Source organism: Euzebya sp. (genome assembly GCF_964222135.1).
Classification (GTDB): Bacteria; Actinomycetota; Nitriliruptoria; order Euzebyales; family Euzebyaceae; genus Euzebya.
Genome location: NZ_CAXQBR010000064.1, coordinates 1 through 48,101, shown reverse-complemented (window position 1 = coordinate 48,101; position 48,101 = coordinate 1). Strand labels below are relative to the sequence as shown.

The following is a 48,101-nucleotide window of genomic DNA, read 5'->3' as shown; positions in this document are numbered from 1 at the left end:
GCGGCTCTCCCCGCCGCCCACGACCAGGTGGTCGTCGACGACCAGGCCGGCGCCGTCCCAGTCGTCGTTCCACTGCGTGGGCCCGGTGGCGTCGGCGGCGGTGAGGGCCCACAGCTCCCGCGGCGCCGCCCCGTCGAAGGCGATCGCGCGGTACCGCCCGTCGCGCGACCCGCTGTAGACGATCGGGAAGCCGTCGGGGTCCACCGTGACCGATCCCTTGATGATGTCGCCGGTGGGGAACGGCGGGATGATCGCCTCACCGGTGTCGCCGTCGATGAAGTGCACGGCGCGGTCGTACCCGCCGACGACCACCCAGGTGCGGCCCTCGTGGCCGAAGACGGCCGGCTGCCCCGTCCACCCGGTGCCGCACCAGGTGCGCGTCTCCTCCCCCACCGTCGACTCCGCGCACATGGCGCGTCCCGGGTAGCGCCAGCGGAGGGAGGGGTCGTCGCCGATCAGGCCGGTGCCGTGGAAGGTCCGCGTGGCCGTGCCGCGGAAGGTCAGCAGGCCGGCCGGCTGATCCACGGGCGCAGCCGTCGGCGCGGGTGTGGCCGGCGGAGCGGTGGGAGGGGTCGGGGTGGGGACCGGTGCGACCGGCGGGGCCGATGTCGTCGAGGGGGCCGGGACGGTGGCGGGAGCGGTGGTCGCCGTTCCCCCGGTCGGCGACGCGGTGGCCACCTCGGTCTGCCCCGCGGGGCTGAGGACGTACCCGGCGAGGAGGAAGGCCATCGCCGCCGCCACCAGCGCCCGGTCGGCCATCACCGCGGCGGTGCCCCGCCGTCGCGCCCGCCTGCCCACCGCCGCCATCGGACCTGAGCGTACGACCGGACCGCGCCGTCGACGCGGAGGCGGCCCGGGCAGGTCCCGGGATCGCGTGCTACACCGTCTGCGATGGCGACGGACGAGGTGGCGCGGATCCGGGGGTACCTGACCGAGGAGCGGCGGGCGGCGCTGCTGTACCGGCGCCTCGCCGACCAGGTGGAGGGCGAGGAGCGCGCGATCCTGACCAGGCTCGCCGACGACGAGGAGGCCCACGCCGAGCACTGGGAGCGGGTCCTCGACCGCCTCGGCGCCACGGCCCCGACGGGGGGCATCCGGTTGCGCGCCAGCGCCCGGATCGCTGTGTCCCTCGGTCGGCGCGTCGGGCTGGTGGGCGCGATGCCGGCCCTCGAGCGCCACGAGGGCCGCGAGATCACGACCTACCTCGACGAGCCGCACGCCACCGACGAGATGGTCGCCGACGAGCGGGACCACACCGCCATGGTCCGCTCGCTGGCGCCGACGTGGCGGACGGAGGTCGCGGGGACCCTGCGGGCCGGCATCTTCGGCATCTCGGACGGGATCGTGTCGAACCTCGCGCTGGTGATCGGCGTGTTCGGCGCGGGCGCGAGCCGGCAGGCGGTGACCACCGCAGGCATCGCGGGGCTGGTCGCCGGCGCGCTGTCGATGGGGGTGGGTGAGTACGTCTCGGTGGCGAGCCAGCGGGAGGTGCTGCAGGCCGGTGACCACGACCACGGGGACGCGAACCCCGTGCGGGCGGCGGTCGCGTCGTTCCTGACGTTCGCGTTCGGCGCGCTGGTCCCCCTCCTCCCCTTCCTGGTCGGCGGGGGCACCGCGGCCGCCGTCGTCGCGCTCGTCGCGACCGGCAGCCTGCTGTACGGGGTCGGCGCGGCGCTCAGCCTCCTGACCATGCGCTCGGGCGTCCGCTCGGGGCTGCGCCAGCTGCTCCTCGGGTGGGGGGCGGCGGGCGCGACCTACCTGGTGGGTCTGCTGATCGGTGGGGGCACGCCGGTCTGAGCTAGCGTGGCCGCCCCCCTCGAGCCCCGAGACACCGATGCCGATCGTCGCCCACTCCCCCCTGCCCACCTTCGACGCGCTCCGCGCCGCCGGCGAGCCGGTCCTGACCCGGCCCGAGGCGGAGCACCAGGACATCCGCGAGCTCCACATCGGCCTGCTGAACATGATGCCGGACGCCGCGCTCCGGGTGACCGAGCAGCAGTTCATGCGCCTGATCGGCATGGCGAACCCGATCGTCCAGGTGTACGTGCACGTCTTCACGGTCCCCGGTGGCCCGCGGGACGCCGAGACGCGCGCGTACATCGACCGGTACTACACGAGCTTCGACGAGCTGCGGGCGAAGGGCCTCGACGCCCTGGTCGTCACCGGCGCGAACCCCCAGACCGCCAGGCTCGAGGACGAGGAGTTCTACGAGCCGCTGGCCGAGGTGATGGAGTGGGCCGGCGAGCACGTGACCTCGACCCTCTGCTCGTGCCTGTCCACCCACGCGATCCTCCAGCACACCTACGGGGTCCACCGCCGGCCGCTGCTGGCCAAGCGGTGGGGGGTCTACCCGCACCGCAACTGCGAGGTCGACCACCCGCTGCTCCGCGGGATCAACACCCGCTACGACGTGCCGGTGTCGCGGTGGAACGCGATCAGCTCCGCCCAGATCAAGGCCGTCGGCCTGCGGGTGCTGGCCGAGACGGAGGACGGCGACCTTCACGTCGGCACCAGCCCGGACGGGATCCGGACCGTGTTCATGCAGGGCCACCCCGAGTACGACACGGTCAGCCTGCTGAAGGAGTACAAGCGCGAGGTCGACCGCCACCTCCGCGGCGAGATCCCCGCCCCTCCCCTGCCCGAGGGGTACCTCCCGCCCGCGGCCGCGCGGATCGCCGCGGACCACCTGGAGCGCGCCCTGGTCGCCGACGACCCGTCCGCCGTGCCGTTCCCCGAGGCCGAGCTGGTCCGGTACCTCGACAACACGTGGACCGACACGGCGAAGGCGGTCTACAACAACTGGCTCGGTCTGGTGTACCGGTTGACCGGCTTCGAGCGCGGCCGGCCGTTCATGCCCCACGTCGACCCGGACGACCCCCTCGGTCTCAGGGCGCGGACCGCCGGGGCCTGAGGCCGCGGGCGAGGCGAACCGTCCCGGCCCCCTCTACGCTGGCCGGCTGTGTCCGAGTCGGCTGAGACCGCCGGGACCGGGTCGGGCTCCGGCCCCCCGGCCCCCGCACCCGAGGCACCCGCGCGTGACGTCCCCACGGCGGGTGCGCTGCGCGCGCGCCTGGAGGGGGTGACGCTGCGCGACGCGCGCCGGCTCGACCGGGCGATCAGCGCGGCGCGGAAGGTCCGGCCCGCGCCGAAGCGGCACGCCCGCCTGCGCCGCCTGGACGACGAGGTCGCCGCGGCCGAGCGCCGCCTCGCCGAGCGCACCGCACGGATCCCCGCCACCGTCGTGGTCCCCGACGAGCTGCCGATCGCCGAGCGGGCCGACGAGCTGGTGAAGGCGATCAGCGAGAACCAGGTGGTGGTGGTCGCCGGTGAGACCGGGTCCGGCAAGTCGACCCAGCTGCCGAAGCTCTGCCTCCGGGCCGGGCGGGGCGTCCGCGGCATGATCGGGCACACCCAGCCGCGGCGGCTGGCAGCCAGCTCGATCGCGGCCCGGGTCGCTGAGGAGCTCGGCGGCGACGTCGGCGACCTGGTCGGCTACCAGGTCCGCTTCACCGACGCGGTCAGCGAGCGGACCGCGATCAAGGTCATGCCCGACGGCATCCTGCTCAACGAGCTGCAGCGGGACCGCGATCTCAGCGCCTACGACACGATCATCGTCGACGAGGCCCACGAGCGCGGCCTGAACATCGACTTCATCCTGGGCTACCTCGCGCAGCTCCTGCCGCGTCGACCCGACCTCACGGTGATCGTGACCTCCGCGACGATCGACACCGAGCGGTTCGCCGCGCACTTCGCCACCCCCGACGGCACCCCGGCGCCGATCTACGAGGTGTCCGGCCGCACCTACCCCGTCGAGGTCCGCTACCGCCCGCTCGTCGAGACGACCGAGGAGGGGGACGTCGTCGAGCGGGACCTGACCGACGCGATCGTCGACGCGGTCACCGAGCTCGCCGCCGAAGGGCCTGGCGACGTGCTCGTGTTCGCGAGCGGTGAGCGGGACATCCGCGACGCCGCCGACGCGCTGCGGGACGCGGCGAAGCGGTCGCGGGCGCTGTCGGGCATCGAGGTCCTGCCGCTGTACTCACGGCTGTCCGCGGCCGAGCAGCAGCAGGTGTTCGCCCCCCACCGGGGTCGGAGGGTGGTGATCGCCACCAACATCGCCGAGACCTCCCTGACCGTGCCGGGCATCCGCTACGTGGTGGACCCCGGCCTCGCGAGGATCAGCCGGTACAACCGCCGCACGAAGGTGCAGCGGCTGCCGATCGAGCCGATCTCCCAGGCCTCGGCGGACCAGCGGATGGGCCGCTGCGGACGCGTCGGGCCCGGCATCGCGATCCGCCTGTTCGACGCCGACGACTACGACGCCCGGCCGCCGTTCACCGACCCTGAGATCCTGCGGACCAACCTCGCCTCGGTCGTGCTGCAGATGACGGCCCTGGGGCTCGGTGACGTCGCGGCGTTCCCGTTCGTGGAGGCACCCGACAGCCGGTTGGTCGCCGACGGCGTGGCGCTGCTCGAGGAGCTGGGCGCGCTCGCGGCCGGTGGGAGCGGGGCGCTGGCGCTGAGCGACATCGGCCGCAAGCTGGCGCGCATCCCCCTCGACCCGCGGTTGGCGCGGATGCTGCTGGCGGCCGCCGACGAGGGGTGCGTCCACGAGGTCATGGTGATCGCCTCCTTCCTGTCGATCCAGGACCCCCGGGAACGACCACGCGACGTCGCGCACACCGCCGAGCAGCACCACGCCCGGTTCCACGTCCCCGGCTCGGACCCCCTCGGCGTCATCGCGCTGTGGGACCACCTGCGCCGCATGCGCCGCCAGCTCTCGGGCAACCAGTTCCGGAAGCGCTGTCGGGCCGAGTTCCTCCACTTCCTCCGCATCCGCGAGTGGCAGGACGTGCACGGCCAGCTCCGCCGGGTCCTGGCCGACCTCGACATCCCGACCAGCCGCGCGCTCGCGCCGGGCGAGATCCCCGCCGGCGACGCGGCGGACGCGGTCCACCGGGCGATGCTGGCCGGCCTGCTCGGCATGATCGGGATGCGCGACGGCGACTCCCGCGAGTACCTCGGCACGCGGGGCACCCGGTTCCGTATCGGGCGCCGCTCGTCCCTCGCGGACCGGCCTCCCCCCTGGGTGGTCGCAGCCGAGCTGGTGGAGACCACGGGCATGTGGGCGGGGATGGCCGCGGCGATCCGGCCGCAGTGGGTCGAGGCGCTGGCGGGCGACCTGGTGCAGCGCACCCACGGTGAACCGCGGTGGGACCGCGCACGGGGTGCGGCCGTCACCACCGAGCGGGTGACGTTCCGCGGGTTGCCGATCGTCGCGGGCCGGACCGTCGCCCTCTCGCGGGTCGATCCGGCCGCCGCCCGGCGGATGCTGATCGACCAGGGGCTGGTGGAGGGCGACGTCGACGAGCGCTTCGACTTCGCCACGCGCAACGCGGCCATCCTCGATGACGTGCGGGCGTTCGAGGACCGGGTCCGCCGGGTCTTGCTGGCCGACGAGGACGTCCTCCGCGACCTCTACGACGCCCGCATCCCCGACGACGTGACCTCGGTCGCGCACCTCCGCAGCTGGTGGCGACGGGCAGCGGCCGACGACCCGGACCTGCTGGTCCTGGACCGCGACGAGGTGCTGGCCGAGCTCGACGCACCGGATCCCGCGGCCTTCCCCGACACCTGGACCGTCGGGGGCGCCGCACTCGACGTCAGCTACACCTTCGACCCCGCCGTCCCCGAGGCGGACGGGCTCACCGTCGACGTGCCGATCGAGCGGCTGCCGCAGCTGCACCCCGGCACCTTCGACTGGTTGGTGCCCGGGATGCGCGCCGAGCTGGTCACCGCGCTGGTCCGCGCCCTGCCGAAGGCGCTGCGACGCGGGCTCGTGCCGGTGCCGGACACCGTCGCCGCGGTCCTCGACCGCATCGACCCGTCCCAGGGGCCCCTCCTCACCGTCCTCGCCCGAGAGCTGACCCGCGTCGGCGGGCAGCCGGTGACACCGGAGGCCTGGCGGGGCGCGCGGATCCCCGACCACCTGCGGGTGCGCTACCGCATCGTCGACGGGCCGCGGGTGCTGGCGACGGGCAGCGACCTCGGCGCGCTCAAGGAGGGCGTGGCCGCGCACGTCCGGCAGGCAGTCGCCCGCTCCGCTCCCACGCCGCAGGCCACCGGCCTGACGGCGTGGACGATCGGCGACCTGCCGCGGACGGTCACCGCCTCGGGTGGAGGGGTGGAGATGACCAGCTACCCGGCCCTGGTCGACGAGGGGTCCACCGCAGGCGTGCGGTCCTTCCCCACGGCTGCCGAGCAGCGGCGCGCGATGCGCCTCGGGACCCGCCGGCTGCTCCGCCTGTCCCTCCCCAACCCGGTCCGCACGGTCGACCGGGCGCTCGACCGGCCGGTCAAGCTGGCGCTGACCCAGGCCCCCCACGCCGACGTCGCGGTCGTGGTGGAGGACTGCACCGCGTGCGTGATCGACGCGGTCGTCGACGACCACGGCGGACCGGCGTGGACCGCGGAGGGGTTCGAGGCCATCCGCGAGGACCTGCGGGACCGCGCGGACCGACTGATCCCGCTGACCGCGCGGGTGGTCGCCGACGTGGTCACCCGGGCGGCCGCGGTGAAGGACCGGTTGCGCCAGCCCGCACCCCCCGCCCTCGAGGCCGGCCGCCACGACGTCGCCCGGCAGCTCGGGCGGCTGGTGTACCCGGGGTTCGTCGCCGCGACGGGCGGTGCGCGGCTCCGCCACCTCCCCCGCTACCTCCAGGGCATGGAGGTCCGCCTCGACGCGATGGGCCGCAACCCCCAGCGCGATGCCGACGCGATGGCGGTGGTCGCGGACCTCGAGGAGGAGCAGCGGCTCCTCGTCGACCTGCGACCGGGAGCCGCCGATGCCCTCGCGGACCTGCGCTGGCAGCTCGAGGAGCTGCGGATCAGCCTGTTCGCCCAGCAGCTCGGCACCGCCCAGAAGGTGTCCGAGGCGCGGATCCGCGCGGCGCTGGCGGCCATCCGCGTCGGTCACCTGTGAGGCGGAGACGGCTGCACGACGTCACCGCGCCGTGGCGTAGAGTCCGCCCGTGGAGTTCGTCGCCGACCCGGGGGCGCTCCGGTCGCTCTACGAGAGCCCGGGGCCGATGACCTCCGACGAGCTGCCCGCGACCCGCCTCGCCGAGGACCACGTGGCCTTCATCGGGGCCGCGACGCTGGTGGTCGTGGCCACCGCCGACCCCGGGGGCCTGACGTGCTCGCCGAGGGGTGGCGCCCCCGGCACCGTCGCGCTGGTCCGCGACGATCGGACGCTGTGGCTGCCGGACCAGGGCGGCCGCATCCACCAGACCGTCGGGAACCTGATGAACGACCCGCGCATCGGGCTCCTGTTCATGGCGCCGGCCCACGAGCGGACCCTGCGGGTGGAGGGGACGGCACGCGTCGCGGCGGACGACGAGGCCCGTGCGCCCTTCGCCCTGGACGGCGCCGGGCCGAGCACGGTGCTGGTCGTGGACGTGCACCGCGTCCGGCTGTCCGGCGTCGGGCCGCTCCGGCGCTCTGGCCTGCTCGGCGACCGGATCGCCTGAACGCGGGACGTCAGCCGCGCACCCGTCCCTCCGCCTCGGCCTTCAGGCCTGACGCGAAGGTGTCGAAGGACGGCTGCAGGTCCGGCATCGAGCGGGTGACCAGGCCGGCCAACGGGCCGCTGAAGACCTCCCGGACGCTGAACGCCGTCCCGCCGCGCTCGGGTTCGAGGGCGAAGCGGCGGCGACCGCTGAACAACCCCAGCGGCATGCCGTCCTGCCACGTCATGCCGCGCGCGGGCTCGACGTCTGACACCCGGAGGCGGAACGCACGGCCGGGCTGCACCTCGGACCGCACCGAGATGCGCTCGGACTCGGCGATCGTCCCCTCCACCTCCACGACCCCGTTGTCCCACCCGGCGTACCCCGGCCCGTCGGACAGGACCTCCCAGACCACCTCGGGCGGCGCGTCGATCCAGGTCTCCGCCATGTACTCGCGCACCACCGCCTCCTCGAACCACACGACATGAGCGACCCGGATATCCGTAACTGACCTGTTACGGTAACACATGGGCTACGATGATGTCGATGGCTCCCGAACCGCTCGCCGGCGACCCGTTCGAGGCGCTCGGGGATGCGCACCGGCGGACCATCCTCCGGCTGCTGTCGGACGGTGAGGGGTCGGTCCAGGAGATCGCCGACGCGCTGCCGATCAGCCGTCCCGCGGTCTCGCGGCACCTCCGGGTGCTGAGGGACGCGGGGCTCGTCACGGCCCGCGCCGAGGGGACCCGTCGCCTGTACCGGCTGCACGACGCCGGCGTCGAGGCGGTCGAGGCGTACCTCCGCCAGACCTGGGGCGACGCCGTGCGCCGCTTCGCGCTGCTCGCGGACAACACCACCGAGGCTGGCGGAGGGGGGCGTGCCCGTGGACCCGCATGAGGCGCCGGTCGAGGTGGAGGTGGAGGTCGGGTGCTCCCCGGACCACGCCTGGCGGCTGTGGACCGAGCGGATGGACGTCTGGTGGCCCCCCGGGAAGTCGGTCGCCGGCGGTGACGCCGAGGTCGTCGTCGAGGCTCGACCCGGCGGGCGGATCTACGAGCGGACCCCCGACGGCGTCGAGCACGACTGGGGGCGCGTGGTGGCCACGGACCCGCCCCACCGCATCGCGTTCACGTGGCACCTCATGTTCGACGCCGCGGACGCCACCGACGTCGAGGTGACCTTCACCCCGATCGCCGACGGCACACGGGTCAGGGTGGTCCACACCGGGTGGGACCGCCTGGCCCGCGAGCGCGGGACCGACGTGGCCGCCCAGCGCCGCGACCGCAACCGCGCGGGCTGGACCGCGGTGACGGCGGCGTTCCGGGCTGCCGCAGGGGACTAGCCCGCGGCCTGATCCTGGTCGACCGCGGTCCCCTCCGGCTGCTCGACGTCCCCGAGCTCGGGCGCGTCGACGGCCTCCTCGCCGCGCGTGGGCCCGAACTGCACGGCGAGGATGGCGCCCGCCGCCATGCCGAACAGCGTCCAGCCGACCAGCGCGCGGACGCGGCGCTTGCGCTCGGCCTCCCGCTGCTCCTCCGCGGCGTCCTGCACGGCGCGGATGATGCGGTCCGCCTCGGTCTTGGCCGCGTCGCGCAGGTCCAACCCGAGCCCGGCGAGGTTCCGCCGGAGCTGGGCGGACACCTCAGCCGCCTCCGCCCGCAGGCGGTCGCCATCCAGGGTCTCCTCCACCGCGTCGATCGCCTTGGACGCCTTCTTCCGCAGGCGCTTCACCTTCGGCCTGGCGGCGTGGCGGGCCTGGTCCCACTGGTCCTCCGCCGCATCGCTCAGCACCTCGGCCCGATCGACGAGGGTGCTGCGCATCTCCTCCCAGCGCCGCCTGGCCTCGGCCGCCGCGGCATCCCGGCTGGCCTCGTCGGTGATGCCGCTGACCTTCTTCCGCAACGTGTCGGTGCTGATCGTGCGCGTCATGTCCTGCATCCTCCGGCATGGCGGGTGGTGGTGTCGAGGGGGCTCCATACCCGGATCGCCGACACCCCAGACCCGGCGTCGCGGTGCACGGCCGCCGCTGGCAGGCTTGTGGTGCCGTGCAGACCCTCTCCCCCACCGCGTTCGCCGACGCGGTCCGCCGCCGTCGGACCTTCGCGATCATCTCCCACCCCGATGCGGGCAAGACGACGCTGACCGAGAAGGTCCTCCTCTTCGCCGGGGCGGTCGGCGAAGCGGGCGCGGTCAAGTCCCGCCGGACCGCTCGGGCCGCGCGCAGCGACTGGATGGCGCTCGAGCAGGAGCGGGGGATCTCGATCTCCTCGACCGTCCTGCACTTCGCCTACGGCGACCACCGCTTCAACCTGCTCGACACCCCCGGTCACGCCGACTTCTCCGAGGACACCTACCGGACCCTCTGCGCCGCCGACGCCGCGGTCATGGTGCTCGACATCGCGAAGGGCCTCGAGCCGCAGACGCTCAAGCTGTTCAAGGTCTGCGCGGAGCGGGGCCTGCCGATCGTGACGTTCGTCAACAAGTGCGACCGCCCGGGGCTCCCGCCCCTCGGCCTGCTCGACGAGATCACCACGCAGATCGGCATGGAACCGGTCCCACTGACCTGGCCCGTCGCCGACGGCGGCGACTTCGCCGGCATCGTCGACCGCCGCACGGGTGAGCTGCACCGCTACGACGGCACCGAGCGGGGGGCGCGCCGCGGCACCGCCGTCACCGAACCCTTCGCCACCGCCGATCCGGGCAGCTGCCCGCCCGATCGCTGGCAGGCGGCCGCGGAGGAGCTCGAGCTCCTCGACCTCGAGGAGCGGTCCCTCGACGAGAAGCGGTTCCTCGCCGGCGAGCAGACGCCGGTGTTCTTCGGGTCGGCGCTGCAGAACTTCGGGGTCCAGCTCCTGCTCGAGGGGTTCGCGGACCTGGCCCCGAGCCCCGGCCCGGCCGTGGTCGACGAGCCTGCGGACCGCGACACCCAACCCGTGGAGGCGCCCTTCAGCGGCCAGGTCTTCAAGGTGCAGGCGAACATGAACCCCCGCCACCGCGACCGCGTCGCGTTCGTCCGGGTCAACTCGGGGGTCTTCGAGCGCGGGATGAGCGCCACGCTCGCCCGCACCGGCCGCAGCTACCAGCTCAAGTACGCCCACCAGCTGTTCGCCGCGGACCGCAACACCGTCGACGTCGCGGTCGCCGGCGACATCGTCGGCCTGGTGAACGCCACGGACCTCGTCCCCGGGGACACCCTCTACGCCGACGACGCGGTGCGCTTCCCGCCGATCCCCACGTTCAGCCCGGAGCGGTTCGCCGCGGTGCGCTCCACCGACACCAAGCGCTACAAGCAGTTCCGGCGCGGCCTGGTGCAGCTCGACGAGGAGGGCGTGATCCACGTCCTGCGCCGCCCGGAGTTCGGTGACACCGAGCCGATCCTCGCCGGCGTCGGGCAGCTCCAGTTCGAGGTGGCCGAGCACCGGTTCGTCCACGAGTTCGGCTGCCCCGTCCGGATGGAGCCGCTGGCCTGGGAGATCGCGCGCCGCATCGACGCCGCCGCCGTGGATCCGCTGCGGGGCCAGTTCAAGACGTTGGTCGTGACCGACTCCCACGGACGGCACATGGCGCTCTTCGCCTCGCCGGTCGCCCTCGAGAAGGCCGAGCGGGACCACCCCGACATCGACTTCGAGCCGCTCGGCACCGGGTTGGCGCGGCGGGTCGTCTGACCCGCCGAGCGGCCGCGCGATGACGGACGTCCCATCCCCGCGGCGGACCGTCTACGTGGCGGCGGGAGCGGTGTCGATCGCCGGGGCCGACCGGACCCACCGCGCGGTGGCGGTCGAGGGGTCGACGATCACCTGGACCGGCTCGCCGGAGGACGCCCCGCCGGACGCCGACGTGGTCGACCTGGGCGGCGCGTGGCTGCTGCCCGGCTTCGTGGACGCGCACGTCCACGCGACGGCCACCGGGCTGCAGGCGACGGGGGTCGACCTCCGCGGCGCCCGCTCGGCGGCGGACGTGGTGGCGGCCGTCCGGGCCCACGTCGCCCACGACGACCACCGGGTGGTGCACGGGTCGGGGTGGGACGACCACGGCTGGGCAGACGGCCCCCCGACCGCGGCGGCGCTGGCCGACGCCGCACCCGGGTGCACCGTCGTCCTGACCCGCGTCGACGGGCACTCGGTCCTGGTCGATGCGGGGACGCTGGCCGGGCTGGACCTCCGCGGCCACGAGGGCCACGTGCACCGCGGTCCTGACGGGCTGCCGTCGGGCCTGCTGTCGGAGGGCGCGGCCGCCGCGGCGCAGGCGATCGTGCCGGCGCGCCTGTCGCCGGGGCAGCTGGACGCGGCCCGCCGACGGGCGTGCGGGCGGGCGCTCGCCGTCGGCATCACCACGATCCACGAGATGGGGGTCCCGGGGCTGTCGGAGCGGGCGGACGCGGTGGCCTGGGCGACGGGCCCCTGGCCGCTCACCGTCCACGCGTACTGGGCTGCGCCGCCGTGCGACGTCGACCTGGATCCCGACGGCGTCCTCCTGCCCGGCGGGGACCTGTTCCTCGACGGGTCGATCGGGTCGTGCACCGCCGCGACCAGCCAGCCGTACCGCACCGACGACGGGGGCACGGGCGACGGCGAGCTGCTCGTCGACGACGACGACCTGCGCGGCCTGTTCACCGCGGCCACCGCCCGCGGGATCGGCGTCGGCGTCCACGCGATCGGCGACCGCGCCGTCGCCCAGGCGCTCCGCGTGCTCGGCCGCGTCGCCGATGACCTCGGGGTCGACGCGGTCAGGGCCGCCCGGCACCGCATCGAGCACGTGGAGGTCATCAGCCGCCGCCAGGTCGCCGCGATGGCCCACCTCGGCGTGGTGGCCAGCGTGCAGCCGGCGTTCGACGCGACCTGGAACGGCCCCGACGGCCTGTACGAGCACCGCTTCGGCCGTCGCGCGGCGGACCGGACCAACCCCTTCGCCTGGTTCGCCGACGCCGGCGTGGCGCTGTGCCTGTCCTCGGACTCCCCCGTCACCCCGCTCGACCCCTGGGGCGGCGTCCTCGCCGCCGAGCGCCACGCGGGTGGGCTGTCGATCGACCGCCTTGCGGCCCTGCGGGCTGCGACGGTCGGCGGCCACCACGCGGTGCGGGCCGACGACCGGGTCGGCGCGCTGGCGCCGGGGCAGCGCGCCGACATCGTCGCCTGGCCCGGCGACCCGCTGGTCGAGGACCCGTCCGGCTGGACACCCGTGGCCGTCATCAGCCGGGGCATCCTTCGCGCCATCGAATGATGGTGCACAATTCGAGGTCATGATGCGCGCAGCAACCACCACGACCGTCCCGACCCGTCGCGTCCGCGTCGCCATCGTCGGTGCCGGGTTCAGCGGGATCGCCATGGCGCTCGCCCTCGAGCGCGCGGGCCACCTCGACGACGCCGTCATCATCGACGCGGCGGACGAGTTCGGGGGGACGTGGCGCGACAACACCTACCCGGGAGCGGCCTGTGACGTGCCCTCCCACCTGTACTCGCTGCGGGACGAGGAGTACGACTGGCCGCAGTTCTACTCCGGGCAGGGCGCCATCCAGGACTACATCCTCGACGTCGTCGCCCGCCACGACCTCCGCCGGCACGCCCGACTCGGCACCGGCGTGTCCCGCCAGGAGTGGGACGACGCGACGGCCACGTGGACCCTCACCCTCGAGGACGGCGAGGAGATCGAGGCGGAGGTCGTCGTCAACGGCCTGGGCCCGCTGCGACGCCAGGTCCTGCCGTCGATCCCCGGGCGGGAGCGGTTCGAGGGACCGGCGTTCCACTCCTCGGAGTGGGACCCCGACGTCGATGTCACCGGCAAGCGGGTCGGCATCATCGGCACCGGCGCGTCGGCGATCCAGATCGTCCCGGCGGTCGCCGACCAGGTCGCGCACCTCACGGTCTTCCAGCGCACCCCGTCCTGGGTCCTCCCGCGCGTCGAGCGGACCTTCTCCCCCGCCGAGCGCTGGCTGCTGCGCACCGTGCCGGGCGCCCAGCGGGCGGTGCGCACGACGGTCAACCTCATCGTCGAGCACGTCGTCTACCGGATCCTCGCCCTCGACGAGCGCGCCCAGCGCCGCGCCATCGCGCTCGGCACCAAGAACATCGAGCGGTCGATCCGCGACCCCGAGCTGCGCCGCGCGGTCACCCCCTCGCTGACCCCGGGCTGCAAGCGGATCATGTTCTCGAACAGCTACTACGCCGCCCTCGACCAGCCCCACGTGGACCTGGACACCACCGGGATCGCCGAGATCACCCCGACCGGCGTGGTGCTGGGTGACGGCACCGCCATCGACCTCGACGTCCTCGTCTACTCGACCGGCTTCGACCCGCACCACTTCTGGTACCCGATGGACATCGTGGGCCAAGGCGGGGTGAAGCTGCAGGACCACTGGGCCGAGGCGGGAACCGCCTACATGGGCACCACCACCCCCCGGTTCCCCAACCTCTTCTTCCTGCTCGGGCCCAACACCGGCACCGGCCACAACTCCGTCGTGCTCATGGCCGAGGCGCAGGCCGACTACGTCATGGGCGCCCTCGAGTACCTCCGGTCGGGGGCCGCGGCGTGGCTGGCGCCCACCGACGCCGCGACCGAGGCGTACGCCGAGGAGATGGCCCGGCGCCACGAGGACCTGGTCTGGGCGTCGGGGTGCGGGTCGTGGTACCTGAACGAGTCCGGCGTCAACGACACCATCTACCCCGGGCCGGTCCGCGACTTCCAGCGCCGCCTGGCCCGCTTCGACGTCGAGGCCTACGACACCGGGGTGCGCTGAGGGGGCCGGCCGCGACGGTCGCCCCCCGAGCTAGCCTCGGTGACATGCTCGCCGCGGTGGTCATCGCACTGGTGGTCGCGCTCGCCGGCGGCGGGTCCCCCGTGGTGCCCGCGCCCGGTGCTCAGGCACGGCAGCCGGTGTCCGTCGGCGACCGGGGCGCGGTCGACCGGGTGCAGGCGCGGCCGGACGCCGACGCCGCCGGCGAGGACGCGTTCACCGCGCCCGAATCCGCCCAGCACGCCATCGACACCCCGCACTTCCGCCTCCACTGGACCTCCGAGACCGACGACGCGACGACCCCGCAGTTCGTCAAGCTCGCCGCGGAGGTCTTCGAGGAGGTGTGGGACGTCCAGGTCGACGAGCTGGGCTGGCCCGCACCCCTGCCGGACGACGGGCTCGGCGGCAACGACCTCGTCGACGTGTACTTCGTCGACCACGGCGACGGGGCGTACGGCTACGCCGCGGCGGACCTCGAATCGGTGTGCCGGCAGTGCGACGGCGCGCACGGCTACCTGGTGCTCGACAACGACTACGTCGGCTTCGCCCCGGATCCCGAGGGTGCGCTGCGCTCCACGGCGGCGCACGAGTTCAGCCACCTCGTCCAGTTCGGGATGGCCTACTACGGCGAGGCGTGGGCGTACGAGGCGACGGCGGTCTGGCTCGAGCGGGCGACGTTCGGGGACGTCGACGCCCGGACCCAGTACCTGGTCGACTTCGCGGCCCACCCCGACCTGCCGCTGACCGACTTCGGCACCGACAGCGGCGGGTTCGACCGGTCCTACGGCGCGTACGTGTGGAACGTGTGGCTCGCCGACCGGTTCGGCGCGTCGATCGTCCGGGAGGCGTGGGAGGCCGCCGCCGCGACGGACCACCACGTGATGGGCGGCTACGCCACCGCCCTCGCCGCGCGGGGCAGCCTCCTCGAGCGGGAGCTGGTCGCCTTCACCGCGGCCACGGCCGCGTGGGAGGACGGCGGGTTCCCCGGCGAGCCCACCGCCTACCCGGCGGTCTCCCGCGCCGGGCCGTTGGCCTCGGGCACCACGACGACGCTGGTCGTGGACCACACCGCGGCGCACGTCGCGGACGTCCAGGCCGACGGGGAGGAGGTGGTGGTGACGGTGCGCGGACCCAAGTTCGTGGCGGGTGGCATCGCACTGGTGGCGTCCGCCGGCGGCGAGGTCCTGACCAGCGTCGACGACACCCTCTTCGACGGCGAGGCCAGCGTGACCCTGCCGGCGACGGCCGGCGTCGAGTCGGTCACGCTCGTGGTCGTGAACGCGGACCCCGCGCTGGCGGAGCCCAAGCCGCCGGGCACCGACCGTCCCCGCTACCTGTTCGACGACGTGGAGTACCTCGTCGGCGTCGACGTCGACCCCGGACGGCCGGTGAAGCGCTGAGCTGTGACGAACTGCTGACGCGCGGTGCGACCAAGCGCTCACAGGTCGGAGACGTGCGTTACAGTCCGCCCCGTCACGACGACCACGAGGGATCCATCACATGAGCGACCAGGGTTGGAACAACCCGCCCGACAGCGGCTCCGGCGGCCAGCAGGGCTGGGGCGCGCCGCCCCCGCCCCAGTCCGGCGGCGACCAGTGGGGGCAGCAGCCCCCGCCGCCGCAGACGCCCGGCCAGTGGGGTCAGCAGCCCCCTCCCCCGCAGCCACCCGGCGGTGGCTGGAGCCAGCAGCCCCCTCCCCCGCAGGCCCCCGGGCAACCCGGCCAGCCCGGCCAGCCGGGCCAGTGGGGTCAGCAGCCCGCGCAGGGCGGGCAGTGGGGCCAGCAGCCGCAGGCGTCCAGCGGCCTCGACCCGAAGATCGCCGGCATCCTGGCCTACGTCCCCTTCGGCTGGCTCGGCGGCCTGGTGATCTACCTGGTCAACAAGGACCCGCTGTCGCGGTTCCACGGCGCCCAGTCGGTCCTGCTCGGCCTGGTGATCCTGGCCTTCTACATCGCCGCGGGGATCCTCGGCGGGGTCCTCGGGATCTTCCTCGACATCTTCGCCCTGCTCTTCTTCACCATCCTGTACCCGCTGGTGGGCCTCGGCTTCCTGGTGCTGTCGATCTACCTGGCGGTCCAGGGCTACAACGGCAACAAGGTCACGCTGCCGGTGATCGGGCCGATCGCCGAGCAGTGGGCGATGAAGTAGCCCGCCGCACCAGGGTTCAGAAGGACACCGGCGCGTCCCGCAGGCCAGCGAGGACGTCAAGGAAGGCCGACCGCGGCCACAGCTCCGCACCCATCCGCTCCAGGTGGTCGGTGTGGAGCTGGGCGTCGAGCAACCCGAACCCGCGGTCGGCCAGGTGGTCGTCGAGGGTCGCCAGAGCGATCTTCGACGCGTCGCGCTCCCGGTGGAACATCGACTCGCCGGTGAACACCCCGCCGATCGCGACCCCGTAGATGCCGCCCACCAAGCGGTCGCCGTCCCACACCTCGACGCTGTGGGCGTGCCCGAGCCGGTGGAGGGCGGCGTAGGCCTCCCGCATCGCCTGGGTGATCCACGTCCCCTCCCCCGGCCGGACCGCGCAGCCCCGCACCACCTGCTCGAACGAGGTGTCGGTCGTGGTCGAGAACCCGCTGGTCCGCATGCGCCGCCGCAACGACCTGGACCGGTGCACCCCGCCGACGGGGAACACCGCGCGGGGGTCCGGCGACCACCACCAGATCGATCCGCGCCCGTCGGGCCACGGGAAGATGCCCTGGCGGTAGGCCTCGACCAGCGTCGCGGGCCGGAGGTCGTCCCCGACCGCGAGGGGACCGTCCGGCGGCGCGGTGCGGGGGTCCGGGAAGATGGCGTGCACGGACCCCATCCTGCCGGGGCGGGTCGGGTGCGGGGTGGTCGTCGCGGCACGTCCTCGCGGATGGAATCGACATCTCCACCGTGTGGTCGGTCCGGGGCCGTGGATGGATTCGACAACGCCGGTGGCGTCACCCTCCCTCACGAGTTGATCCATCCCTCAGCAGTGTTCTCCGACCACTCACACCACGGCGCATCGCGGTGATGGTGTCCATTCCATCCCGGCGTGCCCCCCACGGGCTCGTCCGAGGATGTCGATTCCATCCATGGGGAGAGGGGGAGGGGTGGAGGGTCTGGAGGGGTGGAGGGTCCTGTCAGACCCCCATCGCGTGGACGCCGCCGTCGCAGTGGACGATCTCGCCGGTGACGGCCGGCATCCAGTCGCTCAGCAGGCCGCAGACGACCCGGCCGACCGGTTCGGCGTCGGTGACGTCCCAGCCGAGCGGGGCGCGGTCGCCCCAGGTGTCCTCGAAGGACGTGAACCCCTCGATCTGGCGTGCCGCCATCGTCTTGAGCGGGCCGGCGGCGACCAGGTTCACGCGGGTGCCCTGGCCGCCGAGCTCCCGGGCGGTGTACCGGCAGGCGCTCTCGAGGCCGGCCTTCGCCACGCCCATCCAGTCGTAGGACGGCCACGCGACGGTCGCGTCGAAGTCCAACCCGACGTAGGAGCCGCCGCCCGCCGCCGCGAGCAGCGGGGCGAACGCCCTGCCGAGGGTGGCGAAGGAGTAGGTGCTGACGCGCACGGCGGTCGCGACGTCCTCCCACGGGGTGGCGAGGAAGTCCCCGCCGATCGCGCTGGCCGGCGCGAAGCCGATGGCGTGGACCAGCCCGTCGAGCGCGCCCCAGCGGGCGTCGAGGTCGTCCACGACGGCGGCGATCTGGTCGTCGTCGGTGGCGTCCATCTCGAGCACCGGCGGCTCGGTGGGCAGGCGGCCGGCCACGCGCTGGGTCAGGCGCATGCCCTTGCCGAAGCCGGTGAGCACCACCTCGGCGCCCTGGGACTGGGCCAGCCGGGCGGTCGCGAACGCGATCGAGGCCTCGGTCAGGACGCCGGTGACGAGCAGACGCTTGCCGGCCAGCAGGCCGGTGGGGGTGTCGGGCATCTGCGCGGCGCTCACTGCGGCAGGTTGTCGTGGCGGAAGCCCGGCTCGATCGCGCCGCGGAGCGCCGCCAGGGTGCCGGCGACCACCGACCGGGTGTCGGCCGGGTCGATGATCTCGTCGACGCTGAGGATCTCCGCGGGCCGGTCGGGGCGCATCGCCTGGGCGCGGTAGTCCTCGACCAGCTGGGCGCGGCTGCTCGGGTCGGCGGCGATGGCCTTGCGGTGCAGCACGTCGACGGCGCCCTCGGCCCCCATGACCGCGATCTCCGCGCCTGGCCAGCTGAAGACGGCGTCGGCGCCGATCTCCCGTGAGTTCATGACGATGTACGCGCCGCCGAAGGCCTTCCGCAGGATCACCGACACCCGGGGGACGGTCGCCTCGGCGAAGGCGTAGAGCAGCTTGGCGCCCTTGCGGATGATCCCGGAGGACTCCTGGCCGGTGCCGGGCAGGAACCCCGGGACGTCGACGAGCACCACCAGGGGGAGGCCGAAGGCGTCGCACATCCGCACGAACCTGGCGCCCTTCTCGCTGGCGGCGATGTCGAGGCAGCCGGCGAGCACCGACGGCTGGTTGGCGACGACGCCGACGGGGCTGCCGTCGATCCGGGCGAAGGCGGTCACCAGGTTGCGGGCGTGCCCGGCGGACAGCTCGAGCACCGAGTCGGCGTCGACCACCCCGCGGATCACGTCGCGCACGTCGTAGGGCTGGCGGTGGTCGTCCGGGACCGCTGCGGTGCCGGACGGCGGTCGCGGAGGGGCGAGGGGCAGGTCGTCCCACGCCGAGGACGGCAGGTAGCCGAGCACCTGGCGGGCCAGCGCCAGCGCGTCGTCGGTGTCGTCGGCGACCAGGTGGGCGACGCCCGAGGTGGTGCTGTGCACGTCGGCGCCGCCCAGGTCGCCCAGGCTGACGTCTTCGAACGTGACCGCCTTCACGACCCGCGGCCCGGTGACGAACATGTGCGCGCGGTCGCGGGCCATGATCACGATGTCGGTCAGAGCCGGGGAGTACACCGCACCGCCGGCGCACGGCCCCAGCACGACCGAGATCTGCGGGATGCGGCCGGACGCCCGCACGTTGCGGAAGAAGATCTTCCCGTAGCCGTCGAGGGAGGCGATGCCCTCCTGGATCCGTGCCCCGCCGCTGTCGAGCAGGCCGATGACGGGGGTCCGGGCGCGTGCGGCGCGATCCATCACCATCGCGATCTTCTGGGCGTGGACGGGGCCGAGCGATCCGCCCAGGGCAGTCGGGTCCTGGGCGAACAGCCCGACGGTCCGCCCGTCGATGCCCACGGTGCCGGTGACGACCCCGTCGCCGTCGGGCCGCTTCGCGTCGAGCCCGAAGGCGGTCGTCTGGTGCCGCGCGGTCGAGCCGAACTCGATGAACGAGCCGGGATCGGCGACCGCGTCGATGCGTGCGCGAGCGTCGGGCCGGGTGGCGGTGGTGCTGGTGGCGCTCATGGGTCGGGGGACCTCGTCGGTGGTGGGTGCGGGGCCGTCAGGCCTGCGTGAGGGCGAGCACGGCGTTCTGGCCGCCGAAGCCGAAGGAGTCGCTGATCGCGACCTCGACCGCGGCGTCGCGGGGGGCCTTGGCGACGACGTCGACCTCGACCTCGGGGTCCTGGCTGTCCAGGTTGGCGGTGGGCGGGATGACGCCCCGGTGGATCGCGAGGGCGCTGAAGGCCGCCTCGATCGCGCCGGCGCCGCCGAGCGCGTGGCCGGTGACGCCCTTGGTGGAGGTGACGGCCGGGCCGTGGGGCATCACGCGTCGGATCATCCGGGCCTCGCTGACGTCGTTCAGCGGTGTCGAGGTCCCGTGGGCGTTGACGTGGTCGACGTCGGCTGGTGACAGGTCCGCGTCGGCGAGCGCGGCGCGGACCGCGGCCTCGCCGCCCTGGCCCTGGGGGTCGGGGGCGGTCACGTGGTGGCCGTCGGCGCTGGCGCCGTAGCCGGCGAGGCGGGCGTAGCGGCGGACGCCGCGGGCGCTCGCGTCGGCGGCCCGCTCGAGGATCAGGACGCCGGCGGCCTCGGCGATGACGAAGCCGTCGCGGTCGACGTCGAAGGGACGCGACGCCCGGGCGGGGTCGTCCACCCGGTTCGACAGGGCGGTCATGTTGGCGAAGCCGGCGACCGACAGCGGCGTGATGCCGGCCTCGGTCCCGCCGGCGATGACGATGTCGCAGCGGCCGAGCCGCAGCATGTCGAGGGCGGTCCCGATGGCCGTCGCACCCGACGCGCACGCGGTGGCCGTGGCCAGGTTGGGCCCGTGGGCGCTGAACGCCATCGCGACGTGGCCCGCCGCCATGTTCGGGATCATCCGGGGGATGAGGTGCGGCGACACGCGGCTGTGGCCGCGCTCGAGCAGGACGGAGTGCTGCTCCTCCCAGGTCGGGGCGCCGCCCATGCCGCAGCCGATGACCACGCCGACGCGGGCGCCGTCCCAGGTGTCGGCGTCGAGTTCGGCGTCGGCGATGGCCTCGGCGGCGGCGACGAGCGTGAGCTGCACGAAGCGGTCGAGCTTCCGCGCGCGGCGGCCGAGGTGCTCGGTGCCGTCGAAGTCGGGGATCCGGCAGGACATGGTGACGTCGAGGCCCTCGAGGGCGGGGTCGGTTGCGGCCGTCCCCTCCCCGCGCAGGACGGCGTCCCAGGACGCCTCCCGGCCCACGCCACCCGGGGTCACCAGGCCGATGCCGGTGACCGCGACGTCAGGTGTGGTGCGCTCAGACACTGGCGCCCTTGGACTCGAGCAGCGTGACGGCGTCGCCGACGGTCTTCAGCTCGGCGGCCTCGTCGTCGCTGATCTTCACGCCGAGCTCGTCCTCGGCGGCCATCGAGAACTCCACCAGGTCGAGGGAGTCGAGGTCGAGCGCCTCGAAGGTCGCCTCGCGGCTGATCTCGTCGGGGGCGATGCCGAACTTGTCGTCGAGCATCGACACGATCTTGTCGTACACGGTCATGGGTCTCTCCTGTGGGTGTCGCGGTGCGGCGCGGCCGGTCGGCCGCGCGGGGTGGCACCGTCCGGTGCCGGTGGTGTGGCGGGTTGGGTGGTGGGCGGTGTGCTCAGGCGATCGGCAGGTCGGGCCAGGTGAGCGTCGTCGACCCCCACGTCAGGCCGCCGCCGAAGGCGGTCAGCAGGACCTTGTCCCCTGCGGCGACGGCGCCGCGCTCGTGGGCGTGGGCCATCGCGATGGGGATGGAGGCCGCAGAGGTGTTGCCGACGGCGTCGATGTTCACGACGCTGCGGGCCGTGTCGACGCCGAGCTCGTGGCAGAGGCCGTCGAGGATCCGGACGTTCGCCTGGTGGCCGATGACCGCGTCGACGTCGTCCACGGCCCAGCCGCGGCGCGCGAGGGCGGCACGGCTGGAGGCGGCCATCGTGGGGATGGCGCGGCGGTACACCGCGCGGCCGTCCATCACGAGGTAGTCGTCGCGGGTCACCGGTCGGCCGGGGGTGAGGGGTGCGCGGCCCGCACCGCCGTCGACCCGGATCAGGTCGCTGTCCTCGCCGTCGGCGCCGAGGTCGAAGGGACCGAAGGCCCCGGGCTCGTCGGGCGGCCCGGCGCGGACCCCGACGGCGCCGGCGCCGTCGCCGAAGATCACCGCGGTGTTGCGGTCGGTCGGGTACAGGACCTCGCTCATCACCTCGGTGCCGATGACCAGCACCCGGCGGGCCGTCCCGGCCGCGATCAGGCCCTGTGCGGTCGCGGCCGCGTACACGAAGCCGCTGCAGATGGCGGCCACGTCGAAGGCGGCGACCCGGCCGAGGCCGAGGGCCGCGGCGACGTCGGGCGCGGTCGCCGGGCAGCGGCGATCCGGGGTCATCGTGGCCAGCACGACCGCGTCGACGTCGGTGGCGCCGTCCGCGGTCGCCTTGAGGGCCTCGCGGCTGGCCTCGACCGCCAGGTGGAGGGAGGTCTCACCGGGCGCGGCGCGCCGGCGCTCGCGGATCCCCGTGCGGGTCCGGATCCACTCGTCAGAGGTGTCCATCACCTCGGACAGGTCGTCGTTGGTGACCACCTGGGCCGGGAGGTGGGCCCCCACACCGGTCAGGACCATGGCCGGCACGCCGGTCATGTGCGCTCGCCTCTGCGGGGCGTCGAGGCGGGGCTCAGCGGACGGCGTCCGCGGTGTCCTGGTCGGTCAGGTCGACCGTGGCGCCCTCGAGCCCCGTCGGCGCGACGCGTTCGAGGTAGGCGAGTCCCTGGCCGAGCCCGACCAGCTGACCCGGGCGGGCCAGCAGCTCCTTCAGCGTGGCGCCGACCGGTGCGACGACCGCGTCCGCACGGCCGTTGCCGCCCGTGATGTGCCCGATCAGGTCGCCGGGGTTGACGGTCGCGGGGACCTCGACGGCCGGCGCGAAGCGCCCGGTCGACGGGGCGACGGCGATCGACATGCGGTCGGCGACCGTGCCGACGAAGAGGTCGATCTGGTCGTCCTGCGGGATGTCGGTGACGACGTCGAACATGCGTGGGTGCCCTCCATGTGTGGTGCTGGTCTCCCACATTCATTGACATTGACGTCAATGTCAACTTGCGGTTCCCGACCGATCGGCCAGGCACCTCAGACCATGGGGCACGAACCGCCTCCGGTGTGCAACCGGACGGTAAAGACCACGTGTCCTCAGCCCTGTTACCCGCGGCAACGTGGCCGGCCGGGCGACCGGTCCCCCCTCCCCCTCCGACGAGCTACCCGGGGAGCTCGATGCCGCGGTCGCGGACGCCGCTCGAGTGGACGGCCACGTGGCAGGCGCGGCAGACCGGCTCGTAGCGCACCCGGTCGCCGGTCACGTCCCCCACCATGACCTGGTCGCCGTCGGTCACCATCACCCCGTCGATCAGCCGGGCGTTCAGCGTGGCGAACTCCCCGCAGGCGCACAGGGGCCCGGTGGGCAGCGCGACCAGCCGGTCCGCCAGCTCCACCAGGCGGGCCGACGCGGGGAACAGCCGGGTCCGGAAGTCGGTCAGCAGGCCGAAGGCCTCCACGACCACGTCGAGGTCGTCGGCCACGCGGGCCAGCTGCTCGATCTGGGTCGGGGTGAAGAAGTGGGCCTCGTCCGCCACGACGTGGCGGACCCCGTCCTCGGCGACCGCACGGGAGATCATGTCCCACAGGTCCGTCTGGTCGTCGATGACGTCGGCCGGCGCGGAGACGCCGAGGCGGGAGGCGACCACGCCGGACTCCCGCGGCTGCATCACGATCAGCATGCCGTTGAGCCCCCGCGCGCCGACGTGGTGGTGGCGCACGAGCGCGGCGAGGCTCTTGCCCCCACCCATCGGTGAGTACGAGAACGTCAACGAGGCCACGACGACCCTTCCCTGCTCGGCTGCGGCCGCGGTCCGCGGCCGATCCGATGCTCGCACGTCGACCCGCCGTCGCCGTGGAGGCGACACGGTCGATCGTGCGGGTGCTCAGCCGCCGATCAACGGGGTGAGGGGCGCGAGCGCCTCGCGCAGGAAGGCGGGGATCGGCCGCTTGCCGGACCCGTCGGTGGCGACGACGACGTACGTGGTCCGGCCGGTCACGCGCTCCTCGGACCCCACCCGGACGCTGAAGTCGAGGTCGAAGGACGTCGTGCCGAACCGCGACGCGGCGACGGCGACCTCGACGGGTTCGAGCCAGCGGACGGCCTGGCGCCAGGTCGTCTGGTTGTGGATGAGCTGGACGTCGTAGCCGCGGGCCATCATCGACTCGTACGCGAGCCCGCGGTGGGCGAGGAAGTGCATCATCGCCTGGTCGAACCATGTGAGGTACCAGCCGTTGAACACGACGCCCTGCTGGTCCACCTCCATGTAGCGGACCTCGACGGGGTAGGTGAACGGGGCCTCGCCGGCGGGGGTTCGGGTGGTGTCCATGGGGCGGGATTAGAGCACGGGCACGGTCGAGCGACCGCCACCCCGGCACCAGGATCGGCCACTAGGATCGGCCGCCATGCCTGTCCCCACCGACTCCGTCATCGCCGCCGTCGACGCCGGCCAGGACGCGGCCCGCCGCGACCTCGAGGCCCTGTGCCGCATCCCGTCGGTCGCGTTCCCGGGCTACGACCCCGCGCCGGTCGCGGCGTCCGCCGACGCGGTCGCCGCCCTGCTCGAGCGCGCCGGCCTCCACGGCGTCCGACAGCTCGCCGCGGACGGCTCGCCGCCGGCGGTGTACGGCGAGCGGACCGACGCTGGTGCCGGTGCGCCGACGGTCCTGCTGTACGCCCACCACGACGTGCAGCCCGCAGGTCCCGAGGAGGAGTGGACCTCTCCCCCCTTCGAGCCCACCGAGCGGGACGGGCGGCTCTACGGCCGCGGGTGCGCCGACGACAAGGCCGGGGTGGTGGCCCACGCCTCCGCGGTGGCGGCGTGGGTCGAGGCCGCCGGCGCCCCGCCGGTCAACGTGAAGGTCATCATCGAGGGCGAGGAGGAGCTCGGCTCCCCGCACCTGGACGCGTTCCTCGCCGACCACGGCGACCTGCTCGCCGCGGATGCCGTGGTCGTGGCCGACCTGGTCAACTGGCGCGTCGGCACCCCGTCCCTCACCTACCTGCTGCGCGGCATGGTCGACGTCACCGTGACCGTCGAGTCCGCCGGCCACGCCGTCCACAGCGGGATGTACGGCGGGCCGGTCCCCGACCCCCTCACCGCGCTGGCCAAGCTGCTCGCCGACCTCACCGACTCCCACGGCGCGGTGACGATCCCGGCCCTGCGGGAGGGGTTGCGGCCACCGCGGCCCCTCGAGGCCGAGCGGCTGGCGGCGCTCGACTTCGACGAGCGCCGTTTCAGGGACGAGTCGGGCCTGCTCGACGGCGTGCCGCTCGGCGGTGACCCGCACCTGCCGCCCCTCCAGCGGATCTGGATGGAGCCAAGCCTGACCGTCCTCGGCATCGACGCCCCGACGACCGCCACGGCGAGCAACAGCATCCAACCCCGGGCGCGCGCCAAGCTGGGCCTGCGGGTCGGACCGGGTCAGGACGCCCGCGCGGTCCGCGACGCGCTGGTGCGCCACCTCGAGGCCCAGTCGCCGCTCGGGCTGCGGGTCAGCGCGACCCCCGGCGCGGCCGGCGAGCCCTACGAGGCCGACGTCGACCACCCGGCCGCCCGGGCGATGCTCGACGCGCTGGCCGAGGGGTACGGCACCGACCCGGTCCTCATGGGGTGCGGCGGGTCGATCCCGCTGCTCGAGCCCCTCCAGTCACGCCACCCCGACGCGACCATGCTGCTGGTCGGGGTCGAGGACCCGGATTCGCGGGCACACGGGATCGATGAGTCGCTGCACCTGGCCGACTGGCACGCCGCCCGCCGTTCCGTCGCGCACCTGTTGGGGAAGATCGCCGGCAGATGACCCGGAAGTCCGAGTACGAGGCCGCGTACTTCACGCTCCTCCGCGCGCGCGAGGAGCTCGACCACCTGCGCCGCTACGCGGAGTTCCTCGACGAGGAGCTCGCCCGGCTCGCCACCTTCGCCCGCACCGTCGACGACGCCCCTGAGGTCGTGCCCGAGAAGTTCCGCAAGTTGGTCGACTCGACCGCCAAGCCCCTGGTGGAGGCGGTCGGCCGGCGCCGCGCGATCGTCCTCGGCGAGCGGGACCGGATCCCCGAGCGGATCAGCGCCCAGGAGGCGTTCGTCACCGAGTGCGAGGAGGAGCTGGCGGCCCTCCGCTGACCCGCCGGCCTACTCCTCGGCCGGGACGATCACACCGCGTCCCCTGCGGGGACGACGTCCTCGAACCGCAGCACCAGGTCGTTCGGCTGCACGGTCAGGCTGACCTCGTCGCGGGGTGCCCACAGGGGGATGCAGTCGCCCTGGCCGGCGTGGCCGCAGAGGCACACGACGAGCTGGCCGTCAGGGGTCATGCCGATCAGCTGGCGGGCGTAGCTGAGCAGCTCGGTCATCGTGACCTCCCCGCCCATGCGCCGGGAGTACGCCATCGCCCACCGGGATTCCGGACGGCCGAAGATGGCGAGCGCCGCACCCGGGTACAGCTTCGTGACCGCGCCGAGCGAGCGGACGCCGCCGGCGATGATCGTGTCCTGCTTCGGCTGCTTGCCGATCCGCGCCCCGACGACCGGCTCCGCCAGGCCACCGGGGAGATCGCTGAGGTCGTAGTTGCCGGCCGCCTGGGCAGCCTTCTGGCGGTCGATCTCGACCTCGTAGACCTGCTTGGTCGCCACCGTCTGCTGCTCCCTGCTGTCGTCGACGTCCGACCCGCCGGGGCGGGCCGGGGGAACTGTAGCCGGATGCCCCGCCGGTGCTCAGCGGCACTCGAGCCAGGCGACGACCTCCGATGCGGGCCGGTCCTCGCTGCCGGGCTCGCGGACCAGGCCGAGGGCCACGTCCCGGCCGACGTCCCCGGGGTCGAGGCACGTCGGGTAGCCGTCGTCGGCGACCGCTCGCTGCCACGGCGCGTCCTCCCCGTCCCCGTCGCCGTCGGCGGTGTCGCGCCACAGGACCCCGACGATGCCGTAGCCGATCTCGGACTCAGCCGCCGGCTCGGAGAGCTGGATCGCGCTGCCGGTGTCGTCGATGGCGCCGACGACCCCCTCGACCACCCTCGTGGTCACCGCGGCCTCCGCCGAGCTCTCGGCGGGGACCGGCTCGTCGGTGGAGCCCGGTTGGTCCCACGTCAGCGTCGTCAGGGCGCCGAACACCGCGCCGATGGCGAGCAGCGCCACCGGTTGCCACGGGGGCAGGCGTCGGAGCCGCCTCGGCTGGGCGTCCGCACCGGGGTCGCTGATCGTCTGTCGGTCCACACCTCTCCCATCGGCAGCTGTGACGGCCGGGCAACCGTACGGTCGGGTGGGTCCCCGGTCAGGTGAGGGCCCGGACGGCGGCTGTCGCCGCGGCGGCGATCAGGACGACGCCGATGAACGGCACGCGCAGGCGGAGCGCGGCCGCGGCGGCCAGCAGGCCGACGAGTCGCGCGTCGACCGTGAGCGCGCGGCCGTCGGCCACCGTCGAGCTCAGGGTCAGGCCGGCCAGCAGCGCGGCGGGCAGCAGCACGGCCAGGCGGGTGACCATGGCGGGCAGTTCCCGCCCGCCGAGCAGGACCGGGCCGGCCGCCTTCAGCGCGTACGTGCCGGCGAACAGGCCGACCAGGACGACGGTCGCCGTCACGGTCGACCTCCGGCAGGGTCGGCGGGAGCCGGGGCACGGGGCAGCAGGGCGGCGAAGGCGGCCAGCAGGATCGGGACGCCCGGCGGGGTGAGGGGGATGGCGACGAGGGTGATCGTGGCGCCGACGACCGCCACCCGCCGCTGGTGGGGGTCCTGCAGGCGCGGCCACAGCAGCGCGAGGAACGCCGCGGGGATCGTGGCGTCGATCCCGAGGTCGGTCACCAGCGTGCCGGTGTCCGGCAGGGCGACGGCTCCGAGGACCGTCGAGGCGTTCCAGGTGAGGTACACCCCTCCCCCGCCGAGCAGGTACCCGATGCGGCGCGTCCGCGGCGTCGACCCGGCGGTGCCGACGGCCATCGCCTCGTCGATCATGAGCTGGGACTCGAGGGCGCGGCGCCACAGCGGACCGCCCAGGTCCGGGGCGAGCGTCACGCCGAACGCGAGGGACCGCGCGTTCAGCAGCAGCCCGGCGGCGATCGCCGCAGCCGCCGACCCGCCGTCGGCCAGGACGCTCACGGCCGCGAACTGGGCGCTGCCCGTGAAGACCGCGGCGGAGAAGCCGACGGTCTGCCACAGGGCCAGGCCGGCGCTCGCGGCGAGCGCCCCGAAGGCCACCCCGACCGGGGCGACCGCGAGCGCGATCGACGCGGCCTGGCGCTGCAGGCGCTGGACCTCGGTGCGCTCGGCCGTCTCCACCACCCGCGGAGTCTGCGGTGGCCGGTGGGGCCAATCAGGCGTCCACCGGCCGGACCGGCGTCACTCGGTGGCGGCGGGCTCCGGCGACCCGGCGGGGGCGGGGCCGCCGCCGAGGCCCTGGACGACCTCCTCGAGCGGGGTGACCTGGTCCGCTGCGGGGACCTGGACGTCGAGCGGGGCGTCGTAGTCGTCGAAGGTGATCGTGGTCACCACCTCGCCGGCGCCCTGCACCTCGACGGTCTGGCGCTGCTGGCGGACGCGGTCGTCGCCGTCGATCCACACCTCAGCGGTGATCGTGTCGTCGCCGAGCTGGGCCTGGAGCTGCTCGAGCGCCTCGCGGGCCTCCCCCTCCAGGGACTCGAGGCCGGAGGAGAAGTCGACGGTGTAGCGGTAGTGGGTGGTGTCGACGCCGGCGACCTGCTCGGTGCCGACCTCCCGGACGTCCTCGGCGGCGCTGAGGAACGCGAACTGGACCGCCGGGTCGTCCGCGCCCTGCTGCAGCGCCTCGAACCCGGGGATCGGGGTGGCCTCGGTGTCGACCGACACCCACTCGGTCGGCGCGGGCAGGACCTCCGACGGGAACCGGTAGTAGATGACGGTGTCGTCGAGCACCATGTCGAAGGACTGCTCGGTCCCGTCGGCGCCCGGCAGCGTCGCGGTCGCGTTGCCGCGGAGGGGCGGGGTCGTCGTGAACGTCCCGGTGGTCGTGAACGTCTGGCCCTGCACCTCCTGGACCGAGGTCGACGTCACGGTGTCCGCCTCGAGGGACGCCTGCGCGGCGTCGAGCAGGACCTGGCGGTCAGCCGGCGTCCCCTCCGCGACGGACTCCGAGCCCTCCTCGGCCGGCGGTGTGGCGGACTCCGTCGTCGATCCGGTGGCCGGGGTCTCGGTGGCCGGGGTCTCGGTGACGTCGTCGGCCACCGCCTCGCTGGCCTCCGTGGCCGGGGTCTCGGTCACGTCCTCGGCGGTCTCGGCGTCGTCGCCGGTGCAGGCGGCGAGCACCACCAGCAGGGCGAGCAGCAGTGCGGTCGTCCTCATGGGTCTCACGGGTTCTCCTGTCGTGGTGGGCAGGCGTGGTGGGCAGGCACGGCGTCGTCGGTCAGGTCGTGCCCGGTGGTCGGCGACCGGTAACCCCCGGTCACGCCGACGGGCCGCCCGGGGGTGCCGGGCGGCCCGCGGTGTGGAGTCGATCAGCTGCTGGCGCCGTCAGCGTCGACGGGGTCCTCGGTGGGGAACCCCTCGGTCGTCTCGGTCTCGGTGGGCTCGGTGGGGGTCTCGGACTCGGTCGGGGTCTCGGACTCCGTCGGCTCCTCCGAGCCGGTGTCGCCGCCGGCGGCCGCGACGGCCTCGTCGAGCACGTCGGCGCAGACGGCGGTGTCGCCACCCAGGGCGACGACGCGGTCGGGGGCCAGGCGGGCGATCTCCTCGGTCACGACGTCGGGGATGGTGTCGCAGGAGGGGACGAGCAGGATCGGGCCGGTGGTCAGCGCGCCGGCCGACAGGCTGTCGGGGAACTCGTCGGCGCGGGCGATGAAGACGTCGTCGGCGCCGTCGGGGTAGGCCTCCTGGCTGATGGAGACGGAGGTCTCGAACCGGGTCTCGCCGCCGAGGCGGTCGCCCTCGACCTCACCCTCGCCCGGCAGCCCGGGCAGGCCCGGCTCCTCGGACTCGGTCTCGGTCTCGGTGACCGTCTCGCTCGGATCGGGGGACTCGGTCGGGAGGATCTGGGACACGGCCGGGTTGGCGAACAGCGCGAAGCCGACGACGACGGTCAGGGCGACCGCGATGCCGGACAGCGCGGAGCGGGCAGGACGGGACATCAGGGGGGTCCTTTCTGTTGCGGTCCACCCGTCCTAATCGCGGGGCCCCCGACCGGCTCCCGTCCGACGAGCCGTTGGTGAGCCGGGCAGGTCAGTCGCGAGATCGCGTCCGGACCTGGCCGATCGACACGTAGCCCTCGGCCTCGAGGCGACGTCGGAGGCCAGCGTGGACACGGGCGGCGAAGGCGGGGCCGCCGTAGACCATGCCGGTGTAGGCCTGCACGAGCGTCGCGCCGGCGGCCAGGCGGTCCCAGACGTCGTCCGCCGATGCCACCCCGCCGGCGGAGATGAGGACCAGGCGGTCGCCAACCCGCGCGTGGAGGCGCTCGAGGAGCTGGAGGGACCGCTCGCGCAGCGGCTCCCCCGACAACCCCCCCGCCCCCGCGGCGGCGACCTCCGCGGGGGCGGTGGCCAGCCCCTCCCGGGCGATCGTGGTGTTGGTGGCGATCAGGCCGTCCAGGCCGAGCTCGACGGCGAGGTCGGCGACCGCGTCGACGTCGTCGTCCGCCAGATCCGGCGCGATCTTCACCAGGACCGGCGGGGACGCGCCGGACGCGGCACGGGCGTCCAGCACGGCGGTGAGGACCGGCCGCAGCGCGTCGACGGCCTGCAGGTCGCGGAGCCCGGGGGTGTTCGGGGAGCTGACGTTCACGACCAGGTAGTCGGCGTGGGGGGCGAGCAGGCGGGCGCTGGTGGCGTAGTCCTCCGCGGCCGCGTCCGCGGGCGTCACCTTGCTCTTGCCGATGTTCGCGCCCACCACCGCGTCGTGCCCGGGGCGGCGACGGCGCCGGGAGAGGCGGACGGCTGCGGCGTGGGCGCCGTGGTTGTTGAACCCCATGCGGTTGATGAGCGCCCGGTCGCGGGGCAGGCGGTGCAGGCGCGGGCGGGGGTTGCCAGGTTGGGGTTCGGCGGTGACGGTGCCGACCTCCACGAAGTCGAAGCCGAACGCGGCCATCGCGTCGGGGACCTCGGCGTCCTTGTCGAACCCGGCGGCCAGGCCGAGCGGGCCCGGGAAGTCGATGCCCATGGCGCGCACCGCGAGGGAGGGGTCGGGACGTCCGACGACGGCTCTGACGAGGGCCAGCGCGGCGGGGAAGCGCTCCAGGAGCGCGAGGGCGCGAACCGTCCAGGTGTGCACCACCTCGGCGTCGAGGCGCGTGAGGACGTGGTCGAAGAGGGGGCGGTAGAGCACGGGGGCGCAGTATGCCGGTCGTCGCCGGGCGGCCGCCGGTCGGGGGCTCGGCTGCCGGGTGGGACGTCAGCCGTCGGGCGACCCGTCCGGGCCGAAGGGCGTGAACAGGGCTCGGACGTTGCGCGAGCCGGCCTGCAGGCCACCGGGTGTGGAGGTGGCCTGCAGCTCGACGGTGTGCGAGCCCGCCGCCACCTGCACCGCGCCGCCGGGGCTGCACCCGCCGGTCTGCCCGCCGAGCAGCTCCCCCGTCGTCGAGGCGACACCAGATCCGGTCACGACGACCCCGTCCAGGACGAGCTGGCAGCCGACCACCCGCACCCCGGTGACGGTCCCGCTCACGACCGCGGTCCCGTCGACGGCCAGCCACCCCGCGGTCGGGACGACGATGGTGGTGGACAGGATCGGTTCGAAGTCGAGGATGCCGGCCCCGATGGGCACCTGCGCGGTGGCGCTCGAGTGCGCGAGGCGCACGAGGTCACCGGCGGCGTACCCGTCCAGGGCGTCCGCGTCCTGGGCGCGCGCCGCGGTGTCGGCGGTGGTCGCGGTGTCGGCGGTGGCGGCGTGGGCCGCCTCCTCCGCGGCGACCGCCGTGCCGGCGCGGGGCAGGAAGGCGGCGGGGCGATCGGCGAGGATGGCGGCCAGCTCGCGGGCGGTGGCCAGCCGGGAGTCGCCGGCCGCCCGCTCGGTCGCGTAGCCCAGCTCCCCCACCGCGGTCGCCACTGACGGGCTGAGCGCAGCGGTGCCGCCCGCCAGCACGACCACGTCCGGGTTGAAGGCGGCCAGGCCCTCAGCGGCCTCTGCCGACAGGGTGGCCTGGTCGGTCAGCAGGACGATCCCCCCGAGCTGGCCCGCGACGGCCGACGCGGCCAGGGCGTCGACCGGGTTGTCGGCGCGGGCGAGGAAGGCGATGCGATCGGTCCCGCCCTGGCGGGTCCGGGCGACCGCGGTGCCGGTCACGGCCAAGAGCAGGATGACCAGCGCGAGGGCGGCGATCCCGCGGGCGGAGGGGTGGGGACGGGGCACGGGACCTCCCGGGTGCATGGGGTGCGGACTGGCGGAACCTACGCCCATCCCGGGATGCGCGCGCGGGCCTGGGTCAGCGCACGATCTCGTAGGAGGCGCGGAAGGCGTCGAACAGCGGTTCCTGGTCGGACCAGGCCGTCTCGCTGGTCTGGAAGTTGAGGGCGTAGCCGTACCGCTCCCCGCTGACGTTGAGGTTGTAGGCTCGCACCCCACCCCCGTCGGTGGCGTAGCGGTACTCCCACAGGGCCGCGGGCTGGCCGTCGAAGGTCGTGGGCTCCAGGCGGATCCGCTCGTAGCCGGGGTGGCTGGCGGCGAAGTCGGCCTCGTAGGCCTCCCAGTCGGCCAGCGGATCGGGGGCGGGGTCCTCGGTCCAGTCCAGGCGCAGGTACGCGGGAGATCCCGGGTCCTCGAGGTCGGTCCGGGTCTCGTCCAACCGCTCCGCTCGCCAGCCCGGGGGGTGCGCGACGGCGTACGGGGCGTGGTCGGGGGCGTAGGTCACCCAGTCGGCGGGGACGCCTTCGCCTCCCCCACCGGCCCCTCCCCCACCGGACGCCTCGGGCGCGGTCGCCGGCGGGTCGGTCGGACCTGTGCCGTCCGCCGCGGTGTCCGGCGGCGTGCCAGGGCCCCCAGCGGGTGGGGCCGGGACTGCGGCCGGGGCGGGGGCGGGGTCGTCGGTGACCGGCCTCTCGACGTCCGGCTGGTCGGAGCCCGGGACGTCGGGGTCCGGCGCGACGGCCGTGGCGGTGGCCCCGTCGGCGACGGCGTCCGGGACCGGGTCGTCCCGGTCGGTCAGGGCCACGCCCGCGATCACCGCAGCGACCACCACCAGGGTCAGGGCGGCGAGCGCGGGGACCAGCCGTCGACGACGGGATCCTCGGCGAAGGGCCGGCGCGAAGCCGTCCGGCCTGGCGGGGTGAGCCCCGGCCGACGTCGGCTCGGTGGAGGGTGCGGGGACGGGGGCCGCCGTCCCGGTCGCCTGCCGCGGACCCGCGGCTGCCTCGAGGAGGGCCCTGGCCGTCCGGCTGTCGGCCCTGGCCGCGGGATCGTGGACGAGCAACCCGTCGAGGGCCGGTGCCAGCGCGCCTGCCCGCTCGGTCGACCGCGGGGGTTCGTGGACCACGGCGTGCATGGTCGCGACGGCGCTTGGGCCCTCGTAGGGGGGCTGCCCCTCGACCGCGTGGTACAGCGTGGCACCCAGCGACCACAGGTCGGCGGCGGGTCCCACGTCGCGTTCGGTCGCCTGCTCCGGCGCCATGTAGGCGGGCGAGCCGATGACCGCGTCCGTCGCGGTCAGGCGGTCCTCGCCGACCACCACCGCCGTGCCGAAGTCGGTCAGCCGCACCGTGCCGGACGGGGCGACCAGGACGTTGCTCGGCTTGACGTCCCGGTGGACCACGCCGATCGCGTGCGCGGCGTCCAGCACGTCGAGGAGGTCGAGGCCGATCCGGGCGACGTCCCGAGGGTCGAGGGGCCCGTCGGCGGCGATGACCCGGGCGAGGTCCGGCGCCTCGACGAGCTCCATGATCAGGTGGGGACGGTCCTCGTGGGTGACGACGTCGTAGATGGACACCGCACCGGGGTGCTGGAGCCGTGCTGCGGCCCGCGCCTCTCGGAGCAGGCGCTCGCGCTGGAGGCCGTCGCCGCCACCGAGGTCGAGGGGTGCGGTGACGACCTTGACGGCGACCGGGCGGTCGAGGACCGTGTCGGTCCCCCGCCACACCTGCCCGACGCCACCGCGGCCGAGCAGCTCGTGCAGCTCGTAACGGCCAGCGACGCGGACACCCTCGGATGTGGACATCCCGGCGGTCCTACCCGCCTCGGGGTGCCGTGCACCCGTCGTCGGGCGCGACGGGTCACGTGGCGACGTCGACCAGCAGGGCGATCTCGCCGATGACCGCCGCCGCAGACCGCACCACGGGCACGGCGAGGACCGCCCCCGTCCCCTCCCCCAGCGCCAGGGCGAGGTCGATCAGCGGATCGAGCCCCAGGTCCTCGAGCGCCGCGGTGGCTCCCGGCTCGGCGGAGCGGTGGCCGGCGATGAGGACGTCCGCGGCCGCGGGGCACAGCCGCACCGTCGCCAGGGCCGCCGCGACGGCGATCACCCCGTCGAGGACCACCGGCACCCGCCGCGCGGCGGCGGCGAGGACCACACCGACCAGGGCGGCGTGCTCGGCGCCCCCGCGGGAGGCGAGGGTCGCGAGGGGATCGCGGTCCGCGCCGTGGCGGGCCAGCGCGCGACGGACGACCTCGGCCTTGTGCGCGATCACGTCGGGCGGGTTCGCCGCCCCCGGCCCGGTGACGTCGGCGGATGGGCGGCCGGTGAAGGCCGCGATCAGGCAGGCGGAGGCCGTCGTGTTCGCGATGCCGAGGTCCCCGGTGGCGATGAGGTCGGCGCCGTCGTCGATGCGGGCCGCCGTCAGGTCCGCGCCGGCGCGGACGGGGGACGTGCCCGCGATCCCGGCCAGTCGGACGCCCAGGTCGCCGAGCCGCCCGAGGCTTCCCGGCGGGACCGCCAGCGACGCGAGCCGCTCGGTGGCGGAGGCCGTCGCATCAGGATCGGCCGGTCGCACCGGGTCCACGAGGTCGTCGATCGCGGTGCGGGCGGGTCCGTCGGGCATGGTCGAGATCTCGTCGCAGGCGTGGGGGCGTCGGATGTGGCCACCCCCCGGCCCGCACCTGCACCTCGCCCGAGTGGCTCGCGGACCAGGAAGCCAGATCGCCGAGGGCCGGGCCGTCAGGCACCCGTGGGTCGATGACGGGGACGCCAGACCGGCCACCGGCCCGCCATGCACCCACGGGTCGATGGCGGGGACGCCCCACCGGCCACCCGCCCCGCGATGCGCCCGTGGGTCGATGGCGGGGACGCCACACCAGACCACACGCCCCGCGATGCGCCCGTGGGTCGATGACGGGGGTCAGTGCGGCCTGCCCCCAGAACCTGGTGCCGATGTGCGCGGACCGGGGGGCGGTCGCGCGTGCAGCACGGTCTCCTGCTGCTCCCGACGGGACTCAACACCCGCGCCGCCGGTGATGTGTGCTCCTGACGTGCCCGGCGGCGGCGACACGCTGCTCCTCCGCTGGATCGATCGGGCGGACCCGTCGCCCCCGTCGACGTACTGCGATGGTGCATGCCGAGGTCCGTCCTGGCGTGCGCTCCGAAGGGCCAGCTCTGATGCACCGTGCCCGCCGGTGGGCGGAGCGCGGCTGGCTACTGGTCGTCGTCCGTCTCACGGACGTGGACGAGCGGGGTCTTGTACGCGGTCCGCGGCATCGACCCGGGTGCGACGACGGTGACCGCGACCCTCACCTGCAGCCGCGCACGGACGTCGGCGGCGATCGCGGCGGCCACCTCGCGGTATCGGTCCGGTGCGAGGTCGTCGGACGCCTCGACATCCATCGGGATGGGGCCGTCGAAGCGGACCTGATCGGAGCCGTCCTTCCAGACCCGGATGCTCGGCTGCACGTCGTCGGCGAAGCCCTGCAGCACGACGTCCCGCAGCGAGGAGGGGAAGACGTTCATGCCCTTGTAGATCAGCATGTCGTCGGTCCGGCCGACGCAGCGGATGCGCGGAGAGGTCCGCCCGCACGCACATGACGTGGCCGTCACCAGCACGTGGTCGCGGGACCGGTAGCGCAGCGCCGGTGTGGCCTCGCGTGCGAAGGTGGTGTACACCGCCTCGCCGCGCACCCCTTCCTCCCACGCCCGCGGCTCGCCGGTGGCCGGATCGACCAGCTCGACGGCGACGGCCCGTTGGCCGCAGAAGTGCATGCCGCCACCGTCCTCGCACTCCGCCCACAGGCACGCGAGCACGTCGCCGAGACCCATGATCTCGCTCAGCACGTCGAGTCCCCACCCCTCGACGATCTTCTGGCGTATCTCCGGCTGTCCCAGGCCCGGCTCACCGCCGCCGAGCATCTTGCGGACCCCGATGTCCTTGGCCGGGATGCCCACCAGGTCCTCGCAGCGGTCGGTCAGGTAGGTGCCGAACGACGAGGTCGCCAGCACCGCGTCCACGCCCAGTGAGATCATCAGCTCGACGACGCGCTCGGTCGGCCACCCCCCGATCCAGGCCAGCCCGGCACCGATCCGGCGGAAGCCGTCGGCGTACGGCAGCCCCCCGGCGACGCCCGGCAGGCCGACGAGGTGCCCGGCGATGTCATCTGGTCGGACACCTGCGGTCCAGAACGCCGTGGCGATCACGTCCGCCCACATCTCGACGTCGGTGGCGGTGAGCCCGTAGAGGACCGGCTGGCCGGTCGTCCCGGAGGACGACAACACCTGGTGGATCGCCCCCCGCGGAACCGCCTGGTGACGACCGAGCGGCAGCGCCGGGTCACGCGTCGACTGGGACTCGCGCACCTCCGCCTTGGTGGTGAACGGCAAGTCCTCGAGGAAGGCCAGATCGCGTACCACGCCAGTCGGCACCCCGACGCCGGCGAGCTTCTCGGTGTGGAACGGGGACCGGTCGACCAGGCCGCGCACGAACGTCGCGGTCCGCTCGGCCTGCCATGCGAGCACGTCGGTCCACGGCATGGTCTCGAGCTCTGCGTCGAAGTAGCGCACCATCGCTCCTCTCCCCTCGGTGCGGTCAGCCAGGAGCAGCGGTCCGGCGGGACGGCGTCCGTGACGTCAGCTAGGACGTGCCCCTGACGGCATGCACCCAGTCGGTCACCGCGGTCACGTCGGTGTCCCGCGGCAGGTCCACGTCGGTCAGCACCACCCCGGCACCGGCCACCGGTGCGGTGAGCGGTTGACGTCGGACCAGCGGCAGTCCGTACTCCTCCATCGTGCCGAGGGCGAGCGCCTGGTGGAACCGCGCGATGTTGCCGAGCGTGTCGAGCGGCGCGCCGGCCGCCCCCGCGTCATCCAGGACGACGATGACGTCGGCGCCCGCGGCCAGGAAGGCCTTGCCGAGGTCGAGCAGCCCCGTGCAGCCACCCTCGGTCGCGGCCGCCCCGGGGAGGCAGGCGACCAGCACGAGGCGGTCGCCCATCGAGGCGCGCAGCCGTCGCGTCGCCTCCACCGCGGTGTCGGTGGCCACCGCCGTGACGCTGGCCTGCCCGTGAGCGGTCAGCGTGGCCGGCGTGGCGACCGGCACGCCGTCGGGCTCGCAGGCGTCGACGAGGTCGCGCAGGGCGTTGGCCAGGTGCGTCGGGTCGTGGACCACGTCCTCGGGGGCGCGCTCCTGGATCCGCGCGGCCACGCCCAGCGCCAGGGGCACGGCGACGCAGGCTCCGTCGTGCGCGCCCCGCACCATCGCACGGATGCGCTGTCGCGGTGCCAGTGCCACGGCGCTCACGGCCGCATCAGCGGTTCGAGCACCGCCCCGTCGGGCCAGGACCCGAAGTGGGTCAGGATCGAGTCGTCCGGCTTGCGCTGCGACCACGACTCGACGAACTCGTCGTAGGGGACGCCCCGCTCGAGCCGCTGGTCGCGGATGCGCTGGCGGGACTCCTCGGTCGCCTCGGCGTCGAGCAGGCCCGTGACCGGATCGATGGTGACGCCGTAGACGTCCTGGGCGACCGAGGCCGACACCATCTTCTTGGTGACGTCCGCGGCGACGTCCTCGGGTTCGCGGTCGAGCGGGTCGCCGTAGCCGGTGCCGCCGGTCGACAGCCCGATGATGATGGACTGGCCCTGCGCGACGGGGTGGATCGCGCTGCCGTAGGGCTTGGCGATCACCTCGCCGCCGAACTTCCCGGCCAGCAGCGCCTCGAGGGTCAGCGTGCCGGCCTCGGCAGAGGCCAGCGCCTCGGTGATGTCGATCCCCTCGAGGACGATGCCCGGGACCGTCGGCTGGGCGTACCCGCCGAACAGGGGCTGGGGGGTCTGGATGATCGAGTTGTCCGCGATCGCCATCTCGAACAGCATCGGGACGTGGTGGGTGACCCACAGCTGCGCGGTCCCAACCCCTCCGCGGTACTTGCCGTGCCCGCCGGAGTCCTTCCAGTGGCTCGAGAACGGGATCAGCATCGGGAACTCGTTCTCCATGCTCTCCACGTCCGGCGCACGGCCGAAGGCGCACCACGGGAAGCCGTAGGAGTCCATGCCGTCCTGGGTGGCCCGGGCGCCCTGCCCCTCGGTGTTGATCGGGTAGGCGATCATGTCGGCGAAGTTCGCGCCCCACTGGGAGATGCCGGCCAGGACGATCGCGTTGCCGCCGTTGCCCTGGCTGGCGGCCACCTGTCGCCACTCGTCGGTGCCGTAGCGGGCCCGCGAGATGCAGTTCGCCACCGCGCTCATCGCGCCCGTCGCCGCCATCACCGAGCAGGACGTGGCCGCACGCGCGTCCGGGGAGAGGATCGAGTTCGGGGGGAAGGTGAAGTCGATCGGGGCGAACGTCGCCGAGGAGATCGGCAGGTCGTGGAAGACGTACTCGTAGATGTAGTTCGCCATGTGCCCGATGACCGCCTGGGGGTGGGCGTTGTAGCTCGACGGGGTCTCCGGGCTGGTGCCTGTGAAGTCGAACTGCAGGTGGTCACCGTGCTTGGTCATCGTCATCGCGCAGTTGCGGATCAGCCCTTCGCTGAGCCCCGCCGCGTCCGAGAAGGTGTTGCACCGGTAGGTCCCGTCGACCCAGTGGGCGATGCGGGCGCGGGCGCCGGCCTCGGCCTCGTCGAGCATCCGGCGGAGCAGGCCGACGACCTGGTCGCGCCCCTCCCGCTGGAACATCTCCAGCAGGCGGACGCGGACGCGGTCGGCCGTCGTCGCCCGGGCGCGCATGTCGACGGTGACGTTGGCCTCCGCCCTGAGTCCGAAGGCGGCGAACATCTCGATCACGTCGTGGTTGAGCACGAAGTTGGTGCCGACCCGCATGGGGGGCAGGTTCATGCCTTCCTCGAAGCGGGCGGTCGCGGCGAGCGGCATCCCGCCCGGCTCGACCGCACCGGTCTCGGTGGTGTGGGACAGCGCGGCGGTCCAGGCGACGAGCTCCCCCTCGAAGAACACCGGCATGATCGCGACCTGGTCGGGGTTGTGGATCCCGCCGTAGAGCGCGTCGTTGGTGTACCAGATATCACCGTCGTGGATGCCGGGGTTGTCGGCGTGCCGGTCCAGGATGTACTTGATGACGATCGGCGGGATGACCGCGTGCAGGTAGGTCCCGGCCGAGGCGTTCACCAGGTCGCCCTTGGCGTTGAAGATCGCGACGATCGAGTCGCCGGCCACCCCCATCGACGAGCGGGACGAGCGCATGAATATCTCGTAGCCCTCATCCAGGATGTCGGCGGTCCGCTGGACGCCGATCTCGTAGCTGCCGCGCACGAGCGCGTCGGCGCAGCGGCGTTCGTCCTCGTCGGCCTCGGTGACCTTGAGGCTGGCGAGCTTCTCCTCGAGGCTGGGGTGGCTCATCGCTCTGCTCCCTTTGCTGCGCGGTCGGCTGCGGTCTGGGCGGGGTCGGTGTCGGCGTCGGCGTCGGCGCCGCTGAGGATCCCGAGTCCGTGCCGGTCGATGCGGAGCTGCTGGCCGGGCGGCACCACGATGGTGGAGAACTCCATCTCGACGATCCCGGGCCCGGTCACCACGTTGCCGGGCCGCAGCGCCTCGAAGGAGTAGACGTCGGTGTCGACGCGCTGGTCGAGGACCGGCCAGTACGCCGACCGGCTGGTCGTCCGGGCGGCCGAGGGGTCGGCGGCGCCCAACTCGTGCTCCTCGAGCTCGAGCTTCTGGGTCGGGATGGTCGCCTTCAGCACGATCGCGTCCAGGTACACGCCGCCGGGCTTGTTGACGACGTGGGGGCTGAAGGCGTCGGAGAACTCCTTCTCGAAGGAGTCGTAGATCCGCTGGGCGTCATCGGCAGAGGTGATCCGCGTCAGCGGGGAGGCGACCCGCTTCACCTGGACCTGCCCGCCGTACAACATGTCTAGCTCGACGCTGAAGACGGCCTGCTCGGCATCCAGCCCCTCTGCTTGGAGGTCGGTGGTGGCCCGCTCGATCAGCCCGTCGACGACGGTGTTGAACTCGTCGGCGTCGATCACGATCTCGCCGGTCATCGGCGCCATGTACTGGAGGCGCCCGCTCTGCTCGTACACGTGCATGATGTCCATGACCGAGGAGCCGAGGGCGCTGAACACCGGTGCCTGGGGGAAGATCACCGCGGTCGGCACCTCGGCCCGGTAGCCGGCGACGTGCGTCGGGCCGCCACCGCCGAAGGCGAAGATGGCGAAGTCCTCGGGGTGGTACCCGCGGAGGTGCACCTCCCGCTTGATCGCCGAGGCCATGTTCTCCTCGACGATCCGGCGGATCAACGCGGCAGCCTCGTCGAGCTCGAGGCCGAGGGGTTCGGCGATCCTCGTCCGGATCGCCTCCGCCGCCAGGTCAGGGTTGAGGGGCATGTTGCCGCCGAAGTAGCTGTCCGGCGCGATGTAGCCCAGGACCACGTCGGCGTCGGTCACCGTCGGCTCGGTCCCGCCCAGGTCGTAGCACGCCGGACCGGGGTAGCTGCCGGCTGACCGCGGGCCGACCTCGAGGCGGTTGCCGAGCAGCGAGTTGATCCAGGCGATCGACCCACCGCCGGCGCCCATCGTCGTGGTCTGGAGCATCGAGATGCCGACCATCCAGCGGTCGATGATCGGCCGGAACTCGTAGCTGCGTACCGAGCTGTCCACGACCATCCCGACGTCGAAGGAGGTTCCGCCGACGTCGGAGGCGATCACGTTGCGGTAGCCCAGGGCCTGGCCGATGTGGTAGCTGCCCATGAGCCCCGCCACCGGACCGCCGTTGAAGGTGCGGCTGGCGGTCGTCTTGAAGATCTCCGCGGACCCGCCGGTGTTGTGGGTGAGGAGGAAGCTCCCGGTGTAGCCGTGGTTGCGCAGCTGGTCCCAGGTGGTCTCGAGCTCGAACTTGATGGACGTCTGCAGGTACGCGTCGAGGATCGCGGTCATCGTCCGCTCGTACTCCCCGGCCTTGCCGACCACCTCGTGGGACAGCACGACCGGCAGGTACCCGACGTGGTAGCTCTTGTACTCCTCGCGGATGATCCGGCGGACCATCCGCTCGTGCTCGGGGTTCGCGAACGACCAGAGCAGGCTGACTGCGATCCCCCGGGCGCCGGCGTCGACGAGGCGTCGCAGCTTGTCGCGGACGTCGCGCTCGTCCAGAGGGCGGACGACCGTGCCGGCCGAGTCGACCCGCTCGGCGACGCCGACGATCATGTCGCGGTCGACCAGGGGCTCGGGCTTGCGCTGCACCGCCAGGTTGCGCCGCTCGTTGATCCTGGTGCCGTCGACCCACTGCGCGCCCCGACCGATGAGGATGGCATCCTCGTGTCCCTCTGTGGTGATCAGCCCGAGCTTCGGGCCCTTCCGCTCGATCAGCCGGTTCATCGCGACCGTCGTCGAGTAGCGGACGATCTCCACCTGCGGCAGCAGGTCGTCGAGCGCCAGGCCGAGCTGCTCCGCGCCGGCCGTGAGGACGTTGACGAACCCAACCGACAGGTCGTAGGGCGTGGTCGGCGCCTTCGCGACCAGGCGCTGGTCGTCCCAGCTGAGGACGAGATCGGTGAACGTCCCCCCGACGTCGATGTCGATGGCCTTCATGGTTGACGCACCTCTTCCAGCTTCATGTCGTCGTCGATGCGGACCTCGTCGCTTGCCAGCCGGGCCTTGATGGCGTCGACGTCCAGGGCGGTGTCGTGGGTGAGGGGATGGCCGGGCGGCAGGTACTCGGTCTCGATCTGGCGGGCGCAGCCGGGGCAGTAGAACTCGAGGATCCGGATCCACTCCCCGCGCGGGGCGAAGGTGTAGTCGCCCTCGATGCCCGGCGGGTGGATCTCGGAGGGGTCGCGCTCGCCGACCAGCAGGCCCCGCTTGTAGTCCTCGCGGAGCGGGCCGATGTCGTGGCCGCAGTCGTGGCAGTGCCAGCGCTCGGTGTCCAGATCCGCGTCGAGGTACTCCGCGATGTGGATGCGTGTGCTCATGTCGTCCTCGTCCGTCACAGGGGTCGGGGTGGGGGCACGGGGTCAGGCGCGGGAGAGGACCGCGTCGCCGTGGTCGTCCGTGGCGACCCGCCAGCCGCGGGTCGCCAACCAGGTGAACGAGCCGCCGTCGACCAGTGCCGGCCCCTCCACGGCAGCACCGACCAGCCCGTCGGCGTCGAAGGTCGGAATCCGCTCGTCGACCCCGTAGGGGGAGGGACGGGCGTCCCGCGGCGTCGCGGACCCGGGCTCGAGCCGGGACCGCTCGAGGGTCGGGAGGGGGTGGCGAGCGGTCAGCCGCACCAGCTCCGGGGTGCCGTCGAGCCGGTCCTGGATGCCGGAAGGCCCCTCCCCGGTCGACGTCTGCGAATCGCGGTCGCTGCGCAGCTCCCAGGTGAACGTCGCGTGGGTCGGGTCGAACCCCTCGCCCCGGAGGTCACGTCGAGCCTGGGCGGCCAGGTCGTCGGCGACACGTCCCAGCTGCTCACCGCCGTGGACCAGTGCGCACTCGTAGACGTGGACGACGTCGGAGATCGCCGACCCGAAGGCGGAGTAGACGCTGCCGTGGCGGAACACCCGTGCGGCCGAAGCACCGAGGCGCTCGGCGACCGCGGTCGCGAACAGCGGCCCGTTGCCGCCGTAACCGTAGACGGTGCAGGTCGAAGGGTCCCAGCCGGCCTCCTCCGCGGCCTCGCGAGCCAGGGTGGCGGCGACGTCCCACGCGGCCTCCACCACCCGGGTGGCAGCGGTGTCGGCATCGACGCCGAGCGGCTCGCCGACGTCGCGGGCGAGGGCCTCACGAGCCTTCTCGACGTCCAGGGTGCGCCGACCGTCGAGGAAGGCCGTCGGTGACAGGAACCCGACGACGAGGAGGGCATCGGTGACGGTCGCCTTGCGGCCTCCCAGCCCGTAGCAGGCCGGCCCGGGCGCGGCGCCCATGCTCTCGGGTCCGAGGACGACCTGGCCGTCGCGCACGGCGGCGATCGAGCCGCCGCCGAGGGCGACCGAGCGCAGCAGCGGCATGTCGAGCTCGACGGGGATGTCGAACAGGTCCCCGCGGGGTAGCAGCACCGGCTGACCGTCCTCGACGGCGGATACCTTCGCCGTGGTGCCGCCGACGTCGATGGCCAGGACCCGCCCGTCGCCAGCCTCGCGCGCCGCGGCGGCGCAGGCATAGGTTCCGAAGATCGGGCCGGACTCGATCGTGTCGAACGCCTTGGTCTTGCCGATCCGCGCCACCCCGCCGTTGATGTGGCCGATGAGCACGTTCCCACGCCACCCGTGGGTGTCACGGACGGTCTCCTCGGCACGGTAGAGGGTGGTGGCCAGCGCCGGGTGCACGTAGGCGTTGATGAGGGAGGCGACGGTGCGCGTGGCGTCGTCGGGGCGCAGGACGATCTCGCTCCCTGCGAGCGCGGGGATCGAGCCGAGGAAGTGGTCGGGGTAGTCCTCGGTGATCAGGTCGATGATCCGCTGCTCGGCGCTGGGGTCGTGGAAGGCGTCCTCGAGCGACACGTTGATCCGCCGGATGCCGCGGTCGAGCAGCGACTTGATCGCCCGTCGCACCGTCTGCTCGTCGGCGTCAGGTGCGATGCTCGAGATGTCCTCGGCCTCCACGAGGGTGCCCACCACGGCTGCGGCCGCGTCGGCGTCGTAGAGGTCGTCGGTGTGGCCGGCACTGACGAGCAGCCCGATCTTCGGGCCGGTCCGCTGGGCCAGGACGTTGGAGGTGATCGTCGAGGACCACCGGATGACGTCGACGTCGGCGAGCAGGCTGCGCAGGTCGGCGTACCCGAGAGACTCCCGGACGCCGTCGAGCAGCTCCATGAACGCGATCGTCACGTCGTGGGGCGTCGTCTCCACCTTGAACGACCTGACCTGGCCGTCCCCACTGACCAGCCCGTCGGTCATGGTGCCGCCGGTGTCGATGTCGATCGTGAGCACGTGGGCCTCCCGTCGCCGCCGGCCCGGAGCCGGCGCCTGTCGATGTGGTGTCGGGACCGTAGACACCACGTCACGACTGGCCATATGGTGAGAGACCACAAACAGATCCGAGAGCCATCGTGGATGTGCCACAACACCGGAGGTGTGGATGGCAGCGCGCGATGCAGTTGAGGTCGACCGCCGTGTGGAGGCCCTGACCCGGCTCGGGCAGGTCCTGACCTCGACCGCGGACTACGAGGCGGCCCTCGAGAAGCTGATCGCGACGATCAGCGAGCTGCTCGACGTCGAGAGCGCCGGCTTCATGCTCTTCGACCCCGCCACGGCCCATCTGGTCCTGCAACAGCCCGCCTTCGGCATCTCCGATCCCTCGGCGATCCGGGCGTACCGGGTGCCGGTCAGCGGTCACGGGAACGCCGTGCGGGTGTTCACCACCCAGCGGCCCTACGTCACCAACGACGCGCCGACCGACTCCTCGGTCCTGGCGGAGTACGTCTCCCTCTACGCCGCCCGCAACATCTGCACCGTCCCCCTGGTCGTCGAGGACCGCGCGATCGGGGTCTGCCACGCCATCAACAAGCGTGGCGACTTCAGCGATGCCGACCTCGCCCTGTTCACCGCGATGGCACCGCTCCTCGCGGTCAGCGTCCAGTCCGCGGCCCTGTTCCGCGACGTCCGGGCGCAGCGGGAACGGTTGGAGCGCGCGGTCTTCCTGCAGGCCCAGCTGTCCCGCACCGCGTTCGAGGCACCCGGGCTGCACAGCATGACCGCGCGCCTCGCCGATCTCGTGGACCGCCCGGTGATGGTCCTCGATCCCGGCCTCCGCCCGCTTGCGGCTGCCCGCTGGCCCGACAGCCACAGTCCGCGCGACGACTGGATCGAGGGGGCATCTCCCGACGTCATCGACGCCCAGGACAGCACACGGCCGCGGGTCGTGCCGATCGCCGTGGGCGCCCGTGAGGGCGGCTACCTCGCGGTGTTGGACCCCGCAGGGGCCCTGGACGACATCGATGCCGGCGCGATCGAGCACGCCGCGACGATCTTCGCGCTGGAGATGCTGCGGGAGCGCACCGCGGTCGAGGCGGAGTCACGTGTCCACTCCGACATGATGGGCGAGCTGTTCGACGCCGCCCACCGCGACGAGCGCGAGGCGATGCAGCTGCTCGAGGACCTCGGCTACACGATGCCGGGACCCTGGCGGGTCGCCAGGGTCCGGGTCCGCTGGCCAGGCGGCCGGCGGGGCGGGCTGGGCGATGAGGTGCAACCGCCGCAGGTCCGCATGCACCCCCTCGTCCGGCAGCGCTGTCTCGAGGTGCTGGAGGCCGCCGCGGCCGCCCCGTGGCGTGCGGGCTTCCTGATCCTGCTGCCAGCCACCGTCGACGAACCGGACGCCGACGCCGAGATCGCGGCCCGGCTGCTGGCAGAGCTGCAGCGGACGGCTGAGGAGATCCGCCACGGCTCCGGCGTGGCGATGGCCGTCAGCTCGCCGGCGGTCAGCCCGTCCGAGCTGGGCGCACGCCTCGGCGAGGCCGAGCAGGGCCTCGCGATCGCCCGCCGCATCGGCGCGGAGGACCGGCCGCTGATGTTCGAGCACCTCGGCGTCTACCAGGTGCTCCTGGGCGGCGGCGGCCAGCGCGAGCACGCCCGCTTCGTCGACGCCGCGCTCGGCCCGCTTGTCGCGCACGACGAGCGGCACGGCACGGAGCTGGTCGCCACCCTCCGCGGGTACGTGGCCGCGGACTACAACGCTGCGGCCGCATCTCGGGCGTTGTTCGTGCACCCCAACACCCTGGCGTACCGGCTCAGGACCATCCGTCGGCTCCTCGCCGGCGACCCGTCCAAGGGCGACCTCCGGCTGCAGGTCGAGCTCGCGTTCCGGTTGGCGGACCTGGCTCCGGCTGGTGGGCACCGCCTCCTCGCCCCACGAGACGTCGGCGACGCATCCACTGGTTGACCGTCCGGTCAGGCAGGTCCTACGGTGTTCGGCACCTGCCCCTGCCGAGGACGCCGTCATGTGCCCTGCCGATCCTGCCTTCCGCACCGCCGCCATCCCCGTCGACGCCGCCTGGTCCTCGCCGTTCGTGCGCTGGCAGGGCGCGCTCGGCGGGGTGTCGAGCCTGGATGTCGCCGCCTGGGTGACAACCGCTGCGGCGGCTGATCGCGGGATCGACCCGTCCGACCTCACCCGGTTGGTGCTGGGCTGGACGGTCCCCCAGGAGGGCATCTTCTACGGCGCCCCGACCGTGGCGGCGCGCATCGGTGCCCCCGGAATCTCCGGCCCGATGGTGTCCCAGGCCTGTGCCACCGGGGCGGTCAGCATCGAAACGGCCGCGGTGCTCGTCGACCACGACCCGGACGAGGTCGTGCTGGTCGTCACCACCGACCGGACCAGCAACGGGCCGGTGCTGACCTACCCCTCCCCTTCGGCCCCCGGTGGGGCGCCGACGGTCGAGCACTGGGTGCTCGACAGCTTCAAGCGGGACCCGTGGGCGGGCAAGTCGATGGTCGCCACCGCCGAGGCGGTCGCCGCTGAGGCGGGCATGAGCCGCGAGCAGGTCGACGAGATGACGTTGCTCCGCTACGAGCAGTACCAGACCGCACTGGCCGACGACCGCGCGTTCCAGCGGCGCTACATGGTCCCCATCGAGATCCCCGGTCGGAAGGGCACCACGGTCATCGAGGCCGACGAGGGCGTGTTCCCGACCACCGCGGAGGGACTGGCGAAGCTCGCCCCGGTCGACCCCGACGGCATCGTCACGTTCGGCTCCCAGACCCACCCCGCGGACGGGACCGCCGGCATGGTGGTCACATCGGCCGAGCGGGCACGCGAGTTGGCCGGCGGCGGCCCGATCGGGCGGATCCTCGGGACCGGCCAGTCCCGCGTCCCGGCTGCGGAGATGCCCAAGGCTCCCGTGCCGGCCGCCGCCCGTGCGCTGGCCGCCGCTGGCCTGGGCTTCGACGACGTGGACGCGGTGACGATGCACGACCCGTTCGCCGTGAACGACATCTGGTTCTCCGAGCAGACAGCCATCCCTGCGGAGAAGGTCAACGAGCGCGGCTCGAGTCTGGTCTTCGGCCACCCCCAGGGCCCCACGGGCACGCGCCTGGTCATCGAACTGCTCCACCGCCTGGCAGAACGCGGCGGCGGCATCGGGCTCTTCACCGGCTGCGCCGCCGGCGACACCGGCGCCGCTCTGGTGGTCGAGGTCACCTGAGCTTTCGACCGGGTTCGTCCCGACAGCCTTCATCCGAGCTTTGGTCCAGCAGCGGGCGGGGCGCCCAGGCTCAGCTACGGACTTGGTGTCCCAAGGGCAAGTCGGGCTGCCCCGCCCACCGAGGTGAGCATCGCAGGGTCATGCGGCGGCGGCCACCACCTCCTCAGCGGGGATGCCGGCGATGGCTGGGTCCCACATGACGCGACGGGTGCAGACGGTGTGGAGTTGGCGGAGCAGGGCGGCGGCGATCGCGGTGCGGGCTTGTCCGTCAGACAGCGGGTTGCCGGCGGCGCGGCACAACTCGACCACCGGCTTCCAGCGGTGACCAGTCGGCTCGCACGCCACCACGATCCCGTCGAACCCGGGCGTCGGCGGCGACCTCCTCAGCCCAGGCGATGTCCTGGTCCAGACCCCACGGCGAGCAGGCGAACATCCGACGGGCGATCACCACCGAGTCGTGGTCCATCACCGCCACAGCCTGCTTGGACTTCGCCAGATCGATCGCGCAGACCGCCACCTCGCGGCTGACCACCCCTCGCAGCCGTGCGAGCCGCTCGTTGCGGCGCCGATCGCCTCGACCCAGCCGCTGCTGGTGCCTACCCTCGCTCATGGCATCCCTAAAGGTCACTGTGATGGTTGGAAGCACCACACCCTGGCAGGCAGGGATGCCACTCAACCCTTCAGGCAGTTACTCGGTCCACAGGGCGGGAGGTCACCACGCCTGCAGACCCACGACGATCTGGAGGAGCTTCTTGGTCTGGGAGCGGATCACCAGCGACCCCGGGGTCATGGCGGGTGTCCCCTGCATCCGGGGTCTGCGCATGCCTGTGGCCACGGTCGTCGGGATGGCGGCCGACGGCATGACCGACGATGAGATCCTCACCGACTTCCCGTACGTGGAGGCCGAGGACATCCAAGCGGCGCTGCGGTACGCCGCCGAAGCCGTTGTCAGCTGCCATGAGCATGGGACCACCCTGAGGCAGGTTCTGCCAGATGGATGGGACCACCGTGTTGCCAGTCGTGGGACCACCTCCCGGGGGTGGGGTCGCCTGAAGTGTTCGCTCCGTCGTCGT

The 48,101-nt window shown here is 73.6% G+C and carries 44 protein-coding genes and 1 pseudogene; 16 read left to right on the top strand and 29 right to left on the bottom strand.

Annotated elements, in window-relative coordinates; all coding sequences use genetic code 11:
• Positions 1–807, bottom strand: a pseudogene (locus ACEQ2X_RS13450) (hypothetical protein); the annotation flags it as partial.
• A gap of 84 nt (positions 808–891) precedes the next feature.
• On the opposite strand from ACEQ2X_RS13450, the gene ACEQ2X_RS13445 reads away from it, so the two are divergent.
• Genes ACEQ2X_RS13445 through ACEQ2X_RS13430 form a run of 4 tightly spaced genes read left to right on the top strand, consistent with a single transcriptional unit; the run spans position 892 to position 7,529 of the window.
• The gene (locus ACEQ2X_RS13445; RefSeq protein WP_370326328.1) at positions 892–1,797 is read left to right on the top strand and encodes a VIT1/CCC1 transporter family protein; all 906 of its coding nucleotides are present in this window, start codon (positions 892–894) and stop codon (positions 1,795–1,797) included.
• Between the two features lie 37 nt (positions 1,798–1,834).
• On the top strand, positions 1,835–2,911 hold the full coding sequence (locus ACEQ2X_RS13440; protein WP_370326327.1) for a homoserine O-succinyltransferase: 1,077 nt from the start codon (positions 1,835–1,837) through the stop codon (positions 2,909–2,911).
• Between the two features lie 48 nt (positions 2,912–2,959).
• The gene (gene hrpA / locus ACEQ2X_RS13435) at positions 2,960–6,982 is read left to right on the top strand and encodes an ATP-dependent RNA helicase HrpA (RefSeq protein ID WP_370326326.1); all 4,023 of its coding nucleotides are present in this window, start codon (positions 2,960–2,962) and stop codon (positions 6,980–6,982) included.
• Positions 6,983–7,031: 49 nt separating this feature from the next.
• Complete coding sequence (locus tag ACEQ2X_RS13430) at positions 7,032–7,529, top strand: pyridoxamine 5'-phosphate oxidase family protein (protein WP_370326325.1); 498 nt, start codon at positions 7,032–7,034, stop codon at positions 7,527–7,529.
• A 10-nt stretch (positions 7,530–7,539) separates the two neighbouring features.
• On the opposite strand, the gene ACEQ2X_RS13425 is transcribed toward ACEQ2X_RS13430, so the two are convergent.
• Positions 7,540–7,968, bottom strand: coding sequence for an SRPBCC family protein (locus ACEQ2X_RS13425; protein ID WP_370326324.1), 429 nt, complete (start codon positions 7,966–7,968; stop codon positions 7,540–7,542).
• Between the two features lie 86 nt (positions 7,969–8,054).
• Here ACEQ2X_RS13425 and ACEQ2X_RS13420 point away from each other — a divergent pair, with 86 nt between their 5' ends.
• Entirely contained in the window at positions 8,055–8,405 is a 351-nt protein-coding gene (locus ACEQ2X_RS13420) for an ArsR/SmtB family transcription factor (RefSeq protein ID WP_370326323.1), read from the top strand.
• Complete coding sequence (locus ACEQ2X_RS13415; protein ID WP_372530564.1) at positions 8,392–8,850, top strand: SRPBCC domain-containing protein; 459 nt, start codon at positions 8,392–8,394, stop codon at positions 8,848–8,850. The genes ACEQ2X_RS13420 and ACEQ2X_RS13415 overlap by 14 nt, the downstream gene beginning before the upstream one ends.
• On the opposite strand, the gene ACEQ2X_RS13410 is transcribed toward ACEQ2X_RS13415, so the two are convergent.
• Entirely contained in the window at positions 8,847–9,437 is a 591-nt protein-coding gene (locus ACEQ2X_RS13410; protein ID WP_370326321.1) for a hypothetical protein, read from the bottom strand. The genes ACEQ2X_RS13415 and ACEQ2X_RS13410 overlap by 4 nt on opposite strands.
• A 116-nt stretch (positions 9,438–9,553) precedes the next feature.
• Here ACEQ2X_RS13410 and ACEQ2X_RS13405 point away from each other — a divergent pair, with 116 nt between their 5' ends.
• The 5 genes from ACEQ2X_RS13405 to ACEQ2X_RS13385 all read left to right on the top strand — a co-directional run bounded on the left by ACEQ2X_RS13405 (position 9,554) and on the right by ACEQ2X_RS13385 (position 16,386).
• Positions 9,554–11,173, top strand: a complete 1,620-nt coding sequence (locus ACEQ2X_RS13405) for a peptide chain release factor 3 (RefSeq protein ID WP_370326320.1) — start codon at positions 9,554–9,556, stop codon at positions 11,171–11,173.
• A gap of 19 nt (positions 11,174–11,192) precedes the next feature.
• Positions 11,193–12,728 (top strand): amidohydrolase, encoded by a 1,536-nt coding sequence (locus ACEQ2X_RS13400; RefSeq protein WP_370326319.1) that lies wholly within the window; start codon positions 11,193–11,195, stop codon positions 12,726–12,728.
• Positions 12,729–12,747: 19 nt separating this feature from the next.
• On the top strand, positions 12,748–14,241 hold the full coding sequence (locus ACEQ2X_RS13395) for a flavin-containing monooxygenase (protein ID WP_370326318.1): 1,494 nt from the start codon (positions 12,748–12,750) through the stop codon (positions 14,239–14,241).
• A 44-nt stretch (positions 14,242–14,285) separates the two neighbouring features.
• Positions 14,286–15,638, top strand: a complete 1,353-nt coding sequence (locus ACEQ2X_RS13390) for an MXAN_6640 family putative metalloprotease (RefSeq protein WP_370326317.1) — start codon at positions 14,286–14,288, stop codon at positions 15,636–15,638.
• A gap of 100 nt (positions 15,639–15,738) precedes the next feature.
• Positions 15,739–16,386 (top strand): DUF4870 domain-containing protein, encoded by a 648-nt coding sequence (locus ACEQ2X_RS13385; RefSeq protein ID WP_370326316.1) that lies wholly within the window; start codon positions 15,739–15,741, stop codon positions 16,384–16,386.
• A gap of 16 nt (positions 16,387–16,402) precedes the next feature.
• Here ACEQ2X_RS13385 and aat read toward each other — a convergent pair whose 3' ends face one another.
• The 9 genes from aat to ACEQ2X_RS13340 form a co-directional block, all read right to left on the bottom strand.
• Positions 16,403–17,038 (bottom strand): leucyl/phenylalanyl-tRNA--protein transferase, encoded by a 636-nt coding sequence (gene aat, locus ACEQ2X_RS13380; protein WP_370326315.1) that lies wholly within the window; start codon positions 17,036–17,038, stop codon positions 16,403–16,405.
• 310 nt (positions 17,039–17,348) lie between these two features.
• Positions 17,349–18,137 carry an enoyl-ACP reductase FabI gene (fabI, locus tag ACEQ2X_RS13375; protein WP_370326330.1) on the bottom strand — a complete coding sequence of 263 codons (789 nt, stop codon included), beginning with the start codon at positions 18,135–18,137 and terminating at the stop codon, positions 17,349–17,351.
• An 11-nt stretch (positions 18,138–18,148) separates the two neighbouring features.
• The gene (locus ACEQ2X_RS13370) at positions 18,149–19,594 is read right to left on the bottom strand and encodes an acyl-CoA carboxylase subunit beta (protein ID WP_370326314.1); all 1,446 of its coding nucleotides are present in this window, start codon (positions 19,592–19,594) and stop codon (positions 18,149–18,151) included.
• A 37-nt stretch (positions 19,595–19,631) separates the two neighbouring features.
• A complete protein-coding gene (locus ACEQ2X_RS13365; protein WP_370326313.1) occupies positions 19,632–20,861 on the bottom strand; it encodes a beta-ketoacyl synthase in 1,230 nt (409 codons plus the stop codon).
• Complete coding sequence (locus ACEQ2X_RS13360; protein WP_370326312.1) at positions 20,854–21,090, bottom strand: acyl carrier protein; 237 nt, start codon at positions 21,088–21,090, stop codon at positions 20,854–20,856. Before ACEQ2X_RS13360 ends, ACEQ2X_RS13365 begins: the two co-directional genes overlap by 8 nt.
• A gap of 103 nt (positions 21,091–21,193) precedes the next feature.
• Positions 21,194–22,207: a beta-ketoacyl-ACP synthase III gene (locus ACEQ2X_RS13355; RefSeq protein WP_370326311.1), complete on the bottom strand. Its 1,014-nt coding sequence runs from the start codon at positions 22,205–22,207 to the stop codon at positions 21,194–21,196.
• Positions 22,208–22,241: 34 nt separating this feature from the next.
• On the bottom strand, positions 22,242–22,598 hold the full coding sequence (locus ACEQ2X_RS13350; RefSeq protein WP_370326310.1) for a hypothetical protein: 357 nt from the start codon (positions 22,596–22,598) through the stop codon (positions 22,242–22,244).
• 220 nt (positions 22,599–22,818) lie between these two features.
• On the bottom strand, positions 22,819–23,406 hold the full coding sequence (locus ACEQ2X_RS13345) for a thymidine kinase (RefSeq protein ID WP_370326309.1): 588 nt from the start codon (positions 23,404–23,406) through the stop codon (positions 22,819–22,821).
• Positions 23,407–23,541: 135 nt separating this feature from the next.
• A complete protein-coding gene (locus ACEQ2X_RS13340) occupies positions 23,542–23,985 on the bottom strand; it encodes an acyl-CoA thioesterase (protein WP_370326308.1) in 444 nt (147 codons plus the stop codon).
• A 76-nt stretch (positions 23,986–24,061) separates the two neighbouring features.
• Here ACEQ2X_RS13340 and ACEQ2X_RS13335 point away from each other — a divergent pair, with 76 nt between their 5' ends.
• Positions 24,062–25,456, top strand: a complete 1,395-nt coding sequence (locus ACEQ2X_RS13335; protein WP_370326307.1) for a M20/M25/M40 family metallo-hydrolase — start codon at positions 24,062–24,064, stop codon at positions 25,454–25,456.
• Entirely contained in the window at positions 25,453–25,776 is a 324-nt protein-coding gene (locus ACEQ2X_RS13330; protein WP_370326306.1) for a hypothetical protein, read from the top strand. The genes ACEQ2X_RS13335 and ACEQ2X_RS13330 overlap by 4 nt, the downstream gene beginning before the upstream one ends.
• 29 nt (positions 25,777–25,805) lie before the next feature.
• On the opposite strand, the gene ACEQ2X_RS13325 is transcribed toward ACEQ2X_RS13330, so the two are convergent.
• The 16 genes from ACEQ2X_RS13325 to ACEQ2X_RS13250 form a co-directional block, all read right to left on the bottom strand.
• The gene (locus ACEQ2X_RS13325) at positions 25,806–26,285 is read right to left on the bottom strand and encodes a hypothetical protein (protein ID WP_370326305.1); all 480 of its coding nucleotides are present in this window, start codon (positions 26,283–26,285) and stop codon (positions 25,806–25,808) included.
• 81 nt (positions 26,286–26,366) lie between these two features.
• The gene (locus tag ACEQ2X_RS13320) at positions 26,367–26,864 is read right to left on the bottom strand and encodes a hypothetical protein (RefSeq protein WP_370326304.1); all 498 of its coding nucleotides are present in this window, start codon (positions 26,862–26,864) and stop codon (positions 26,367–26,369) included.
• 58 nt (positions 26,865–26,922) lie between these two features.
• Complete coding sequence (locus ACEQ2X_RS13315) at positions 26,923–27,228, bottom strand: AzlD domain-containing protein (protein ID WP_370326303.1); 306 nt, start codon at positions 27,226–27,228, stop codon at positions 26,923–26,925.
• Positions 27,225–27,923 (bottom strand): AzlC family ABC transporter permease, encoded by a 699-nt coding sequence (locus tag ACEQ2X_RS13310; protein WP_370326302.1) that lies wholly within the window; start codon positions 27,921–27,923, stop codon positions 27,225–27,227. The genes ACEQ2X_RS13315 and ACEQ2X_RS13310 overlap by 4 nt, the downstream gene beginning before the upstream one ends.
• A 60-nt stretch (positions 27,924–27,983) precedes the next feature.
• Positions 27,984–28,961: a hypothetical protein gene (locus ACEQ2X_RS13305; protein WP_370326301.1), complete on the bottom strand. Its 978-nt coding sequence runs from the start codon at positions 28,959–28,961 to the stop codon at positions 27,984–27,986.
• A gap of 152 nt (positions 28,962–29,113) precedes the next feature.
• The gene (locus ACEQ2X_RS13300; protein WP_370326300.1) at positions 29,114–29,743 is read right to left on the bottom strand and encodes a cell wall-binding repeat-containing protein; all 630 of its coding nucleotides are present in this window, start codon (positions 29,741–29,743) and stop codon (positions 29,114–29,116) included.
• Positions 29,744–29,834: 91 nt separating this feature from the next.
• On the bottom strand, positions 29,835–30,935 hold the full coding sequence (locus ACEQ2X_RS13295) for a quinone-dependent dihydroorotate dehydrogenase (RefSeq protein ID WP_370326299.1): 1,101 nt from the start codon (positions 30,933–30,935) through the stop codon (positions 29,835–29,837).
• Between the two features lie 66 nt (positions 30,936–31,001).
• Positions 31,002–31,958 carry a cell wall-binding repeat-containing protein gene (locus tag ACEQ2X_RS13290; protein ID WP_370326298.1) on the bottom strand — a complete coding sequence of 319 codons (957 nt, stop codon included), beginning with the start codon at positions 31,956–31,958 and terminating at the stop codon, positions 31,002–31,004.
• A 73-nt stretch (positions 31,959–32,031) separates the two neighbouring features.
• Complete coding sequence (locus tag ACEQ2X_RS13285) at positions 32,032–33,756, bottom strand: protein kinase (protein WP_370326297.1); 1,725 nt, start codon at positions 33,754–33,756, stop codon at positions 32,032–32,034.
• 55 nt (positions 33,757–33,811) lie between these two features.
• Complete coding sequence (locus ACEQ2X_RS13280; RefSeq protein ID WP_370326296.1) at positions 33,812–34,576, bottom strand: nicotinate-nucleotide--dimethylbenzimidazole phosphoribosyltransferase; 765 nt, start codon at positions 34,574–34,576, stop codon at positions 33,812–33,814.
• Positions 34,577–35,166: 590 nt separating this feature from the next.
• Complete coding sequence (locus tag ACEQ2X_RS13275; RefSeq protein WP_370326295.1) at positions 35,167–36,525, bottom strand: phenylacetate--CoA ligase family protein; 1,359 nt, start codon at positions 36,523–36,525, stop codon at positions 35,167–35,169.
• A gap of 67 nt (positions 36,526–36,592) precedes the next feature.
• Positions 36,593–37,180: a hypothetical protein gene (locus ACEQ2X_RS13270; protein WP_370326294.1), complete on the bottom strand. Its 588-nt coding sequence runs from the start codon at positions 37,178–37,180 to the stop codon at positions 36,593–36,595.
• Between the two features lie 74 nt (positions 37,181–37,254).
• Positions 37,255–39,309, bottom strand: a complete 2,055-nt coding sequence (locus ACEQ2X_RS13265) for a hydantoinase B/oxoprolinase family protein (RefSeq protein ID WP_370326293.1) — start codon at positions 39,307–39,309, stop codon at positions 37,255–37,257.
• The gene (locus ACEQ2X_RS13260) at positions 39,306–41,495 is read right to left on the bottom strand and encodes a hydantoinase/oxoprolinase family protein (RefSeq protein WP_370326292.1); all 2,190 of its coding nucleotides are present in this window, start codon (positions 41,493–41,495) and stop codon (positions 39,306–39,308) included. The genes ACEQ2X_RS13265 and ACEQ2X_RS13260 overlap by 4 nt, the downstream gene beginning before the upstream one ends.
• Positions 41,492–41,875 carry an acetone carboxylase subunit gamma gene (locus ACEQ2X_RS13255; RefSeq protein WP_370326291.1) on the bottom strand — a complete coding sequence of 128 codons (384 nt, stop codon included), beginning with the start codon at positions 41,873–41,875 and terminating at the stop codon, positions 41,492–41,494. The genes ACEQ2X_RS13260 and ACEQ2X_RS13255 overlap by 4 nt, the downstream gene beginning before the upstream one ends.
• Before the next feature lie 42 nt (positions 41,876–41,917).
• On the bottom strand, positions 41,918–43,816 hold the full coding sequence (locus ACEQ2X_RS13250) for a hydantoinase/oxoprolinase family protein (RefSeq protein WP_370326290.1): 1,899 nt from the start codon (positions 43,814–43,816) through the stop codon (positions 41,918–41,920).
• Between the two features lie 148 nt (positions 43,817–43,964).
• Between ACEQ2X_RS13250 and ACEQ2X_RS13245 the strand changes: the two genes are divergently transcribed.
• The gene (locus tag ACEQ2X_RS13245; RefSeq protein WP_370326289.1) at positions 43,965–45,767 is read left to right on the top strand and encodes a helix-turn-helix domain-containing protein; all 1,803 of its coding nucleotides are present in this window, start codon (positions 43,965–43,967) and stop codon (positions 45,765–45,767) included.
• Positions 45,768–45,825: 58 nt separating this feature from the next.
• Positions 45,826–47,028 (top strand): thiolase family protein, encoded by a 1,203-nt coding sequence (locus tag ACEQ2X_RS13240; protein WP_370326288.1) that lies wholly within the window; start codon positions 45,826–45,828, stop codon positions 47,026–47,028.
• A gap of 268 nt (positions 47,029–47,296) precedes the next feature.
• Here the strand turns inward: ACEQ2X_RS13240 and ACEQ2X_RS13235 are convergent, their stop codons facing one another.
• A complete protein-coding gene (locus ACEQ2X_RS13235; RefSeq protein WP_370326287.1) occupies positions 47,297–47,638 on the bottom strand; it encodes a hypothetical protein in 342 nt (113 codons plus the stop codon).
• Positions 47,639–47,816: 178 nt separating this feature from the next.
• Between ACEQ2X_RS13235 and ACEQ2X_RS13230 the strand changes: the two genes are divergently transcribed.
• Positions 47,817–48,101: DUF433 domain-containing protein (locus tag ACEQ2X_RS13230; protein WP_370326329.1), on the top strand; the 285-nt coding region annotated here is incomplete at its 3' end.

Bases quoted from the DNA above. Each gene is read 5' to 3' on its own strand.
- ACEQ2X_RS13390 (WP_370326317.1), top strand. From the start codon at position 14,286: ATGCTCGCCGCGGTGGTCATCGCACTGGTGGTCGCGCTCGCCGGCGGC.
- ACEQ2X_RS13280 (WP_370326296.1), bottom strand. From the start codon at position 34,576: ATGCCCGACGGACCCGCCCGCACCGCGATCGACGACCTCGTGGACCCG.
- ACEQ2X_RS13330 (WP_370326306.1), top strand. From the start codon at position 25,453: ATGACCCGGAAGTCCGAGTACGAGGCCGCGTACTTCACGCTCCTCCGC.
- ACEQ2X_RS13445 (WP_370326328.1), top strand. From the start codon at position 892: ATGGCGACGGACGAGGTGGCGCGGATCCGGGGGTACCTGACCGAGGAG.
- ACEQ2X_RS13400 (WP_370326319.1), top strand. From the start codon at position 11,193: ATGACGGACGTCCCATCCCCGCGGCGGACCGTCTACGTGGCGGCGGGA.
- fabI (WP_370326330.1), bottom strand. From the start codon at position 18,137: ATGCCCGACACCCCCACCGGCCTGCTGGCCGGCAAGCGTCTGCTCGTC.
- ACEQ2X_RS13300 (WP_370326300.1), bottom strand. From the start codon at position 29,743: ATGTCCCGTCCTGCCCGCTCCGCGCTGTCCGGCATCGCGGTCGCCCTG.
- ACEQ2X_RS13305 (WP_370326301.1), bottom strand. From the start codon at position 28,961: ATGAGGACGACCGCACTGCTGCTCGCCCTGCTGGTGGTGCTCGCCGCC.
- ACEQ2X_RS13440 (WP_370326327.1), top strand. From the start codon at position 1,835: ATGCCGATCGTCGCCCACTCCCCCCTGCCCACCTTCGACGCGCTCCGC.
- ACEQ2X_RS13345 (WP_370326309.1), bottom strand. From the start codon at position 23,406: ATGGGTGGGGGCAAGAGCCTCGCCGCGCTCGTGCGCCACCACCACGTC.
- ACEQ2X_RS13350 (WP_370326310.1), bottom strand. From the start codon at position 22,598: ATGTTCGACGTCGTCACCGACATCCCGCAGGACGACCAGATCGACCTC.
- ACEQ2X_RS13265 (WP_370326293.1), bottom strand. From the start codon at position 39,309: ATGAGCCACCCCAGCCTCGAGGAGAAGCTCGCCAGCCTCAAGGTCACC.
- ACEQ2X_RS13360 (WP_370326312.1), bottom strand. From the start codon at position 21,090: ATGACCGTGTACGACAAGATCGTGTCGATGCTCGACGACAAGTTCGGC.
- ACEQ2X_RS13420 (WP_370326323.1), top strand. From the start codon at position 8,055: ATGGCTCCCGAACCGCTCGCCGGCGACCCGTTCGAGGCGCTCGGGGAT.
- ACEQ2X_RS13410 (WP_370326321.1), bottom strand. From the start codon at position 9,437: ATGACGCGCACGATCAGCACCGACACGTTGCGGAAGAAGGTCAGCGGC.
- ACEQ2X_RS13395 (WP_370326318.1), top strand. From the start codon at position 12,748: ATGATGCGCGCAGCAACCACCACGACCGTCCCGACCCGTCGCGTCCGC.
- ACEQ2X_RS13355 (WP_370326311.1), bottom strand. From the start codon at position 22,207: ATGACCGGCGTGCCGGCCATGGTCCTGACCGGTGTGGGGGCCCACCTC.
- ACEQ2X_RS13235 (WP_370326287.1), bottom strand. From the start codon at position 47,638: ATGAGCGAGGGTAGGCACCAGCAGCGGCTGGGTCGAGGCGATCGGCGC.
- ACEQ2X_RS13340 (WP_370326308.1), bottom strand. From the start codon at position 23,985: ATGGACACCACCCGAACCCCCGCCGGCGAGGCCCCGTTCACCTACCCC.
- ACEQ2X_RS13240 (WP_370326288.1), top strand. From the start codon at position 45,826: ATGTGCCCTGCCGATCCTGCCTTCCGCACCGCCGCCATCCCCGTCGAC.
- ACEQ2X_RS13285 (WP_370326297.1), bottom strand. From the start codon at position 33,756: ATGTCCACATCCGAGGGTGTCCGCGTCGCTGGCCGTTACGAGCTGCAC.
- ACEQ2X_RS13255 (WP_370326291.1), bottom strand. From the start codon at position 41,875: ATGAGCACACGCATCCACATCGCGGAGTACCTCGACGCGGATCTGGAC.
- ACEQ2X_RS13385 (WP_370326316.1), top strand. From the start codon at position 15,739: ATGAGCGACCAGGGTTGGAACAACCCGCCCGACAGCGGCTCCGGCGGC.
- ACEQ2X_RS13245 (WP_370326289.1), top strand. From the start codon at position 43,965: ATGGCAGCGCGCGATGCAGTTGAGGTCGACCGCCGTGTGGAGGCCCTG.
- ACEQ2X_RS13370 (WP_370326314.1), bottom strand. From the start codon at position 19,594: ATGAGCGCCACCAGCACCACCGCCACCCGGCCCGACGCTCGCGCACGC.
- ACEQ2X_RS13275 (WP_370326295.1), bottom strand. From the start codon at position 36,525: ATGGTGCGCTACTTCGACGCAGAGCTCGAGACCATGCCGTGGACCGAC.
- ACEQ2X_RS13260 (WP_370326292.1), bottom strand. From the start codon at position 41,495: ATGAAGGCCATCGACATCGACGTCGGGGGGACGTTCACCGATCTCGTC.
- ACEQ2X_RS13335 (WP_370326307.1), top strand. From the start codon at position 24,062: ATGCCTGTCCCCACCGACTCCGTCATCGCCGCCGTCGACGCCGGCCAG.